Raw genomic sequence first — 55,500 nt, 5'->3', positions numbered from 1 at the left:
ACCGACTCCTCGTCAAATGCCCAATGCCTTCAATGCGTTCCCGACGTCACGCGGCGAGGTCACATGCACCGCCGTCAAGCCGCGCGCCCGCGCTCCCTCGATGTTTTCAGCAAGATCATCGAAGAACACGATGCGCCCGGCGGGCACGCCGATCGCCGCAACGACGTGGTCGAAGGCCTCCGCATCCGGTTTGCGCAAGCCGATGCTGGACGACAAATACAGCTCGCGGAAATGGCCGAGGAGGTCGGCATATTCCCTCGAGAAATGGTCCACGTGCGGCCGGTTGGTGTTGGAGAAAGCGTAGAGCGGCATCTGCTTCGCTGCCCGCGGTAGCAGCTCGGCGATGTCAGGCATTTCGCCGGCGAAGATCGCGTTCCAGCCTTCCAGGAACTGCGCGTCCGAAATGCCGATTCCGAGCGAGGCTCGCAATGAGGCGAAATAATCCTCATCGCTGATCTTCCCCATCTCGTGCAACCGATAGGCTTCGCTGTCCCGCACATAGCGCGCGACGATGGCTTCGGGCTTGCAGCCGGCATGTCCCGCCCAGCAGGCGATTGCCTTGGAGAAATCGATATCGAGCACCACGCGGCCGAGATCGAACAGGAGCGCATCCGCGCTGCCGGGAGAGAGCGATGTCACCTGCATCCTTTCACTCAGTATCGATATGGCTCGTGGTCGAACAGCGGAAACGCGCTGAACACACTCGGCGCGTTGGTTGCGGTCGCCTGGTGCAGGCAGGATTTGTCGAGCTCGGCGAACGACGTCGCACCCAAGAGGCCGAGGCAGCGCAGCACTTCGTCCTCGAGCAGCTCCAGCATGCGCGCCACGCCGGATTCGCCGGCCGCCGCCAGCGCCCAGCATTGTAGCCGGCCGATGCCGACGAGGTCGGCACCCGCCGCGATCGCCTTGACGATGTCGGTGCCGCGACAGACGCCGCCATCGACCATGATTTTGGCGCGGCCGTTCACGGCATCGACGATCTCGGGCAGCACATGCATGGCGCCGCGACCGTGATCGAGCTGACGGCCGCCATGGTTGGAGACGTAGATCCATTCGACGCCGTGATCGATCGCGATCAGCGCGTCCTCTGGCGTCGCGATGCCCTTGAGGATCAGCGGGATCTTGAACTTGTCCTTGATCATCTTCACCGTCCGCCACTCCAGACCCTTCTGGTAATCGCCGCCGGTGGCGCGCAGGCGGCTCTCGCGAACGTAGCGCTTGGCGATGTCACGTTCGCGACGGCTGTAGTGAGCGGTGTCGACGGTCAGGCAGAAGGCGGCGTAGGCGTTCTTCTCGGCCCGGCTGACGACGTCGGCAACGAAGGCGTCGTCGCCGCGCACATAGAGCTGGTAGAGGCGCAGCGCGTCGGGCGCAGCTTCGGCGGTCTTCTCGAGGCCGGGCTCGGACACGGAACTGAGCATGTGCGCCGCACCGAAAGTGCCGCAGGCGCGTGCCACGCTCGCCGCACCATCCGGATCGAAGATCTCAAGCGCGCCGACGGGGGCGAGTACCACCGGCAGGCGCATCTTGCGGCCGAACTGCTCGACCGAGCCGGTGACCTTGCGGACATCGCGCAGCACGCGCGGGCGAAAGGCGATCTCGTCCAGTGCCATGCGGTTGCGACGCATCGTGGTCTCGGTCTCGGCCGCGCCGACGATATAATCCCAAGCATTCTGGTTGAGGTTGGCGCGGGCTTTCCGGACGAATTCATGCAGATTCTGGAACGGCTCGGTGCTGGCGCCGAGCTCGACGTTCCTTTCCGGTTGGATGCGGGGTGCTTCGTTCATTGTTATCCTCCCGAGAATTTGAAGCCTTCCGTCATCGCCTAACCCGTCCGGGGCGCCAAAACCATCCTAAAATGGCATGGCAGCGAGGCGTGGGCCGGCCGGCCGACCCCCGCTGCGCACCAACCGGGTCCTGCAACGTTGCCGAAAGTTTAGGTCCGGACGAAGGGATTTTTACGGTGTACCCGCCGGCGTGGCATCCCGGCCTTGAAGAAACCAGAATGGTATTGTGAGAAGCAGGCTGGATCGCCATTTGCATGGCGGCTCCCCAGCCCCACCGAACCGCGAAGCAAAAAGGCCAGCCTATCCATGCGGAAAACCCTGCTGTTTCCACTGGGCGCGCTCACCGGAGCGTGTCTGACCCTTCTGGTAGCCAGTCCGCACGGCGGCGTATGGGCGGCACGGGCGGCAGCGAGCGCGGATGACGCCTATTCCAAGCTCAATTTGTTCGGCGAAGTGTTCGAGCGGGTGAAGGCGAGCTACGTCGAGAAGCCTGACAATGCCAAGCTGATCGAAGGCGCGATCACCGGCATGGTGACCTCGCTCGATCCGCACTCGCGCTACATGAACGACAAGGCCTGGACCGAGATGCAGGAGACCACCTCCGGCGAGTTCGGCGGGCTCGGCATCGAGGTCACGATGGAGGACGGTCTCGTCAAGGTCGTCTCGCCGATCGACGACACGCCGGCCTCCAAGGCCGGCATCATGTCGGGCGACCTCATCAGCAAGATCGACGGTGATGCCGTGCAGGGCATGACGCTCGAGCAGGCCGTCAACAAGATGAAGGGGCCGGTCGAGACCCAGACCAAGCTCACGATCGTGCGCAAGGGCGCCGACGCCCCGCTCGACGTCGCGATCAAGCGCGAGATCATCCATGTGCGCCCGGTGCGCTTCCACGTCGAGAACGGCGACATCGGTTATATCCGCGTCACCTCGTTCAACGAGCAGACCACCGATGGCCTGAAGAAGGCGATCGCATCGATCTCCAAGGACGTTCCGCCGGAGAAGCTGGTGGGTTACGTGATGGACCTGCGCAACAATCCGGGCGGACTGCTCGATCAGGCTGTGTCGGTGTCGAGCGCGTTCCTGCAGCGTGGCGAGGTCGTCTCGACCCGCGGCCGCAATCCGGAAGAGACCCAGCGCTTCACGGCGCATGGAGGCGACCTCACCAAGGGCAAGCCGCTGGTGGTTCTCGTCAATGGCGGCTCGGCCTCGGCCTCGGAGATCGTGGCCGGCGCGCTGCATGACCACAAGCGCGCCACGCTGATCGGCACGCGCTCGTTCGGCAAGGGCTCGGTGCAGACCATCATTCCGCTCGGCACCGGCAACGGCGCGCTGGCGCTGACCACGGCGCGCTACTACACGCCCTCGGGCCGCTCGATCCAGGCCCAGGGCATCGCGCCCGACATCGAGATCCTCCAGGACGTGCCGGCCGAGCTGAAGGGCCGGATGGACACCATGGCGGAGTCCCAGATGCGCGGTCATCTCCAGGCAGCCGACGGCACCGAGCAGACCGGGTCGCAGTCCTATGTCCCGCCGGAAGCGAAAGACGACAAGGCCCTGCATACGGCCTACGACTTCCTGCACGGCCAAACCGCGAATGCGGTGGCCGCCAAGCCGGCGCCGAAGGCTGCGGTGCCGAACTAGGCCCTCGCCAGTTCCAGAGATCGATCGCCCGGGCGTGGTTGACCGCTCCCGGGCGATTTCGTTTTGGACGCCGTCTCAGCTGGGATTCATGGCCGCAAGGGTGGCCTCGTAGCAGCCATCGCGCTCGGCCCAGCGCAGGGCGCGGTCGCGCTCGAGCAGCACTTCGTCGCGGGGATGGACCCGCAGCTCCAGCGGCTGCGTTAACAAGGTCGGCCGCGTGCTGAGAATCTGCCAACGACGCGACTTCCAAGTTCAAATTGGTCGAGCGCTCGGTCTTAGCTGAGTGACAGCGACGCCGGAGATCGCGAGCAGCCCGCCGATCATCAACATTGGGGTCATGCGTTCGCCAAGAAACAACACGCTCGACATCAAGGCGAACACCGGAAGCAGCAAACCGAAGGGCGCGACGCGACCCATGGAGCAACGCCCGATCAGCCAGAACCACAGGCCAAATCCGACAATTCCCCCGATGAAAATCGTATAGGCGAGTGCCAGCCAACCACGTCCATCTGCAGTGACGAGGCTCGCGAGTTGTCCATGTTCAAGGAGCAGCGACATCAACATGACCTGCGGCACCGTGAACAGCGAGGACCATCCCATCAACATCAGGGGATCAAAAGGGCCGTAGCGTTTCGTCAGGACATTGGACACCGCGAATGCGAAGGCTGCCCCGACCACGAGCAGCAGTGGAAGCGCGTTTGCGGACGGGCCGGGCCCCGCTGCCAGCACGACCACGCCGACAAATGCAAGCACCACTCCAGCGGACGTGGTGAGAGACGGCCGCTCCGCGAGCAGCGGCCAGGCCAGCAGGACGGTGAAGGGCGTGGCGAGTTGAATTGCGACGGCCGACATGCTTCCGGAGCCGAGGCCGAGGCCAACATAGAAGAGCCCGAAGTTCAGTCCGCCAAGGAAAAACGAAATCGCTGCGATCGGGCCAAACTGTTGACGTGCGGGCCTTTTGACAAAGGGAACAAGCAGCAGCGCGATGGCCAGGAAGCGCAGCGCGAGGAAGAAGAGGGGTGGAAACTCCATAACGCCCACTTTGATGGCCACGAATTGATAACCCCAGAGCAAGGGGACAACCACCGCGCAGACGATCTGAAAGCCGGACATGGTATCGTTCTTTTCAAGACCGTTCGGTCTAGATATAGGCGTGCGAGCAGCGGAAACGTCCATGGTTGTCTACCTGATGAAGCGGTCGAGAAAAGCGTCAACGGTGGCTTGCGAAATGACCCGTGTCGGTGCCGTTTTACCGACCACCCGCAGGCCCTCGACGAAACAGACGAGAATTCGGGCGGCACTCGAAGGCTCGACACCATCGGCCAACTTGCCCGCTGCCTTCGCACGGGAAAGTGCACCAGCCACCCGAGCCTCCATAGCTTTGAAAAAGCTCCCGATGCGACGATCAATTTCGGCATCACGGCCAGCCAGTTCCATGGCTGTGGCTACCAACAGGCATCCGCGCCGACCATTGGCACCGCTGTTGCGGTCAACATAGCCGGCAAGGTAGGCCCTTAGGCCGTCGATCGGCTCCCTGCGGGGGTCGAGTTCGATATCCATCCGTGTCAAGGCAATGGCAATGTAGCGATCAAGCGCAAGCAGGAACAGCGAGTGCTTGTCGCCGAAAGCGGCGTAGAGGCTGCCCCGCGAGAGCTTCGTCGCACGAAGAAGGTCCGGTAGCGCCGTGGCGTGATAGCCGCGGGACCAGAACACATCCATCGCGCGTTCGACGGCGGATTCCATGTCGAAACTTCGGGGACGGCCACGGGGCAACTGCACAGGGGTTTGGCGGGGCATTGCCGATATATAGACCGAATGGTCTTTAATTTCTAGGGGCGCCACCGCCGTTTGGCCGTCCGCCGATGTTTCTGCTTGGCCTCCCGAGCCGACAATTGCGCGTGTGTGAGTCCAGGCCCTAGCTTGCCTCCCGGCGGCGGCCTTCGTTGCCGCCGCGCTGGGCGAGACGGCTGCGATGAGCTGCGAACAGCTCCAGCACTTTGGCGGCGGGTTTTGCGGGGCTGAACAGATAGCCCTGCATCTCGGAGCAGCCGAGCGCGCGCAGCAACCGCTGCTGCTCCTCGGTCTCGACACCCTCGGCCGTGGTGGTCATGCGGCGGGCAGCCGCGAGATTGACGACCGCCTGCACGATGCTGGCGGAGCCGTCCGGGCCGGCGATGTCGTTGACGAAGCAGCGGTCGATCTTGATCTTGTCGAACGGGAAGCGGTGCAGATAGCTCAGCGAGGAGTAACCGGTGCCGAAATCGTCGAGCGCGATGCGGACGCCGATGGCGCGGAGTTGATGCAGGATCGCAAGCGCGGTGTCGTCGTCGCGGATCAGCACCGCCTCGGTGATCTCAAGCTCGAGCCGGCTTGCCGGCAAATTGGAGGCGGCAAGCGCTGCCATGATCTTCAGCGCCAGCGTGCCGCTCTTGAACTGCACCGGCGAGACGTTGACGGCGAGGCGGACGTCGTCGGGCCAGTTCGCCGCGTCTCGGCAGGCGGTCGCGAGCACCCATTCGCCGATCTCGTTGATCAGGCCGGTGTCCTCGGCGATCGGGATGAACTCGGCCGGCGAGACCATGCCGCGTTCGGGATGGCGCCAGCGCACCAGCGCCTCGCAGCCGGTGATGCGGTCGTCCTTCAGGCTGAGGCAAGGCTGGTAATACACCTCGAGGCCGCCTTCGAGCCCGCCTTGGGCGATGGCGTGGCGCAGGTCGATCTCGAGCTGCCGCCGCTCGTGGATCTTGGCGTCCATCTCAGGCTCGAAAAAGCGATAAGTGCGGCGCCCGGCGGCTTTAGCGGCGTACATCGCCATATCCGCGTTCTTCAGGATCTGGTCCAGCGCCGTTCCATGTTGCGGCGCCAGCGCGATGCCGATGCTGGCGTCGGTGGCAAGATGATGTCCCATGCAGTCGAACGGCGCGCGGATGGCCTCAAACACCCGCGCGACGAACTCGTTGACCTGATCCAGCGATGTCACCGCGCTCTGGATGATGGCAAATTCGTCGCCGCCGAGGCGCGCCACGAAGTCTGTCGGACCCGCACACCGGTGGAGGCTCTGCGCGACTGACTTCAGGAGCTCGTCGCCGATGAGATGCCCGAGCGCGTCGTTGACGCCCTTGAACTCGTCGATATCGATGTAGTGCACCGCGAGTTGTTCGCCCCCGGCGACGAGATCGAGTTCCTGACGTAGATGCTCGTGGAACATGGTGCGGTTGGGCAGGTCGGTCAGCGCGTCGTAGTGAGCGAGATGGGTGATGCGCTCCTCGATACGCCGGCGCTCCGTGATGTCCTCATGCGTCGCGACCCAGCCGCCGTCCGTGAGCGGTTCGTTGACGATCTGGATCGAGCGACCGTCGGAGGTCTCGACTACCATGGAATTGCGCACGTGGACGTCGCGCAGGACCCGTGCGACATACTGGTCCACATCGCCGGTGAACGAGCCGGTGGCTCTGCGGTGCGCAATGATATCGTGGAAGCTGCAGCCGGGTCTCACGATTTCGGACGACAGCCCGTACATCTCGATGTAGCGCTGATTGCAGATCACGAGCTGCTGCGATGCGTCGAACAGCAGCAGGCCCTGGGTCATGTTGTTGACGGCGCGGTCGAGACGCTGCTTTTCCAGCGTCAGCCGTTCCCGCGAAAGACGATGCTGCTCCAGGAGCTTGCGTATGATCGCGATCAGCACGCCCGCGATGGCGAGCGCGGAAGAGGCGGCGACCGAGATCAGGATGCCGATCTGCTCGCGCCAGTCCGTCAGGGCCGTCGCGCGCGTCGTGGTGGCCATCATCAGGATCGGGAAGTGAGGCAGGGCGTGTGAGGAAATCAGCCGGTCCTCGCCGTCGACGGGGCTCATGAAGCGGCCGGCAAAATGGTCGAGCCCGAAAACCCTTTGATGCGCGAACGGACCGTTCTTGAAATTCCGCCCCATCAATTCGCTGGAATGGGGATAACGGGCGAGCATCGTGCCGTCCCGGTGCAGCATCGAGATCGTCGTGCTTTCGCCGAGCACGGCGGACTCGAAGAACTTTTCGAAATTTGCCGGCTCGATGCCGCGTCCGACCGCACCCAAGAATTCGCCGTTCGGTCCGACGACCTTGCGCACGATCAGGATGGTCCAGGCGCCGGAGATGCGACTGTAGAGTGGCTCGATCAGGACGTCGGGAGCATCGGGATCGTACCGGAAGGTGCGAAAATAGGCGCGATCGGCAACGTTCACGTTCGGGGCCGGCCATGCCGTCGACGAATTGATCAAATTGCCTTCGGCATCGATGACATTGAGGCCGCCTATGCGGGGTAGTGCATCGATCTTCGAGCGCAGCATCCGGTGGAGGTCCTGGCCGGCGAGGCGCTTGCGATAGTCCGCCGCACTGGTGATGCCGCTCGCGCGGACGTAGTCGACAAAATCCTTCTGAATGACTGCGAAATCCTGCAATTGCTGGTCGAAATGATGGGCCAGCATCAGCACGGTGTTTTCCAGCTCGCGGCCGGAGCTGCGCAGCGCACGTTCGCGGAAGTTCTGCGCCATCAGGGTCGCGCCGACCGCGATCGCAGCGATCAGCAGCGTGCCGCCCACCACCAGCCAGCGGATCGGTCCGCTGCGCACGAAGGCCTGGTCAAAAAGGCGACTGCCGAATCCCGTCATCATGATCGATCGTTGTCGTGCACACGTCAGGGTCAGTTCTTGGCCCCGGGAACATCCGTCGGTTTACAGGAACGGAGTGGAGGCGAAGTTAGCAAGCTGGGTTAATGCGCCGTGAACGGACGCTCGCAAAAGCAATCAATATGCGGGACGCGAGACGTGCAGCATTGTCGGAAGCTTCCGCGCGGCCGGACAATTTCTGCCGACCATCGCCTGATCGCCGCCGGCATCGCGCTTGCGATCATCGCCGTGGTGAACGGCCTGGGCAGCAAGCTCGATTCAAGATTCGGGGCGATCAGCGCGTCGTTGCGCTGATCGGCCGGGTTTCGCTGCGCGCCAGTATCGCCAACACGATCAGTGCCGCGACGATGTTCGCGGCGGCGCTGATCAGGATCGGCAAAGTATAGCTGTGATTGAGGTCGTAGGCGAAGCCGGCCGCACTCGGACCAACCAATGTCCCGAACGCCACGCTGGTGTAGAGAATGCCGATGATTCCGCTGACGTTGCGTCCGCCAAAATAGTCCATGACCACGGCGGGCAGCACCGCGACCCAGCCGCCGTAGAACACGCCGTAAATGAAGGCAAAGGCGGCGAGGGTCCGGACATCAGCGGCAATGGCCCAGATCGCCATCGCGAACGCCATTCCGATCATGACCATGATCAGAGAGCGATCGCGGCCCATCCGGTCGGCGATCGCGCCGAGAAAGAAGCGACCAGCGGTGCTGCCGGCCCCGATCACGCCCAGCAGCAGCACGGCAGAGGACGCCGCGACACCGTGGTCGCGCGCGTAAGGCACGAGATGAACGAATGGAACGAAGGCGCCGAACGAGCAGACCAGACACGATGCGTAAAGGGCGACGAAACGCGTCGACCGGACGGCCTCGCGCACCGAGGCGCCGCCGGCGTTGGCCGTGTCCGCCGCGTCGCAAGGCGGATCGCCGTCGGGCCGGAGGCCGCGGTCCTTCGGATCGTTCTCGATGAGCATCGACATCCCACCGCCCAGCACCAGCGCAATCGCGCCCAGCACCAGATAGGCGCCGCGCCAGCCCATCGATGCGATCAGCAAGGAGGCGAGCGGCGGCATTGCCAGCGTGCCGAGCCCGATGCCACTCACCGCGAGCCCAGAGGCAAAGCCGCGGCGCTTGACGAACCAGCGTTGCACCGCGCCGATTGCCGGAACATAGGCGCAGCCGACGCCGAGGCCGACACCGAGCCCGTAGGCGAGATAGACCTCCACGAGGGAACGTGCCGCGCTCGCGGCCGCAAGTCCAACCGCCATCAGGACCATACCCGCTACGGCCAGCGGACGCGAACCGAGCCGGTCGGCGAGGGTACCGCTGACGAGTCCGAGAGCGAAGTACAGAAAGCCCGCAATCGAGAACACCAGCGAGATTGAACCACGGGAGGCGCCGAAATCGCGCTGGAGCGGCTCCAGAAATGCGCTGAATGTGTACACAGAACCAAAGCCGACGAACATCACGGCAAATGCCGCCGCGACGATGAACCAGCCGTGGAAAATGCTTCGACCTACGGGATTGAATGGAATGGTCAATGCTGCCTCCGCGAGGTGAGGGAAGGATGGCGACGATGCCAGGACGTGACACGCTGGAACGCAGCGCCGGCGCGAACCAGCGTGGCCTCGTCGAGATGGGCTGCGACAAGCTGGAACGCGATCGGCAGTCCGTCCGCCGATGCACCACCTGGTAGCGTGATCGTGGGATGACCGGTCATGTCGAACGGGCAGGTGTAGCGCTGCAACTTCGCGATCAGATCCGGCTGCTCGCCGAGCGTCTGGATCATGGCCAGCGTCAACGGCGCGAAAGGGTGGACCGGGATCAGCAGCAGGTCGATGGTCTCGAACAGTGCGGTCACCTGGCCGCGCAGTGCCAGCCGCCGCAGCAGGATCTTCTGATAGTCGAGACCGGAGAGCGCGCGACCAGCCTCGAGCAGCGAGCCGAGGATTGGGCCATACTCATTCTTGCGGACAGGATGGGTCGCCTCGTGCGCGACCGCAGCTTCCACCGCACAGTTAGGGGTCCAGTCGGCGATCGCCTGTTCTACGTCGGGAAATCTGACGTTGACGGTGTGGGCGCCAAGCGCACGGAAAGCATCGATGGCATCCGCCAACACGTGCTGTGTCGCAACGTCCACGTCCTCGCCGTTCCAGGCAGCGTCGACACCGATCCGCAGGCCCCGCACGTCCCGTGCGGCCGCGGCAAGATAGTCAGGCACCGGATTGAGCAGCGACGTCGGGTCGTTGGGGTCGTGTCCGGCGATGACCCCAAGCAGTACGCCGGCATCGACCGCGCTGCGGCCGATCGGTCCGATATGGTCGAGCGTCGCGGCCAGCTCGAACGTGCCGTGGCGGCTGACGCGGCCCCAGCTCGGCTTCAGCCCGGTCAGGCCGTTGGCGGCGCAGGGCCAGCGGATCGAGCCACCGGTGTCGGAGCCAAGCGAGCCGAAGCAAAGTCCGGCGGCCGTCGCGACCGCCGAGCCGCTGGACGAGATGCCCGGCCAGTAATCCGGATTCCATGGATTTCTCGGTGGCGTCACCAGCGGGTGGTGATCGGAATAGGCGCCCTCGGTGAGCTGCAACTTGCCGAGCACCACACCGCCTGCATCCCTGACCCTGCGCGTGACGGTCGCATCTTCACCAGGGCGGAAATCGCGATGAAGCGTGGTGCCGGCCGCCGTCGGAATGCCCTTGGTCCAAAACAGATCCTTCAGCGCAATCGGCACGCCATGCAGGGGGCCCCGATACTGGCCATTTGCGATCTCAGCGTCCGCGGCCTTCGCCTCGGCAATAGCCGTTTCCGACATCACGTGAACGTAGCTGCCGAGTTCATGGTCCAGGGCGTCGATACGGTCGAGTTGCGCGCGCGTCACCTCCAACGCGGAGATTTCGCGCGCCTCGAGGCGTGCAGCAAGCTCGATGAGTTCGAGATAGTGCGGGGCTTCGGCCATGGCGTTCTCCATTTTGTCATCGCAACCTCGCTCGATTTCGATGACATGCAGACACCCGTATAATAAATATACTGGTGTCTGTTGCTGTCAACCGGTAAATATGTTTTACTGGTGTTCCAATTCTCCGGGTATTCCGATGTCGAAAGAGTCACGCAAGTTCCAGGTTCCTGACGCGTTGGCGAACATCTACGATTTCGCCAACACGCTCGATGTTCGCCACTTCTCGCATTTCGGGGTGGAGCACCCGCAGAGCGACGAACTTGCCGGGATGAAGCAGCTCGCGGACTGGATGCAGGAGCGCGGCCTCGGCGGCGGGCGCATCACGCCCGCAATGTTCGCGACCGCGCTGCGGCTGCGCGAAGCGCTACGCGCCTATCTGCAATGCGAGCCGGCCGAGCGGCGCCGGAACAAGGAGGTTCTCGGCGCGCTCGGTGACGCGCTCGCGGCGTTTCCGTTGCGGGTGGAGACGCGGGTTGGCTGCGGCGCAGTATTATCGACGATGCGCGACGATGCGCTCGCCGGCCTGTCGGCTATCGCCATCGAGTTGCACAACGCAACGCTTGTGGGAACGTTGGACCGGCTGAAGATGTGCGCCTCTGAGGAATGCCGGCGGGTGTTCTTCGATCGGTCGAAACCATCGACGCGGCGGTGGTGCATGTCGACGCTGTGCGGCAATCGGATGAAGACGCGTGCCTATCGCGAGCGGCAGCGCGAGGCGAAATAGATTAGCAGCAATCAGACGCGGTAATGGCCGGACTTGCCGCCGAGCTTCTCGACCAGATGGATGCCTTCGATGCGCACGCCGCGTTCCACCGCCTTGATCATGTCGTAGATGGTGAGGCAGGCGACCGAGACGGCGGTGAGCGCTTCCATCTCGACGCCGGTCGGTCCCGTGACCTTCACGCTGGCGCGGACGAGGCAGCCCGGCAGCTTTGCGTCGGGCTCGATTTCGACCGTCACCTTCGACAGCGCGAGCGGATGGCAGAGCGGGATCAGCTCCGCGGTGCGCTTGGCGGCCATGATGCCGGCGATGCGGGCGGTGCCGAGCACGTCGCCCTTCTTGGCGTTGCCGGACACGATCAGGTCAAGCGTCGCCCTGGTCATGACGACGCGTCCTTCCGCGACCGCGAGCCGCTCGCTCGCGGGCTTGTCCGACACGTCAACCATCCGCGCCTCGCCGGAAGCGCCGATATGGGTGAGGGCAGGGCCGGTCTTGGTCGGTTTGGCCTTTGCGGGCTGACGCGCCATCAGTTCGTGCCTGTGGCGCGCGCGGTCTCGCGCGCCAGCAGTGTGCGCGTCGCAGCGGTAACGTCGGCTTGCCGCATCAGGCTCTCGCCGACCAGGAAGGTCGACATGCCGACGCGCTCGAGCCGGGCGAGATCGGCGGGCGTGAAGATGCCGCTCTCGCCGACCATCAGCCGATCCCCGGGTATGAGCGGAGCCAATGTTTCGCTGGTCGCAAGCGTGGTTTCGAAGGTGCGCAAATTGCGATTGTTGACGCCGATCATCGGCGAACGCAGCTTCAGCGCGCGGTCAAGCTCGGCGCGGTCGTGGATCTCGATCAGTATGTCCATGCCATAGGCGATGGCGGCGTCCTCGAGCTCTTTGGCCGTGGCATCATCGAGCGCCGCCATGATGATCAGGATGCAGTCGGCGCCGTGCGCGCGGGCCTCCGCCACCTGATAAGTGTCGAACATGAAATCCTTGCGCAGCACCGGCAGTGACGTTGCCGCGCGGGCCGCCACCATGAAGTCGAGATGGCCCTGGAACGAGGGCGTGTCCGTCAGCACCGACAGGCAGGCAGCGCCCCCGGCCTCATAGGCCCTGGCCAGCAGCGGCGGATCGAAATCGGCGCGGATCAGGCCCTTTGAGGGCGAGGCCTTCTTGACCTCCGCGATCAGCGCGTAGTCGCCATCGGCGTGCTTGGCCTTGATCGCGCGCAGGAAGCCGCGCGGTGCTGCTTGCGCCCTGGCCTTCGCCTCCACCGCCGACAGCGGCTGCGCTCGCTTGGCCGCAGCGATTTCCTCGCGCTTGTAGGCTTCGATCTTGATCAAGATGTCCGACATGTCAGGCTCAGCCGTTCGAGACCGCGATCAGATGTTTCAGCCGCGCGCGCGCCGCGCCGCTGTCGAGTGATTTTGCGCCGATCACGACACCTTCCTTGAGATCCCCGGCACGCCCGGCCACGACCAATGCGGCAGCGGCGTTGATCAGCGCGACGTCACGGTAGGGGCTCGGCTTGCCGTCGAGCACGCCCTGCAAGGCGATAGCGTTGGCGTCGGCGTCGCCGCCTTTGAGTGCACCGGCCTCGCAGCGCGGCAGGCCCGCGTCCTCCGGTGTCACCTCGAAATTCCGGATCTCGCCATTGTGGAGCGCGGAGACGAAGGTCGGGCCGGTGAGGGTGATCTCGTCGAGGCCATCGGAACCGTGCACGACCCAGGCGGAATCAGAGCCGAGGTTCTTGAGCACTTGCGCCAGCGGCTGCACCCATTGCCGGGAGAACACGCCGACCATCTGCCGCTTCACGCCGGCCGGATTGGACAACGGGCCGAGCAGATTGAAGATCGTGCGTGTCGCAAGCTCCACCCGGGTCGGGCCGACGTTCTTCATGGCGGGATGATGGGCGGGGGCGAACATGAAGCCGATGCCGCATTCGCGTATGCAGCGGCCGACCTGTTCGGGCCTCAGATCGATCTTCACCCCGAGCGAAGTCAGCACGTCGGCGGCGCCCGAGCGCGACGACAGCGCGCGGTTGCCGTGCTTGGCCACCGGCAGACCGGCGCCCGAAACGATGAAGGAGGCACAGGTCGAGACATTGACCGAGCCTGAGCCGTCGCCGCCGGTGCCGACAATGTCGACGGCGTCCGCGGGCGCATCGACCGTGAGCATCTTGGAGCGCATTGCCGCGACCGCGCCGGTGATCTCGTCCACGGTCTCGCCGCGCACCCGCAGCGCCATCAGCAGGCCGCCCATTTGCGAGGGCGTAGCTTCGCCGGACATCACGGCGTCGAAGGCGGAAGCCGCTTCGTCACGCGACAGGCTGGCGCCGGTCGCCACTTTTCCAATGATCGATTTCAGGTCGTCCATCGCGTGCTTTCAACTCACTGGTTCGCGCCGGTCACCTGCGCGAAGGCGGCCTGATTAATGGTGGTCCCGATGTCGGTTTCAAGCTTGTTGACGTAGGACGCGACCTGCTCCTCGGTCTGCGCGCGGTCGAGAGTGTCCTTCAGCTTCTTGACCGCCTCGGAAGCGGCATCGACCGTGGGATCGACGATCTCGGTGACGCGGAACACGATCACCTCGGTGTCGCCGGTCACTGCCGTCTGCCCGACGCCGTCCTTGCCGACGCGGAAGGCGGCCGACACGACGGTTGCGGGCACGCTGGCGGGCGAGTCGTCGCGCTTGAAGCCGCTGGCGGTCTCGACCTTGGCGCCGATCGCGGCTGCTTCGTCAGCGAGCTTGCCGCCAGATTCAAGCTTCTGCACGATCTCGGTCGCCTTGGCCTTCAGCTTGGTCGCGATCTGGTCCTGGCGCCAGCGCGCCTCGACCTGGTCGCGGACCTCGTCGAGATTGCGGTCGCGCGACGGCGTGATGGCAAGCACGTCGTACCAGACATAGCCGCCCTTGAACGAGATCGAGTCGTTGTCGACGCCGACATCGGTGTTGAAGGCCTGCGACACCACGTCGAGGCCCTGCGGAATGCCGGAGACCGGCTGGCCGCTCGGGGCGCGGCCGGAACGGTCGACGGCGTCGATGGTCACGGCGGTGAGGCCTAGCTTCTGCGCCGCGTCGATCACGCTGGCACCGCCGCCGCGCTCGTCTTCCATCTTGTCGCGGAGATCGGCGACCTTGACGCGCGCGCGCTCGGTGGCGATCTCGCGCTTGATGTCGGCGGCAACGCTCGCGTAGTTCGCCTCCACGCCCGGCTCGATCTTTTCGACCTTGACGATCGACGTGCCGAGACGGCCCTGGATGGGCTGGCTGATTTCACCGGCGGGAAGCGCGAAGACAGCGTCTCCAACTGCGGGATCGAGCGAGGATTTGGTCACGAGCCCGAGATCGACGTCGGACGCGCTCAGTCCGCGCTCCTTGCCGAGGTCCTCGAACGACGTCCCGCTGGTGAGCCGCTCGCGTGCGGCCTGCGCCTCGGCGGCGTTGGGAAATACGATCTGCTGGATCTGGCGTTTCTCCGGCGTGCCGAGCCGATCCTTGCGCTGCTCGAACGCTTTCTTGGCGTCCTCGTCCGACACCTCGCTCCACTTGCCGATCTCCTCCGGCGAGACCACGACGAACGCGATCTTGCGATATTCGGGCGCGCGGAACTGGACCTTGTGATCCTCGAAATAGGCGGCGAGCGCCTCGGGCGATGGCGCGTCGATGGTGCCTGCCTGGGCTGCGTCGAGCCTGACGAATTCAATGGCGCGCTGCTCGTTCTGGAAGCGCGTCAGCACGTCGAGCATCGCCTTCGGCGGCTCGATACCGGCACCGATTGTGCCGGTGATCTGCCGACGCAGCGAGACCTTGCGCTGCTCGGAGACGTAGCGCTGCTCGGTGTAGCCGAAATTGCGGATCACGGACTGGAAGCGGTTCGGATCGAAGTTGCCGCCGACGCCCTTGAAGTTCGGGTCGTTCATGATGAGCTGGCGGATCTGGTCGTCCGACTGGCCGAGCCCGAGCCGGCGCGCCTCTTCGTCGAGGGCGGCTTCCGCGATCGTCTGCTGGAGCACCTGACGGTCGAGGCCGAAGGCGCGCGCCTGTTCAGGCGACAGCGGCCGGCCGAATTGACGGCTGATCTGCTGGAGGCGATCGGTGTAAATCTGGCGGAACTCGTTCAACGAAATTTCGGTGCCGCCGACCTTGGCCACGGTGGATTGCCCAAAGCCCTTGAAGATGTCGGCAATGCCCCAAACGCCGAAACTGATGATCAGCACGCCCATCACAACGGCCATAATGGTCTTGCCGAGCCAGTTTGATGAGGCCTTGCGCATTCCTCGAAGCATTTGGTCCAACTTGTTTGGCAGGAGGGGAACGGGAGCGCGTCTTAATGCAGATTCCGCAAAAGCGCGTCACCAAATTGATCAATCATCATAAAGTGGTGGCTTTCCCCCCGCAACCTCGGGTCTAGCAGGCTTTCGATCCCTGCGGTTAAAAGCCCCTGGACTCTGGAACTGCCACGGGACCTCTGCTAGCGCATGAACAAACCGAATTTTGCTGGAATTTGACATGACCGATGCCATCCGCCCCCTGATCGCCGGCAACTGGAAAATGAACGGCCTGAAGGCCTCGACTGCCGAATTCGACGCCATGCTCAATGGTGCGGCAGAGGTAGCCGGCAAAGCCGATCTGCTGGTTTGCCCGCCGGCGACCCTGATCGCTGCCTTTGCCGAGAAGGCGCGCGGCAAGAAGGTCGCGGTGGGGGCCCAGGATTGCCACCCCAAGGCCTCCGGCGCCCATACCGGCGATATCGCCGCCGAAATGCTGGCGGATTCGGGTGCGACCGCGATCATCGTCGGCCATTCCGAGCGCCGCGCCGACCACGGCGAGGGCGATGCCTTGATCCGGCAGAAGGCTGAGGCCGCTTGGCGCGCCGGGGCGACGGCTATCGTCTGCATCGGCGAGACGCAGGGCCAGCGCGATGCGGGCCAGACCCTCGATATCCTGCGCGGCCAGCTCAACGGCTCGCTGCCCGATGGCTCAACCGCCGCCAATCTGGTCGTGGCCTATGAGCCGGTCTGGGCAATCGGCACCGGCCTGACCCCGACGTCCCGGGATGTCGAGCAGATTCATGGGTTTATCCGAGAATTCCTGACCTCCCGGTTCAAGGCCGACGGCGCCGGGATGCGCATCCTCTATGGCGGCTCGGTCAAGCCGTCGAATGCGGCGGAGCTGATGGCCGTGAAGAACGTCAATGGCGCGCTGGTCGGCGGAGCCAGCCTGAAGGCGGCCGATTTCCTTGCGATCGCTCAGGGCTGTCCCTAGCTAACTCCAAACCTTAGGACCCGGCGGATCGGGGGTGGCAATGCCCCCTCCGATCGTGTAACACCGCGCAACTTCAGGAAAACCCCGCGAAGCACGATTGGCCGCCGTCTCGGCGCTGTCGGCTTGTGAAGGACACTATGCAGACTGTTGTCATCGTCATTCACCTCATGATCGTCACCGTCATGATCGGCGCCGTCCTGCTCCAGAAGTCGGAAGGCGGCGGCCTCGGCATGGGAGGTGGCGCAGGCTTCATGTCGAGCCGCGGCACCGCGAACCTTCTGACGCGGACCACCGCGATCCTGGCGGTCGGCTTCTTCCTCACCAGCCTGTTCCTGTCCTGGTATGCCGGCTACGACCGCAAGCCGTCGTCGATCATCGGCACCCCGGCGTCGCAGACCCAGCCAGCCGGTGGCGGACCGATCGCGCCGCCGACCTCGGGCGGCATCCTGGATTCGCTGAAGAAGGCCGACGAGCAGCAGCAGGCTCCGGCCCCGAGCGGCCCGCAGGTACCGCGTTCGCAATAAAGCAGGGGGCCATGCAGGGCGGCTTCTACCGTCCTGCATCAACAATCCCCATCAAGGCTCTGTCACCACTCTTAGTTCTGGCTCACCCACAGCCCCGCAAAATGTTTGGGGCGGAATACGAATCGCTTTGGCGAATCGAATTCGAGGGATTAGAGGTTAAGCCCCATGGCGCGGTACATATTCATCACCGGCGGCGTGGTTTCTTCGCTCGGCAAGGGTCTGGCTTCAGCGGCACTCGGTGCCCTGTTGCAAGCCCGGGGCTACAAGGTCCGCCTCCGCAAACTCGATCCCTATCTCAACCTCGATCCCGGAACGATGTCGCCGTATCAGCACGGCGAAGTGTTCGTGACGGATGACGGCGCGGAGACCGACCTCGATCTCGGCCACTACGAGCGCTTCACCGGACGGCCTGCGACCAAGGCCGACAACATCACGACCGGGCGCATCTACCAGGACATCATCTCCAAGGAGCGGCGCGGCGATTATCTCGGCGCGACCATCCAGGTGGTTCCGCATGTCACCAACGCCATCAAGGATTTCGTCCTCGACGGCAACGACGATTACGACTTCGTGCTGGTCGAGATCGGTGGCACCGTCGGCGACATCGAGGGCCTGCCGTTCTTCGAGGCGATCCGCCAGCTCAAGAACGAGCTGCCGCGCGATCACGCCATCTACATTCATCTGACGCTGCTGCCTTACATCCCGAGCGCCGGTGAGCTGAAGACAAAGCCGACGCAGCACTCCGTCAAGGAGCTGCGCTCGATCGGCATCCAGCCGGACATCCTGCTCTGCCGTACCGATCGCGAGATCCCGAAGGAGGAACGGCGCAAGCTCGGGCTGTTCTGTAACGTGCGCGAGAGCGCCGTCATCGAGGCGCGCGACGCCGACAGCATCTACGCTGTCCCTCAGGCTTACCATGCGGCAGGCCTCGACGACGAAGTGCTTGCCGCCTTCGGCATCGGTTCGCGGATTCCGCCGGAGCTGCGGAGCTGGCAGCAGATCAACGAGCGCATCCGCAACCCCGAGGGCAACGTCACCATCGCCATCGTCGGTAAGTATACCGGCATGAAGGATGCGTATAAGTCGCTGATCGAGGCGCTCTCGCATGGCGGCATCGCCAACAAGGTGAAGGTGAATCTCGACTGGATCGAAAGCGAGATCTTCGAGAAGGAAGATCCCGCGCCGTTCCTCGAGCACGTCAACGGCATTCTGGTGCCCGGCGGCTTCGGCCAGCGCGGCGCCGAGGGCAAGATCCGTGCGGCGCAGTTCGCGCGCGAGCGCGACGTGCCGTATTTCGGCATCTGCTTCGGCATGCAGATGGCGGTGATCGAGGCCGCTCGGAATCTCGTCGGGATCGAGGAGGCCAACTCCACCGAGTTCGGCCCGACCAAGGAGCCCCTGGTCGGCCTGATGACGGAATGGCTGCGCGGCAACGAGCTCGAGAAGCGCACCAACGCCGGCGATCTCGGCGGCACGATGCGCTTGGGCGCCTATCCCGCAGCGCTCAATCGCGGCAGCCGCGTCTCGGAGGTCTATGGCGGCGCGACCGAGATTTCCGAGCGCCACCGCCATCGCTACGAGGTCAACACCGCCTACAAGGATCGCCTCGAGCAGCACGGGCTGAAATTCTCGGGCCTGTCGCCCGACGGCGTGCTGCCGGAGATCGTCGAGTACGAGGATCACCCCTGGTTCATCGGCGTCCAGTTCCATCCCGAACTGAAGTCGCGCCCCTTCGAGCCGCATCCGCTGTTCGCGTCGTTCATTCGGGCGGCGATGGTGCAGAGCCGCCTGGTGTAATCGACTCAGCGCGCGGTAGTGTAGTCGCGCGCAAGAAGCATCGGCTCCGGCGCAGCCGGCATTGACGTATCAGGCGCAAGCGATCCCGTGACGAGCTTCATCTGCGGCCGGCGCGTCAGCTTGTAGACGGCGGCCGGCGGCACGTTCAGCAGGGCACGATCCACCAGCTTTGCGCGCAAGCCCAGCCGATCGAGCACGGGCCGCGGGATCGGGCAACTCATGCCGTAGGTGAACTGGTAGAACGCGCCGCCGGGGCGGACGTGACTGAACGCGCCACCGACGATCGAGACGACCTTGCGCGTCGACATGTTGAGCAGCGGCAGGCCGCTCACGACCGCGCCGACGGGTGCGCCGTCATAGAGGCGTTCCGCTGCCAGCCGCCCCGCATCCATCCACAAGACGCGCGCGTTGGGGAAACGCATCTGGAGCAGCTTCATGAAGTCGGAGCCGTATTCGACCAGCGTGAGGTCCTGCTGACGCACGCCGCGTTTGAGCAGCTTGTAGGTGAACGCGCCGGTGCCGGGGCCGAGCTCGAGAACAGGGCCGGTCGATGCGGTGATCTCGCGGGTGATGAGATCGGCCAGCGCCGCGCCTGACGGCGCGATCGCGCCGACGCGACGCGGGGCTGACATCCATGACAGGAAGAACGAGAGGAAATCGTTGGGCATGCGCACTCCGGCATCTTGGTTGCGCCTCGCAGGTCAGAGGTGAGGCGGCCGAACAATCGCTTGCGTGCATTGCGACAGCATTGCGTGCCGCCTGCCGATTGCGTCAATTCTCCCGGACTGGCGGCAGTGACATCCTGAAGCACGCGCCGCCGATCGCTCCGTCCGCGACCGAGATGTGGCCGCCATGCAGGAGCACGATCTCGCGCACCATGTTGAGGCCGAGGCCGGCACCGCGATCGAGCGGTGTCAGCCGATAGAATGGCTCGAATATCTGTTCGCGCTGATCGGCCGGAATGCCGGCGCCTTCGTCCGTGACCTCGATGCTCGCGGGCCTCGTGACACGAATGCCGATGGTGCCGCTGCGAGGGCCGTGCTGGATCGCATTCTGCACGAGGTTGGTCAGCGCGCGCTCCAGCGCCGCCGCATCGCCGATCGTTTCGACCGGCGTGGAGGGGGCATCGAGCGCCAACTCGTAGCCGGCGGCAATGGCCAGCGGCGCGAGATCTGCGGCCGCACTTTGCGCGATTGCGACCAGGTCGACGCGCGTGAAGGGATGACCGCAGCGGTCGAGGCGCTGAATGTCGAGCAGTTGCTCGGCAAGCGTAGCCAGCCGCGCGGCATCCTCCAGCAGCCGGGTCTTGTCCGGCCCCGCCGGAAGCGACTCCAACCGCGTGTTCAGGATTGCGATTGGCGTGCGCAACTCGTGTGCGGCATCGGCGACGAAACGCTTGTGGCGGGCATAGCCCTGGTCTAGCCGCGCCAGCGCGTCGTTGACCGCGGTCACAAGCGGCACGACCTCCAGCGGAATCCGGTCCAGCGACAGCCGCGCGCCGCGTTGATGGATGTCGATGCGCCGCGCCTGGTCCGCCGTCGCATCGATCCCCCTAAAGGCGCGCCGCACGATCATCGGTGTGGCAATGAAGGTCGCCGTACCCATGAGGAGCAGGCCGGGCAGGGCGACGCCGAGCAATGCAAGCGACGTCATGAACAACGCCTTGGCGCCGGTGAGCCTGCCTTGCGTCGCCGTGATGATTTGCACATTGCCGGCGTCGGTGTCGACGCGCTTCAGCCGCGCCGGGGGCTTGCGCGGATCGTCCTCGAACAGCTGCCAGCCGAGCCGTGCCTGGCTGATCTGGTCGAGGCTGCTGCCTATGGCGGCGAATTCGGCCGGCACGGCGCCTTCGCTGAGCGAATGTCCCTGCCTGTCGCGGATCAGGAACCAGAGATCGGGGGTCTCGCTGCGCAATTGTTTCAGTTCAGTCGTCGATCGCAGGACCAGGTCGCCTTGCGCGTCGCGTCCGAGCGCGCGCTGGACGATTTCGATCACGTGATCTTCGTCGCGCCCGGCGATCGCGAACCCCGACACGCTCAACGCCCCGACGATGACGGCAACGAGCGCCGTGAGCAGCACCGCCTGGAGCGACAGCAGGCGCCAGCTCAGCCGCGAGCGCAGGCAATAGGGATCGTGGTGCCTGCTCATGGCAGCTTCTTCAGCAGATAGCCGACGCCGCGGATGCCGTGGATCTCCACGCGCGCATCGGCTTCCGAGAGTTTGCGGCGCAGGCGCGACACTTGCGTATCGAGCGCGTTCGACTGGATCTCGTCGTCGAAACTGTAGACGGCTTCTTCCAGCGCGGAGCGCAGCACGGTTCGGCCCATGCGGCGGACCAGGGCTTCCAGCACGAGGAGCTCGCGCCGTGGCAGCTCGAGCGGAGCTCCGTCGATGCTTGCCTCGCGATGGCCGAAATCGAAAGCGAGGCGGCCGGCGTGCATGATGTCGGGCTGCATCCCGGCGGGCCGGCGCAGCACGGCGCGCAGCCGCGCCAGTAATTCCTCCACCGCGAACGGCTTTGACAGATAATCATCCGCCCCGCAGTCCAGTCCGGCGACCCGATCGGCGAGTTCGCCGCGCGCCGTCAACACGATGATCGGCACGCCGTCGGCGCGCGCCCGCAGTTTCGGGATCAGGGTGAGACCGTCGCCATCGGGAAGCTGGCGATCGAGCAGGACGGCGGCGTGGACGTCGGCAGAAATGGCCTCTTCCGCCTCCGCGAGCGTGGGGGCGTGGTCCACCACCATGTCGTAGCGCTTCAGCGCCGACGCCAGCGCGTCCGCCATTTCGGCCTCGTCCTCGACGAGCAAAATCCGCATGATCCGCACCTCAACCTCAATCGCGCCAATCTAGCGGCCGTATCATTGCGGCAGCATTGCGGGAACCGGCTGCGGGATGGGGACTTTGAGCGGACCCTAGCCATGCGCGGAACGCCACCGGGGGCGGCCGAGCGGGCCTCAAGACACCGTCAGGGCCAACCGTTATAACCGCCGGACCTGATCAGGGAGGAACAAGAATGATCTACGAAATGCGCATCTATCGCTGCGTGCCCGGCCGCCTGCCGGCACTTCTCAAGCGGTTCGAGACCGTCACGCTGAAGGTGTGGGAAAAGCACGGCATCAGGCAGGCCGGGTTTTTCACGACGCTGATCGGTGAATCCAACCAGGAGCTGACCTATTTCCTGGCCTGGGAGTCGCTCGCCGAGCGCGAGAAGAAGTGGGCCGCCTTCATGACCGATCCGGACTGGATGAAAGGGCGCGCCGAGAGCGAGGCGGACGGCCAGATTGTCGGCAACATCGTCAGCCAGATCCTGGCGCCGACCGCCTTCTCGGCGGTGAAGTAGAGGCCGCCGGCGCGAGGCCATAGCTGAGGGCCTGGGTGCAACCCTGATATTCTGGGAGGCGAGGCCGAATGGGGTTGATCCGCCCTTCATCGCGGCTATGGTCGCGCCGAAACGAGGGATTTGCCTTGAGCTCTTCGACGTCAGCGGCGCCGGTCGTTACCATTGGCAAGGTCAAATTCGGCAATGATCTGCCGATCTCGATCATTGCGGGGCCGTGTCAGCTCGAAAGCCGCCAGCATGCGCTGGAAGTGGCCTCCGCGCTGAAGGAGATCGCCGCGCGGCTGCAGATCGGCCTCGTCTACAAGACCTCGTTCGACAAGGCCAATCGCACCAGCGCGTCGGCTGCGCGTGGTCTCGGGCTTGCGCAGTCGCTGCCGATTTTCGCCGAGATCCGATCGTCGCTCGGCCTGCCGGTCCTGACCGATGTTCATGACGCCGCGCAGTGCGCCGAGGTGGCGCAGGCGGTGGACATCCTGCAGATCCCCGCCTTCCTGTGTCGCCAGACCGATCTGCTGCTGGCGGCCGCCGCAACCGGCAAGGTCGTCAACGTCAAGAAGGGTCAGTTTCTTGCGCCCTGGGACATGGCCAATGTCGTGTCCAAGATCACGAGCGCGAACAATCCCAACGTGCTCGTCACCGAACGCGGCGCGTCCTTCGGCTACAACACGCTGGTCTCGGACATGCGCGCGTTGCCGATCCTGGCGCGTACCACCGGCGCACCCGTGATCTTCGACGCCACCCATTCGGTGCAACAGCCGGGCGGGAAGGGGACGTCTTCCGGAGGCGAGCGCGAATTCGTGCCGGTGCTCGCACGCGCAGCCGTCGCTGTCGGTGTTGCCGGTGTCTTCATCGAGACCCATCCCGACCCTGACAGCGCGCCGTCGGACGGACCCAACATGGTGCCGCTGCGCGAGTTCGAGGCGCTGATTCGAAGGCTGCTGGCGTTCGACGCGCTCGCCAAAGATTTTACCAAAGCCGACCCGCGCTGATGCAGCAAGGCGAGGCGCGGGCGCACGATCACGGCCTGCCGGCCGCGCTCTACGTCATCTCCGGTGCAAGCTTCGCCGCGGCGCTCTCCGCGCGCGCGCTCGATCCGGTGCTGCCGCACGTCGCCGAGGATTTTGGCGTCAGCATCGCGACCGCTGCCGGCTTTGCCGCGGTGTTCGCCTTCACCTTCTCGATCATCCAGCCGATCGTCGGCGCGGCCGCCGATCTGTTCGGCAAGACGCGGCTGATGATCGGCTGCCTCGCGCTGCTCGGCCTTGCCAACATCCTGGGCTCGCTCTCGACCTCGTTCTCGGTTCTGTTCGCGACCCGTATCCTCGCCGGCATCGGCTCCGGCGGCGTGTTTCCGGTGGCGCTCAGCCTGACCAGCGATCTCGTCGGTCCGGAGAAACGCCAGGTCGCGATCAGCCGCACGCTCGCCGGCGCGATGACGGGCAATCTGCTCGGCGCCTCCGCTTCCGGCTTGATCGGCGATTTCCTCGGCTGGCGCGGCGTGCTGGCGGTGCTCGGGGTGCTCGTGATTGTTGCGTCGGTCGCGGTCGCCGCCGGTTTTCGTGGCGCCAAGGTCAAGCATCCGCCGAAGACGAGCCTGTCGGCGCTGAAGGCGGGCTATCGCACCATCTTCACCAACCCGAACGCCTATGTCTGTTATTCGGCGGTGTTCATCGAAGGCTGCTGCGTGCTCGGCCTGTTTCCCTACATCGCCTCGTTCCTGTTCGAGCTCGGTCAGACCTCGCTCTCGATCGCGGGCATCGTCATCGCGGGATTTGCGGTCGGCGGCTTGTTCTACACACTGACTGTGTCGCGCCTGCTGCCATGGCTGGGCATGAAGGGCATGATGATCGCGGGCATGACGCTGGTCGCTTCGCAGCTCGTTGTCGTCGCCTTCGGCCCGCGCTGGGAAGTGCAGGCGCTCAATCTTGTCGTGATGGGCTGGGGCTTCTACATCGCCCATGGTTGCCTTCAGATGTTTGCCAGCGAGCTCTCGGTCGAAGCACGCGCCACCGCGCTGTCGCTGCATTCGTTCTTCTTCTTCATGGGGCAGACGGTCGGGCCGCTCGCCTATGGCCTTGGCCTGCAGCATGGCGGCAAGATGCCGACCCTGTTCGCGAGCGCCGCGATCATGGTGGTGTTGGGCCTTGTCTGCGCGCGCCTGTTGAAGCAGCGCGCGCCATCCGACGCGCGGACCTGACGGAAGTATCAAGCTAACGCTCTTCGAGCTTTAGCAGCATCAATGCCGCCGGCCGGCGTAGGCGCTAGTTCCCGATCGGCTCCATGCCGCTCTCTATGATCGCGTCGCGGGCGGCCGGGGAAGCCAGGAACTTGATCAAGGCCCGGCCAGCCTCGGGCTCTTTGGAAACGCTGGCGATGCCGGCTGAGAAGATCGTGATCTGCTGCAATTCGTTCGGCAGCGGTCCGACGATATCGATCCCCTTCACGGGCTTCAGCTCGCTGATCTGCTGAAAGCCGAGCTCGGCATCGCCGTGGGCGACGATCTCGCCGACCGGCGTGGCCGGAATCTTGCGCGCCTTGTCCTTCATGACATCGGCAATGCCGAGCTTTCCAAACATTTCGGTCGAGACGTAGACGCCGCTGGCGCTGTCGGAATAGGCGATCGTCTTCGCCGCGAGCAACGCGCGCTTGACCGCTTCCACCGAGCTGATGTCCGGCTTCGGCGCGCCCGATTTCACGGCGACGCCGATCGGCGATCTCGTCAGGTCGACCTGGCTGCCGGCGACGACCTTGCCCTTACTGGCGAGATCGGTGAGGGCGTAGCCCACCATGATCAGGACATCGGCCGGCTCGCCGCGCTCCAGCCGGACCGGGATGGCGTTGGTCGTGGTCCCCATCGAGGGCCCATATTCCGTCAGCACCTTGTTGCCGGTAGCCTTCTCGAACTCGGGCACAAGCGCCTTGTAGGCAGCCGTCAATCCGCCCGAGATCATCACGCGGACCTCGGCAGCGTCCGACGCGCCGGTGAACCACAGGACGCCCAGAAGGCCCAACGCAACGTTGCGAAATGTTGCTGATGTCGATGTCATCGTCATGCGTCTCCAACTAGCCCCGGCCGCGATAGGGCGCGACGCCCTGCTCGGGCACCCACAATCCCTTCGGCGCGCGGCCGGTCTGCCAGAACACGTCGATCGGGATGCCGCCGCGCGGATACCAATAGCCGCCGATGCGCAAGAACTTCGGCTTGATCTCGCTTGCGATGCGCTTGCCGATCATCACCGTGCAATCCTCGTGGAAGGCGCCGTGATTGCGGAAGCTCGCGATGTAGAGCTTGAGCGATTTCGACTCCAGCAACCATTGGCCGGGGGCGTAGTCGATCATCAGATGTGCGAAATCCGGCTGTCCGGTGACCGGGCAGAGCGAGGTGAACTCGGGCACGGTGAAACGGACCAGATAATCGGTGCCTCCTTGCGGATTGGGCACGCGGTCGAGTTTTGCCTTCTCGGGCGCATCCGGCCATTCCACGGCGCGGCCAAGCTGCAAAGCAGGGGAGTTGTTCGATTTGCTGGGTTTTTTCGACATCAGGCCGCCTCCGTGGCGCCCTCTTAGCCAATCATCGTGCGGCCGTCACCCGGCCTTTTCCGTTTCGATGCATTGCGGTAGAAGCACCCCAACTGACTGCTTAGTCCCCGAAAAGAGGCCCTCATGACCGCCATCATCGACATCATCGGACGCGAAATCCTGGATAGCCGTGGCAATCCCACCGTCGAGGTCGACGTCGTGCTGGAAGATGGTGCGCTCGGCCGTGCCGCCGTGCCGTCAGGCGCCTCGACCGGTGCCCATGAGGCGGTGGAACTGCGCGACGGCGACAAGGCCCGCTATCTCGGCAAGGGCGTCACCAAGGCGGTCGGCGCCGTCAACGGCGAGATCTTCGAGGCGCTGAGCGGCCTCGATGTCGAGCAGCAGGCCCAGCTCGACCAGATCATGATCGACCTCGACGGCACGCCGAACAAGAGCCGGCTGGGCGCCAACGCCATCCTCGGCGTGTCGCTCGCCTGCGCCAAGGCGGCCGCGAACTCGCTCGACATGCCGCTGTACCGTTACGTCGGCGGCACCTCCGCGCGTCTCTTGCCGGTGCCGATGATGAACATCATCAATGGCGGCATGCACGCCGACAACCCGATCGACTTCCAGGAGTTCATGATCCTCCCCGTGGGCGCGTCCTCCTTCGCCGAGGGCCTGCGCTACGGCGCGGAGGTCTTCCACACTCTGAAGTCCGAATTGAAGAAGGCCGGCCACAACACCAATGTCGGCGACGAGGGCGGCTTCGCCCCGAACCTGCCGTCGGCGGACGCCGCGCTCGAATTCGTCATGAACGCGATCGGCAAGGCCGGTTACAAGGCGGGCTCCGACATCGTCATCGGCCTCGACTGCGCCTCGACCGAGTTCTTCAAGGACGGCAAGTACGTCTACGAAGGCGAGGGCAAGACCCGCTCGATCTCCGAGCAGGCCAAGTACCTTGCCGACCTCGTCTCGCGCTATCCGATCGTGACCATCGAGGACGGCATGTCGGAAGACGACATGGACGGCTGGAAGGAGTTGACCGACCTCGTCGGCAAGAAGTGCCAGCTCGTCGGCGACGATCTCTTCGTCACCAACGTCAAGCGGCTCGCTGAAGGCATCAAGGCCGGACGGGCCAACTCGATCCTGATCAAGGTCAACCAGATCGGCACGCTGACCGAGACTCTCGCCGCCGTCGAGATGGCGCACAAGGCCGGCTACACCTCGGTGATGTCGCACCGCTCCGGCGAGACCGAGGATTCCACCATCGCCGACCTCGCGGTCGCCACCAATTGCGGACAGATCAAGACCGGCTCCCTTGCACGTTCCGATCGCACCGCCAAATACAACCAGCTCCTGCGCATCGAGCAGCAGCTCGGCAAGCAGGCGCTCTACGGCGGCAAGGCGGCACTGAAGGCGATGGCATAAGCCAGCGGTCGGACAAAAACAGGGAGGATCGACATGAGCGACGGGAAGAACGGCCTGCAATTGCGTTCGCTGATCAAGAAGAGCGGCGAGCTCGAGATCTCGCTCCTCGACGTGCCGACTCCCGAGCCCGCCGCGGACGAGGTCGTTGTCCGCGTCGAGGCGGCGCCGATCAACCCGTCCGATCTCGGGCTCCTGATCGGCGCGGCCGACATGAGCACGGCAAAGGCTTCCGGCGACAAGGGCGCTCCCGTCATCACCGCGAAGGTGCCGGAAGGCGCGATGCGAGCGATGGCAGGCCGGCTCGACGAATCCATGCCGGTCGGTAACGAAGGCGCGGGAGTCGTGATCAGGACCGGCTCGTCGGATGCCGCCAAGGCACTGATGGGCAAGACCGTCGCGATGATCGGCGGCGCGATGTATACGCAGTATCGCACGCTGAAAGTGCGCGAGTGCCTGCCGCTGCCGGAAGGCACCACGCCGGCCGAAGGCGCCTCCTGCTTCGTCAATCCGCTGACCGCGCTCGGCATGACCGAGACCATGCGGCGCGAGGGTCACAAGGCGCTGGTACACACTGCGGCCGCATCCAATCTCGGCCAGATGCTGAACAAGATCTGCATCAAGGACGGCATCCCGCTGGTCAACATCGTGCGCAGCAAGGAGCAGGCCGACATCCTGCACAAGATCGGCGCCAAATATGTCGTCGATTCCACCGCGCCGAGCTTCCTCGGCGATCTCACCAACGCGCTGGTCGAGACCGGCGCCACCATCGCCTTCGACGCCATCGGCGGCGGTAAGCTCGCCGGCGATATCCTCAACTGCATGGAAGTCGCGATCAACAAGACCGCGAAGGAATACAGCCGCTACGGCTCCAACGTGCACAAGCAGGTCTACGTCTATGGCGCACTCGATGTCCGCCCGATCGAACTGCCACGCGGCTTCGGCATGGCCTGGGGCGTCGGCGGCTGGCTGCTGTTTCCGTTCCTGATGAAGATCGGGCAGGCGGACGGGGCCAGGCTGCGCCAGCGCGTGGTCGATGAACTGAAGACCACGTTTGCCAGCCACTACACCAAGGTGGTGTCGCTTTCCGAGGCGCTCGATCCGGCCAACATCGCGGTCTACGCCAAACGCGCCACCGGCGAAAAATTCCTCATCAACCCAAATAAATAATCGTGATGTGCGACGGCACGTGACCCAAAGAAGGTCTTGCCTTCTGAGCGAAGCCGGAGATTATTCCGCCGCCATTGAAAGCGGAAAAAACCGCAGGGCGCGCTCAGAAGGGGACTTCTCCATGACCGATCTCAATCGCCGCCATTTGCTCGCAGGCGCCGCCGTCCTCGGTGCGGCGGCCGTGACCAAGCTTGGATCGACCACCGCCAATGCCTCGGTGCCGCAAACCGGCACGCAGGCGCCGGGCTTCTACCGCTACAAGATCGGCAGCTACGAGTGCACCTCGATCAATGACGGTGCGCGTACTTTCCCGATGCCGGACAAGTTCGTCGTCAACGCGCCGAAGGAGGAAGCGCTGGCCGCGGGCGAGGCGGCCTACATGCCGAAGGGCATGGTCACGGTACCGTTCAACCCGCAGCTCATCAACACCGGCTCCAAGCTCGTGCTGATCGATACCGGCAACGGTGTCGCCAATCTCGAGCCCAGCAAGGGCGCGGTCGGCCGCACGCTGCAGAACCTCGAGGCCGCCGGCGTCGACCCCAAGAGCATCGATGTCGTGCTGCTGTCGCATCTGCATCCCGACCACACCAACGGCATTCGCCTCGCCGACGGCGCGCTCGCCTTTCCGAATGCGGAGATCATGGTGCCGGGCAAGGACTGGGAGTTCTGGACCAGCGAGGACAATGCCGCCAAGGCCGAGTCCAACGCGATGATGAAGAACTACTTCGCCAACGTGAAGAAGACCTTTGCCGGCCTCGAATCCAAGGTGACGAAGTACGCGTGGGGCAAGGAGGTCGCGCCGGGCATCACGTCGATCGCGACGCCCGGCCACACGCCGGGCCACACCTCGTTTGCGGTCGCCTCGGGCGATGCCAAGGTGCTGATCCAGTCCGACGTCACCAACATCCCGGAGTTCTTCCTGCGCAATCCGGACTGGCATGTGGTGTTCGATACCGATGCTGCGCTGGCGCAGGAGACGCGTCACAAGTTCTACGACATGGCGGCGGCCGAGAAGGCGACCGTGATCGGCTTCCACTTCACGTTTCCCTCGGTCGGCCATGTCGAGAAGGACGGCGCCAAATATCGCCTGATCCCGTCGGCGTGGAATCCGACGATCTGAACCGATTTGCGGATTGTACCAACGACTCAGGCCGCCACTTGGCGGCCTGATGGTTTGGGCAACCGTTCAGAAACGCAGCGTTTCCAAATCCGATCGGTCCATGCACTTGCATCCATCACTCGGGATCGCTTAAGTGCCGCCCCGGCACTCCCGCTGAAGATTTCAAGGACACTCCATGGCCTACAATATTGTCACGATCGCCGGCAGCCTGCGCAAGGACAGCTTTTCGCTGAAGATCGCCCATGCGCTCGCCAAGCTCGCGCCGGCCTCGCTCAAGCTCGAGGTCATCACGCCGGCCGGCATCTCGTTCTTCAATCAGGACCTCGAGGGCGCGCCGCCGGCCGACTGGCTGTCTTTTCGCGAAAAGATCCAGAAGTCGGACGGCGTCATCTTCGTCACGCCGGAATACAATCGGGCGATCCCGGGCGTGCTGAAGAACGCCATCGACGTCGCCTCGCGGCCCTATGGCAAGAGCTCGTTCAACGGCAAGCCGGTCGGCATCATCGCGAACTCGCCGGGCCCGCTCGGCGGCGTCAGCGCCGCCAAGACGCTGCAGAACATCCTGCCGGGCATTTCCGGCCCGATCATGCAGCAGCCGGAGGCCTATCTGAACGGGGTGGGCGACGCGTTCGACGCTGAGGGCAACCTGACCAAGGAGTCCCTGAAGCCCGTGCTCCAGGCCTATATCGACGCGTTTGCGGTGCACGTCGCGAAGCATCACGGCTGAGGCCAAATCGCCCGCAGCCACAGCATAGGCCCTCATCCTGAGGAGAACGCGAAGCGTTCGTCTCGAAGGATGGCTCCGGGAAACTGCCGTGCCTTCATGGTTCTCGCGGCGATGCGAAGCATCGTCCGCGAGACGGCGCTTTGCGCCTCCTCGCCATGAGGGTCCGCTAGCGTCGCGCGCGGGGCCAGCGGACGGAAATTAGCACGCCCTTAACCAACCTGTCCCATCTTCCCAAGATGGTCTCCCGCGCGCGCCTGAAATCGATCCTGACCGGTCTTGCCCTCTATGCGATGGCGGCCGCCATCGTCGGTTATTTCGGGGTCAACGCCTATACCGGCAAATACGGCCTCAACGCCCGTCAGGAGCTCGACCAGGAGATCGTGGCGCTGACCAGCGAGCTGGCTCAGCTCAAGCGCGAGCGCGCCAGGAGCGAGCAGCGCGTTTCGCTGCTGCGCTCCGCGAAGATCGACCCCGACATGCTGGACGAGCGGGCGCGCTTCCAGCTCGACTACGTCAATCCGCGCGATCTCGTCCGGACGATCCCGGCGAACTAACCACTCTTCCTAAAGTTGAAGGCTTCCAAGTTGAAGCCTGGAACCGGACTGCCGCCTTGACGGCAGCGCCGCAAAGGGCTCATGGCTCCCAGCGCCATGGCCAGGGTTGACGCAGATCAACCGGGCCGTGCCGGCACGCTCTAGATTGCCACTCGGAGGAAACAGTGATGAATGGGCAATCCCCCCGGCATCACGCGGCCCGCGTCGAGGCCGCCATTACGTCAGGCCAGGCGGCACGCTCGTCGCTCGTGGCCTCGTGGCGCCGTTCGTCCAGATTGCATCGTCTCGATCCCGCCGGCCGCAGCTCACCGAACCGGCTGAGTGAAGCCGAGCTGCACCGCGCGCGCGAACGCGTCGCGCCGCTGCTCGCCGCTGCGCGAGGTGCAATGGACCGGCTCTACCAGGCGGTCGGCGCCAGCGGCTGCTGCGTGCTTCTCGCCGACGGCGAGGGCGTGCCGGTCGATCGCCGCGGCACCCCGGCGGACGATGCGACATTTCAGTCCTGGGGCCTCTGGACCGGCGCGCTTTGGAGCGAGGAGCATGAGGGCACCAACGGCATCGGTACCTGCCTCGTCGAGCAACGACCGCTGACGATCGACCGCGACCAGCATTTCTTTACCCGAAACACGCTTCTGAGCTGCACTGCCGTTCCGATCTACGACCATGAGGCTGCGTTCGCGGGCGTGCTCGACGTCTCCTCCTGCCGCGCCGACCGCACTGACGTGTTTTCCAGTCTGATCGCGCTCGCGGCCGGTGAGGCGGCCAAGCGTATCGAGGCCGATTTGTTTCGCAGGGCCTTCGCCCATGCCCGCATCGTACTGACGCAAGCTGCGGACGGCCAGTGCGGCGGCCTCGTTGCGGTCGATGCGGACGATCTCGTGATCGGCGCGACCAGGACTGCCCGGGCAGGACTGGGGCTCGCGCCGTGCCGGGCGTTGCGACCAGTGCCTGCGGCCGATCTCCTCGGCGGCGACACCGCGCGCGACCATCTTGCTGGCGGTCAACGCGCGGTGTTGCAGCGGGCTCTGCTCCGCGCCGGCGGCAATGTCTCGGCGGCCGCCAAGGCCCTCGGCGTCAGCCGCGCCACGCTGCACAGAAAACTCAAGCGGTTCGAGCTGAACGCGCATTGAGCTGCTGGTAGATATTCATGGTGAGGAGACCGCGAAGCGGTCGTCGCGAACCACAAGAGGCCCTGCTGTCACCTCCAGCCATCCTTCGAGACGCGCGCACGAGCGCGCTCCTCAGGATGAGGTCAGCATGTGCAGCGGCATGACGTGCAGCCTCGTCACCTGTCGCAGAACTGCGACAGGTCGGCTCCTCCATCGCTCCTATCAGGGCTGACAGAAGACGCCTCCCGCGACATCGTCGGTGCAAGTCGCGACCACGCGACGAATTGCGCAAACAGCAAACATCGGGAGTGATCAATGAACAAGGTAGAATTCCTCAGCGTCACCAAAATTCCCTTCGCCGAACGCTACGACAATTTCATCGGCGGCAAATTCGTCGCGCCGATCTCCGGCAAGTATTTCGACAACGCCTCGCCGGTGACGGGCCAGATCGTCTGCAAGATCGCGCGCTCCGACGCGCAGGACGTCGAAGCAGCCCTCGACGCTGCGCATGCCGCGAAGGCCGCCTGGGGCCGCACCAGCGTCGCCGAGCGCGCCGCGATGCTGAACCGGATTGCCGACCGCATGGAAGACAATCTCGAGCGTCTCGCCATCGCCGAGACCTGGGACAACGGCAAGCCGATCCGCGAGACCCGCGCCGCCGACCTGCCGCTGGCGATCGACCACTTCCGTTATTTCGCCGGCGCCATCCGCGCCCAGGAAGGCAGTCTCTCCGAGATCGATCACGACACCGTCGCCTATCATTTCCACGAACCGCTCGGCGTGGTCGGCCAGATCATTCCCTGGAACTTCCCACTGCTGATGGCCTGCTGGAAGCTCGCGCCCGCGCTCGCCGCCGGCAATTGCGTTGTGCTCAAGCCGGCCGAGCAGACCCCGGCCTCGATCATGGTCTGGGCCGAGATCATCGGCGACATTCTGCCGCCCGGTGTTCTCAACATCGTCAACGGCTTTGGTCTGGAAGCCGGCAAGCCGCTCGCGTCCAGCCCGCGCATCGCCAAGATCGCCTTCACCGGCGAGACCACGACGGGCCGGCTGATCATGCAATATGCCAGCCAGAACCTCATTCCCGTCACGCTCGAGCTCGGCGGCAAGTCACCCAACATCTTCTTCAGCGACGTCACGGCCGAAGACGACGACTTCTTCGACAAGGCGATCGAAGGGTTCGTCATGTTCGCGTTGAACCAGGGCGAGGTCTGCACCTGTCCGAGCCGGGCGCTGGTCCATGCCGATATCTATGACCGCTTCATGGAGCGGGGGCTGAAGCGCGTCGCCGCGATCAAGCAGGGCGACCCGCGCGCGGCCGACACCATGATCGGCGCGCAGGCGTCGGGCGAGCAGCTCGCAAAAATCCTCTCCTACATCGACATCGGCAAGCAGGAGGGAGCAAAGGTGCTGGCCGGCGGCGGACGCGCCGAGCTCGGCGGCGATCTCGCCGGCGGCTTCTACGTCCAGCCGACCGTGTTCGAGGGCCACAACAAGATGCGCGTCTTCCAGGAGGAGATCTTCGGCCCCGTCGTTTCGGTCACGACCTTCAAGAGCGACGAAGAGGCGCTCGAGATCGCCAACGACACGCCCTATGGCCTGGGGGCCGGCGTCTGGAGCCGCGACGCCAACCGCTGCTATCGCTTCGGCCGGGCGATCCAGGCCGGCCGGGTCTGGACCAACTGCTACCATGCCTACCCCGCGCATGCGGCCTTCGGCGGCTACAAGCAGTCGGGCGTCGGGCGCGAGACCCACAAGATGATGCTCGATCACTACCAGCAGACCAAGAACCTGCTGGTCAGCTACAGCCCCAAGAAGCTCGGCTTCTTCTGATCGGGCGGGCGGAGAGGGCGGCGCTGTTCTGCGCCGCCCGTTCCAAATGTCGGGACCGCGTTGGCTCAAGGTTGCATGACGCGGCCACGAATCTGCGCGTGCGGCGACCGTGTCGATTTGTTGCCCGATCCGCGTCAAAGATTTTGCAATATTACGATCACGTTGCAGTGCGGCATAATGAAAGTCGTGCCATGCCGCCGCGGTGCTTTCCAAGGGCGTTTGACTTGGGTTAGAGAGGGCTGAAGTTTTCTCTGACCCGGAATTCCCATGGCCGCACCCAAGAAAGCCGCCGCAAGCACTGCACAGGACAAGACCGACGGCGGTTCGCCCCCGGAATTCACCAGAGAGCAGGAGCTCAAGGCGCTCCGCGACATGCTCCTGATCCGGCGGTTCGAGGAAAAGGCCGGCCAGCTCTACGGCATGGGCGCGATCGGCGGCTTCTGCCACCTTTATATCGGCCAGGAGGCCGTGGTGGTCGGGATGCAGATGGCCCTGAAGCCGGGCGATCAGGTCATCACCGGCTATCGCGATCACGGCCATATGCTCGCCACCGGCATGGAGGCCAACGGCGTCATGGCCGAGCTCACGGGCCGTCGCGGCGGCTATTCCAAGGGCAAGGGCGGCTCCATGCACATGTTCAGCAAGGAGAAGCACTTTTACGGCGGCCACGGCATCGTCGGCGCCCAGGTCTCGCTCGGCACCGGGCTCGCTTTCGCCAATCACTATCGCGACAACGACAATGTCAGCGTCACCTATTTCGGCGACGGTGCGGCCAACCAGGGCCAGGTCTATGAGAGCTTCAACATGGCGGAGCTCTGGAAGCTGCCGGTGATCTACGTCATCGAGAACAACCGCTACGCCATGGGCACTTCGGTCTCGCGCGCCTCGGCGCAGCAGGATTTCTCCAAGCGCGGCGCCTCCTTCAACATTCCCGGCCAGCAGGTCGACGGCATGGACGTCCGTGCCGTCAAGGCCGCCGGCGACGAAGCTGCGGCCTGGTGCCGCGCCGGCAAGGGACCCTTCATCCTGGAGATGCAGACCTACCGTTATCGCGGCCACTCGATGTCCGATCCCGCAAAGTACAGAACGCGCGAGGAGGTCGAGAAAGTCCGCCACGACCAGGATCCGATCGAGCAGGTGCGCAACCGCCTATTGGCCGCCAAGGTCAGCGAGCAGGATCTGAAGGCGATCGACGCCGAGGTGCGCGACATCGTCAACGCGTCCGCCGATTTCGCCCAGCATGATCCCGAGCCGGATGCCGCCGAGCTCTGGACCGATATTTACCGCTAAACGCGCGCAAGCTTTCTCTTGGAGTCGATATGCCAATTCAAGTGCTGATGCCCGCGTTGTCGCCCACGATGGAGAAGGGCAACCTCTCCAAATGGCTGAAAAAAGAGGGTGAGACGATCAAGTCCGGCGACGTCATCGCCGAGATCGAGACAGACAAGGCGACCATGGAGGTCGAGGCGACCGATGAAGGTACGCTCGGCAAGATCCTGATCCCCGAGGGCACAGCCGACGTTGCCGTGAACACGCCGATTGCGACGATTCTCGCCGATGGCGAGAGTGCCGCCGATCTCGCCAAGGCGCCCGCTCCGCAGCAGAAGGCTGCCGAATCCGCAGCGCCCGCCGCTGCAAAAGCCGAAGCGCCAGCTCCCAAGGCTGCGCCGGCACCGCAGGCCGTCGCAGAGCCCGACCCGGAAGTGCCTGCCGGCACCGAGATGGTGACGCAGACCATCCGTGAAGCCCTGCGCGATGCCATGGCCGAAGAGATGCGCCGCGACGCCGACGTCTTCGTGATGGGCGAAGAGGTCGCCGAATACCAAGGCGCCTACAAGGTGACGCAAGGGCTGCTTCAGGAATTCGGCGCCAAGCGCGTGATCGACACGCCGATCACCGAGCACGGCTTTGCCGGCATTGGGGTCGGCGCCGCGATGAGCGGGTTGAAGCCGATCGTCGAGTTCATGACCTTCAACTTTGCCATGCAGGCAATCGACCAGATCATCAACTCCGCGGCAAAGACGCTTTATATGTCCGGCGGCCAGATGGGCTGCTCGATCGTGTTCCGCGGGCCTAACGGCGCCGCTTCCCGCGTGGCCGCCCAGCACAGCCAGGATTATTCGTCCTGGTATTCCAATGTCCCGGGCCTCAAGGTCGTCGCGCCGTTCTCGGCCGCTGATTACAAGGGCCTGCTCAAGGCTGCGATCCGCGATCCCAACCCGGTGATCTTCCTCGAGAACGAGATGCTCTACGGTCACACTGGCGAGGTGCCGAAGCTCGACGATTTCGTGATTCCGATCGGCAAGGCGCGCATCGTGCGCTCCGGCAGCCATGTCACGATCATCTCGTGGTCGAACGGCATGAGCTACGCGCTGAAGGCCGCCGACGAACTCGCCAAGGACGGCATCGAGGCCGAAGTGATCGATCTGCGCACGCTGCGCCCGATGGACACCGAGACGATCGTCAACTCGGTCAAGAAGACGGGACGTGCCGTCACGGTGGAAGAGGGCTGGGCCCAGAGCGGTGTCGGCGCCGAGATCGCCGCGCGGATCATGGAGCATGCCTTCGACTATCTGGATGCGCCTGTAGCCCGCGTCTCCGGCAAGGACGTGCCGATGCCCTATGCCGCGAACCTGGAAAAGCTCGCGCTGCCTTCGGCTGCCGAAGTGGTCGAGGCCGCCAAAGCCGTCTGCTACAGGTAGACCATGGCGGGTCCGAAGGAGCAGCCACTACCACCCGACGTCCTTGTCCGCGATGATGCGGTCGAGATCCTGCGCGTGTTCGTGCTGGACGGCGGGCTGTCGATGGCATTCCAGCGGGCTTTCGACGAACCCGACATGTGGGGCCTGCTGCTCGTCGATCTCGCCCGTCACGCCGCGCGCGCCTATGCGCGCGAGAGCGAATACACCGAGGAGGACGCGCTGAACCGGATCATCGAGATGTTCCAGGCCGAGATCGAGCGTCCCACCGACACCGGCACCACGACGCCGCGCGGGAAGGGGCACTGACCGTGGCGATCGAATCCTATCATTTCGATTTCATGCTGGAGGCGATCCGCGAGGCGGAAGCCTCGATCGCGCAAGGCGGCCTGCCGATCGGCGCCGTGCTGACCCGCGACAGCAAGGTCATTGCCCGCGGCCACAACAACCGCGTGCAGGAGAACAATCCGATCCTGCACGGCGAGATGAGTTGCCTGCGCGAGGCGGGTGCGATTTCGTTCCACGATACCGTCATGTACACCACGCTGTCGCCATGCGCGATGTGTGCCGGTGCGCTCGCGCTGTTCAAGGTCAAGCTCGTGGTGATCGGAGAGTCCGTCACCTTCGAGGGCTCCAAGGACATTCTCGACAAGTTCGGCATCCCGTGGATCGACCTTGCGGACGACCGCTCCATCACCATGATGAAGAACTGGCGTTCCATCCCTGCCAATGAGCGCCTCTGGCAGGGCGACATCGGCAACTAAACCTGGTCTGTTCGTCTCCGGTCCGGAGGCGGATTTTTGCAAAGTTCTTCTTGAGGTCAGCATGCCCATCAACATCCTGATGCCCGCTCTTTCGCCGACGATGGAGAAGGGCAACCTCGCCAAGTGGCTGAAGAAGGAAGGCGACAAGGTCAAATCCGGCGACGTCATCGCCGAGATCGAGACCGACAAGGCGACCATGGAGGTCGAAGCCATCGACGAGGGCACGATCGCCAAGATCCTCGTGCCCGAGGGCACGCAGGACGTCCCGGTCAACGACGTGATCGCGGTGCTGGCCGGCGAGGGTGAGGACGTGAAGGCGGCAGGTGCCGCCAAGCCCAGTGCTTCGGCCGCACCTCCGAAAGCGGCTGAAGCTCCTGCTGCTGCGCCGGCGCCTGCCGCGCCCAAGGCCGCGCCAGCGCCCGCCGCCGCACCTGCACCGCAGGCCGCAGCACCGGCTGCGCAGAGCAACGGCCATGCCGGCCGCGTGTTCTCCTCGCCGCTGGCGCGCCGGCTCGCCAAGGAAGCTGGCGTCGATGTTGCGATGGTGACCGGCACCGGCCCGCACGGCCGCGTGGTGGCACGCGACGTCGAGCAGGCCAAGTCCGGCAAGGGCCTGAAGGCACCGGTGGCGGCGCCGTCAGGCGCGCCCTCGACCGCGCCGACCATGTCGGACAAGCAGATCCTGTCGCTGTTCGAACCCGGCTCCTACGACGTCGTGCCGCATGACGGCATGCGCCGCACGATCGCGCAGCGTCTGACCGCGTCGATCCAGAACGTCCCGCACTTCTATCTCACCATCGACTGCGACATCGGCAAGCTGCTCGCCGCGCGCGAGGAGATCAATGCGGCTGCTCCCAAGGACAAGGAGAAGAAGCCGCTCTACAAGATCTCGGTCAACGACTTCGTCATCAAGGCGATGGCGGTGGCGCTGCAGAAGATCCCGAATTGCAATGTGAGCTGGACCGAAAGCGGCATGGTCAAGCACCATCATTCCGATGTCGGCGTCGCGGTGGCGATGCCCGGCGGCCTGATCACGCCGATCATCCGCAAGGCCGAGACCAAGACGCTGTCGACCATCTCCAACGAGATGAAAGATTTTGCGACCCGCGCCCGCTCGCGCAAGCTGAAGCCCGAAGAATACCAGGGCGGCACGACGGCCGTCTCGAACCTCGGCATGTTCGGCATCAGCCACTTCACCGCCGTGATCAACCCGCCGCATGCGACCATCCTCGCGGTCGGCACCAGCGAGGAGCGGCCTGTGGTCCGCGGCGGCAAGATCGAGATCGCGAACATGATGAGCGTGACATTGTCGTGCGATCACCGCGCCATCGACGGCGCGCTCGGCGCTGAGCTGATCGGCGCGTTCAAGCAGCTGATCGAAAATCCTGTGATGATGATGGTGTGATCCGGGGAGGCGCGGGGTGAGTGCGGACGCGTTGGCCCTGGATCTCCTTGTTGCTCTCGGCTGTGGTTGCACTCAATCCGGTCGGGCTCGATATTCTGCATTCCGCGTTCTTTGCCGGCGAGCAGCTGGCACGGAGCATCGGCCAGGCGGTCATTATGATCGCGTTGGCTATCATGGCCGGCGCGATCCTGCTCGAATGGCTGGTCAGGGTTTTGATTTCCAGGCGCCGCGCCCGCGGCACCTCTTGAGTTGAACGGGAGCCGCCATGGCCGATACATCCTTCGACATCATCATCATCGGCTCCGGTCCCGGCGGCTATGTCACCGCGATCCGGGCCGCCCAGCTCGGCTTCAAGGTCGCGATTGTCGAGAAATCCTATCTCGGCGGCATCTGCCTGAACTGGGGCTGCATCCCGACCAAAGCGCTGCTGCGCTCCGCCGAGATCTACCACTACATGCAGCACGCCAAGGATTACGGCCTGTCGGCCGATAACGTCTCGTTCGATCCGAAGGCCGTGGTGCAGCGCTCGCGCGGCGTCTCGAAGCGGCTGAACGACGGCGTCGGCTTCCTCATGAAGAAGAACAAGGTGAGCGTGATCTGGGGCGCGGCTTCGATCGACGCGCCCGGCAAGGTGACGGTAAAGAAGTCCGACGTCGAGGGGCCCAAGGGCGCGCTCGGCGAGGGGGCTTATCAGGCCAAGCACATCATCGTCGCGACCGGAGCGCGGCCGCGGGTGCTGCCGGGACTCGAGCCCGACAAGAAGCTGATCTGGACCTACTTTGAAGCGATGGTGCCGGAGCGGATGCCGAAATCGCTGCTGGTGATGGGCTCGGGTGCGATCGGGATCGAGTTCGCATCGTTCTTCAAGACGATGGGGTCGGATGTCACGGTGGTCGAGGTGCTGCCGCAGATCCTGCCGGTCGAGGACGCGGAGATTGCCGGACTTGCCCGCAAGCGCCTCGAGAAGCAGGGCATCAAGATCCTCACCAACACGGGTGTGACGAAGCTCGAAAAGAAGAGCGACAGCGTGGTCGCGACGCTCGACGACGGCAAGGCGAAGCAGACCGCCGAGTTCGAGCGCGTGATCTCTGCCGTCGGCGTGGTCGGCAATATCGAGTATCTCGGCCTCGAAAAGCTCGGCGTCAAAACCGAGCGCGGCTGCATCGTGATCGACGGCTACGGCAAGACCAACGTTCCCGGCATCTATGCCATCGGTGACGTCGCGGGTCCCCCGATGCTGGCCCACAAGGCCGAGCATGAGGGCGTGATCTGCGTCGAAGCCATCAAGGGCCTGCATCCGCATCCGATGGACAAGCTGATGATCCCCGGCTGCACCTATTGCAACCCGCAGGTCGCCTCGGTCGGCCTCACCGAAGCCAAGGCCAAGGAGAACGGCCGCGAGATCCGCGTCGGCCGCTTTCCCTTTGTCGGCAACGGCAAGGCGATCGCGCTCGGCGAGGACCAGGGCATGGTCAAGGTCATCTTCGACAAGAAGACCGGTCAGCTGCTCGGCGCCCATATGGTCGGCGCGGAGGTCACCGAGCTGATCCAGGGCTACGTCGTCGCCATGAACCTGGAGACCACGGAAGAAGAGCTGATGCACACCGTGTTCCCGCATCCGACGCTGTCGGAGATGATGAAGGAAGCCGTGCTGGATGCGTATGGACGGGTGCTGAATCTTTGACGACCACTGCCGCCGTCATTGCGAGCGCAGCGAAGCAATCCAGAATCTTTCCGCAGCGGCAGTCTGGATTGCTTCGCTACGCTCGCAATGACGAGCAGTAGGGCCTGCAAAACAAGAAGGAAATCACCCCATGCAAGACAACGACAATCTCACCATCGAACGCCCGACCTTCGTCACCCATCTCGAATGCGCGATGGAAGGCGATCATTATGCTGCCGATCAGGTCCACAACCTCTCCAAGGCCGGCAAGCCCCTTTTGGTGCGCTACGACCTCGCCGGTGTGAAGAATGCGCTGACCAAGGAGGCGCTTAGCCACCGCCCCGCCGACATGTGGCGCTACCGCGAGCTGCTGCCCGTGCGTAAATGCAAGGACATCGTCTCGCTCGGCGAAGTCACCACGCCGCTGATCCGGTTGCCCAAACTCGGCAAGAAGCTCGGCGGCGGCGAGATCATCGTCAAGGACGAGGGGCGGCTGCCGACCGGCTCGTTCAAGGCGCGCGGCCTCGTGATGGCGGTGTCGATGGGCAAGGCGCTCGGCATCAAGCACATGGCGATGCCGACCAACGGCAATGCCGGCGCGGCGCTCGCGGCTTATGCGACCTCCTGTGGCATCAAGACCACGATCTTCTGCCCGGCCGATACGCCTGAGGTGAACGTCAGCGAGATCGAGCTTCAGGGCGCGACCGTCTACCGCGTCAACGGCTATATCGACGATTGCGGCAAGATCGTCGGCGAGGGCAAGGCGAAAGTTGGCTGGTTCGACACCTCGACCTTGAAGGAGCCGTACCGGATCGAAGGCAAGAAGACGATGGGACTTGAACTCGCCGAGCAGCTCGGCTGGGACGTGCCCGACGTGATCTTCTATCCCACCGGCGGCGGCACCGGCCTGATCGGCATGTGGAAGGCCTTCGACGAGCTCGAGAAGATCGGCTTCATCGGCAGCAAGCGCCCGCGCATGGTCGCGGTGCAGGCCTCCGGCTGCGCGCCGATGGTGCGCGCCTATGAGGCCGGCACCGAGCATGCGACGCGCTGGGAGGACGCTCACACCATCGCGTCAGGCATTCGCGTGCCGCAGGCGATCGGCGACTTTCTCATTTTGCGCGCGGTGCGCGAGAGCAAGGGCTTTGCCATTGCAGTCGACGACGACAAGATCTCTGCCGCGCTGAACGAGGTCGCGCGCGAGGAGGGGCTGTTGCTCTGCCCCGAAGGTGCTGCGACCTACGCCGCCTACAAGGACAGCCTCGCCGACGGCCGCGTCTCGAAGGGTGACCGCGTGATGCTGTTCAACTGCGCCACCGGCCTGAAATACCCGCTGCCGCCGGTCAACCGCACGCTCGATCGCCACAAGCCGATCGACTATTCGCAGTTCTAGCGCGGCATTTCGGCTCTTCACGAACGATCCCTCTTCCCGTACGCGGGAAGAGACAAAAACAACAATGGCATTGCTGGGGAGACAACAATGAAGGCCGCCTGGGCTGCGCTGGTTGCTATTCTCGCTGTTGCAGGCGCCGCGCGCGCCGATGACTATCCCTCGCGTCCGATCACGATCATCGTGCCCTTCGCCGCCGGCGGTCCGTCGGATGCGATGGCACGAGTGCTTGCCGAGCGGATGCGAACGGCGCTCGGCCAGCCGCTGGTGATCGAGAACGTCACTGGCGCGGGCGGCTCGATCGGCGTCGGCCGTGCCGTGCATTCGGCCCCCGACGGCTACACGATCTCGTTCGGCCATCTCGGCACCCACGTTGCCAACGGCGCCGTCTACAAGCTCAATTACGACCTGGTCGCGGACCTCGAGCCGGTGGTGCTGCTGCCGAGCAATCCGATGATCGTCGTCAGCAAGAACGCGGTGCCCGCGACCTCGCTGAAGGAGCTGCTGGACTGGCTGAAGTCGCGGCCTTCGCCGCCGACCGCCGGCACCGCCGGCGCCGGCTCGGGCAGCCACATCGCCGGGGTCTATTTCGAGAGCGTCAGCGGCATCAAGCTGCAATACGTGCCGTATCGCGGCACCGCGCCCGCCCTGAACGATCTCATCGCTGGCCAGATCGACGTCATCGTCGACCAGACCTCGAACTCCATCAACCAGGTCCGCGCCGGCACCATCCGCGCCTATGCCGTCACCGATGACAAACGCCTCGCGTCGGCGCCCGACGTCCCGACGGCGGAGGAGGCGGGCCTGAAGGGTTTCAACATGACGCTCTGGTCCGGCATGTGGGTGCCCAAGGGCACGCCGAAGGCGATCGTCACCAAACTCAATGCCGCAGCCGTGGAAGCGCTGAACGATCCCGGCGTGAAGAAGCAGCTCGAAAGCCAGGGGTTGGAGATGACACCGCAGGATCAGCTCACGCCCGAAGCCCTCGGCGCGCGCCAGAAGGCGGAGATCGCGAAGTGGTGGCCAATCATCAAGGCGGCGAACATCAAGGTGGAGTGAGCGCCGTGTCGCCAGGGCTCGGCGCCGGCGTATCACGTCTCGGTTTGATCGGGGCTGGGCAGGGCCATCCGCAGACATTCAAGCAGAGCGGGCGTGGAGAACGGCTTCGCGAGAAAGCAGATAGCGCCCGCTTTCAGCGCGCGGTCGCGCACGGCATCGTCGGGAAAAGCCGTCATGAAGATGAAGGGCGTGTGGTGGCCGAGGCTGCGCATGTGCGTCAAGAGCTCAAGGCCGCCCATCAACGACATCTGCACATCCGCGATCACGCAGGACGTCGTCTTCAGTTCGGCCGATTGAAGAAATTCGTCAGCGGAGCGAAAGATGTTGACCGTGTATCCCCGCGACGTCAGCAGATTATTGGTCGCAAGGCGGACTGATCGATCATCGTCAATGACGGAAATGGCCAAGGGGATTGACAAGATGATCGCTCCTGATCGGGGAGCCGCCGATCACGGTGCCGCACTTGGCGAAAGTGAGCCCTTGGAGCGAGCTTGAAAAGCATACTTAGGTTTGCACCTTTCCGCCCGGGCGTGAGATTCCGAGCGCCTCCACCATTCTGACGAGATCGGCCAACGACTTGGCGCCCATTTTCCGCATGATCTGCCCACGATAGATCTTGACGGTAATCTCGGCCAATCCAAGCTCGGCCGCGACCTGCTTGTTCATCAGGCCGGATGCCACCAGAGTGAGGATGTCGCGCTGGCGCGCGCTCAAACCCTCGAAGCGGGACCGCACTCCCGCGACCGACTCCTCGGCATTGCGTCGCTTGCGATCCCGTTCGATCGCGGCCCGAACCGCATCCAGCATGTCCTGGTCGCGCACCGGCTTGGTCAAAAAATCGATGGCGCCGCTTTTCATGGCCCTGACGGTCATCGGAATATCACCATGACCGGTGATGAAGATAATGGGCGTGTGAATGTTCGCCTTCGCGAGGTCCGACTGCAGGTCAAAGCCGCTTGAGCCCGGCAGGCGGATGTCGAGCACAAGGCAGCTGGGGACCGCCGGTGGCTTGGCTTCCATGATCTCCGCCGCGGAGCCGAAAGCCTGGACCTTGAGGCCGACGGATTGAAAGAGGTTGGTGAGCGCACGGCGCATCGATGGATCGTCGTCGACGATCAAGACGATCGGATCGTCGGAGCTCGTCTGCACCGTCGCCGCCTTGGGAATGTCGGTCACGACGTGTCCTCGATCGGCAAGGGCAGGGCAATCTGGAATGTTGCTCCGCTTCCGTCATTGGGAAAGGCCGAGAGCCGGCCCGCATGAGCCTCGATGATCGATCGGCAGATCGACAGTCCCATCCCCAGGCCGCTCGGCTTTGTCGTGAAGAAAGGTGTGAAGATGCGCTCGGTCGCGCCGTTGCCGAGGCCGACACCGCGATCGGTCACGGTCAGGAGCATGCGGCCTTCGCCGTGCTCGCTCACCTGGCTGGAGCGGATCGCAAGTTCGCGCGGGCGTTCCACATTGGCGTGCATGGCTTCAATCCCGTTCATGACCAGGTTGATCAGCACCTGCTGGAGCTGGATCCGGTCGCCGCAAACCCTGGGTAGAGCGGACGCCAGCTCCATTCGCATCGACACGGCATGGGTGGCAAGCTCGCGGCGGACGAGCGCCACCGTCTCCCTGACGAGCTGGTTCATGTCGACCGGAGCCATCTCGATCTCGGTCTTCTTCGCAAGCGCTCTGATCCGGCGGATCACCTCGCTGGCGCGATTAGCGTCCTCGACGATCCATTCCACGGAACGGCGCGCGGCATTCAGGTCGGCCGGTTCGCGGTCGAGCCATCCGATGCAGGCATCCGCATTGGAGATCACGGCGGCCAAAGGCTGATTGATCTCATGGGCGATCGAGGCCGTGAGTTCGCCGAGCATCGTGACACGCGTAACGTGAGCAAGCTCGGCTTGCGCCTTGCGCAGTGCTTCTTCGGCCTGCTCGGCGCGGATCGCCGCCGTCACGTCGCTGCTGACGCCACGATAGCCGAGAAAGTTGCCGTTCGCGTCGTGCAAGGGCTTGCCGCTGGTGCGCACGTAGATCGGAGATCCGTTGCGATCCTTGCTTCGGTAGACCAGGTCGCGAAACGGAAGGTGGGCATCGAGTGTCGCGCGATGCCGCTCCCACTTCTCGGGCTCGAGCTCGGCATCGGGCGGAATGTCCCAACGGGCGAGGCCGATCACGCCCGTGGGCACGGGACCGGCCGTGTCGGCATGTTCCGAAATCCGTGTGATACGGTGGTCCGGCCCGCTCTCCCAAAACCAGTCCGAGGCGGTTTCGGCATAGTCGCGAAATCGCTGCTCGGACAGCTTGAGCTCGTCAAAGGCGTTTTGCAGCGCTTGTCTTGCGGCAAACTGCTCGGTGACATCGACGTGGGTGCCGATGATCTCCGTCACATCGCCGTCCCCGCCGACGACGGGATGCCCCTCCGTATGGACGTGTCGTACCGAACCGTCCGGACGCACAATCCGAAAATCAACTTCGAAAGGCTGCTTTTGCCGGATTGCCTGACGTTCCACATCGACGATCCGCTTAAAGTCTTCGGCGAGGATCCGTTGTTGGAAGGCCTGCGCCGACAGATCAATCTGGTCCGGGTTAAATCCGAACAGGCGATAGAGTTCGGCCGATCGGTAAGCGAATTCCTGACGGCGCACGTCCCAGGCCCAGCTGCTCGTATGGCTGAGGCGCTGGGCTTCGGTTAGATAGGCTTCGCTGCGACGCAGTCGCTGTTCGGTTTCCTTTGCCGTAGTGACGTCAGTGACCGCTCCGACAAACTCGATGTGGCCGGATCCATGTCTCACCGCGCGTGCCACGGAATGGAGATATTTGATGGATCCATCGGGCATCAGCAGACGATATTCATGGTCGAAATCGCCGACGTCACGGAAGGCCCGATCAAGGGTCTTGCTGACCGCATTGCGATCTTCCGGATGGATGCGCTGGAAAACAAAATCGAGCGTCGGTTTGACCTGCGGGTCACGTTGGAAGATGCGAAAGGTCTCCCTGGACCAGACGGCCTCGCGGGTTGCCAGGCTCAGGCCGAAGCTGCCGGTGCGGCTCAACTCCTGCGCTTGGGCAAGGTAGGCCTCGCTCTGGCGCAGCGCATCCTCCGCCTCCTTGCGCTGGGTGATGTTTTCGCAGGCGACCAGCACGATCGGCGTGCCGTCGCCGCGCCGCATGGCCTTGGCGTTCTCACGGACCCAGAGAACCGAGCCGTCCTTCCGGATCTTGCGAATCTCCCAGGTGTGCGACTGATCCACGGTTTCCAGGCACAGCCCGACACAGCGACGAACGAAATCGCGGTCCTCTTCGAAAAAGACGTTCAGCACAGATTGGCCGGTCAGTTCGGCCACGCTGTAGCCCAGTTGCGCGGCGCCAAACGTATTCACGTTGAGCACCGTTCCGGCCGGATCGACCATGAAATACATGACCGGATTGTGCTCGAACACTTGTCGCCATTGCTTCACGGCGTCGCGCAGGTCGGCATTGTCCTGCCGCCGGCCCTCTCCAGCCGCAGGTCCGTGTTTCGCTGCATTGCCGAGAGATCGAAGCGCCGCAAGGCCGCCGAGCAGGAATTGCGCGGCCGAATTCCCTAATTTTGCGATCTGGCCAGGCATCATCGCAGGCGTCCCGGCCCGCTTGGGGGCAGGGCGAGTAGAGCACTTTGCGACAGGAGGGGCAATTCCCTCCGACCAAAGCAGGATTCCGAGTCGAGAATTCGCGGGCTCCGTGCAGCTTGCCGCCGTTGCGCCGTCTCGTTGCGGGTAGACGAAACTCCGGAAAATTACCGGACAAACCTATGTATAGGTCGCGCAACCCTAGTCATACGCTGCATTTACCTCCGTACAATTGAGCGGCCCGTCGCATGCGGACTAGTCTCACCGGCAATCCAGTGAAGTCGATCGCGAAGCACGAACCGTCGAGTAGCGCGGCGTCGTGCGCTCAAGAGGCGAGCTTCGCCTCCGCCGGCGTCCGACTTGCCGATGATCTGGCTGGTCACGATTGAGAAGCCGCATTTCGTTGACGAACGTGATGATTGTGCATCAGCGCCCGTGGGGATCCTCGACCGTCAGAGGCGCCCATCAGAGGCCAGGAGGAGAGATCATGTGCGATAAGCCCGAACACTCCGAGCGCCCTTCCGCGGCAAAAAGCTGCGCCGTCTGCAGCGGGAAGTTCGGCCTGATCCGGTATTATTCCTGGCGAGCGCCGCTTTGCTCCCGGAAATGTCTCGATCGCTTCAGGGCGCGCCGCGAACGCGATCGCCGATGGCTGTTTCGGTCTCAGGCGGCGTAAGCACCAGTCACCGGATCCGTCGACACGGTCTACTGCTTTGCGCTCGGAGGTGCCACATGAGGTTCATATTGGTGAACGGCAGGACCCCTTTCCGCAAAACGTTCTGCCTGTGGTGCTGCGAGGAGATCAGCGGCGGCTATCTGCGCGATGCGAAGACGCTGCTGCCCTACTGCGGCTACGAGTGTTACGCGCTTCATGGCGAAGCTGCGCCGCTGATCGAAGGACGCACACGAGCGGCGTCTTGAGCGGATAGGAGAGCGAAACGGGCGGTGGATTTGCCGTCCGGGTGAGAGGGCATCGCTATGAGATTCATGCTCGTCAATCAGGAAGGGCCTCGCCACGGCGGTACCTGCAGCGCGTGCGCGCAACCGTTGGGCGCGAGTTACGTCCGCCATGTGCCCGCTGAGCGGCGGTACTGCGACTATGATTGCTACCGTCGATATCAGCAGACGACGGTGGAAATGCTCTGGCCTTACCGCAGTTCGCTCGAAGCGATCACGGTGTCGAGCTGGAACTGGATACTGCAGACGGGTGCGCTCTCGCGCTCGCTGACGGAAGCATTTCTGCGCGCGTACGAACCCTCTGACCACGGAAGGAGGTGACGGCTCGCCGAACGATGCGGACCCGCGCAGAGAGGTCGGTCGCAGTCACCGCATCCAGCTTCACGCCGCGTCCAGCCCCGGCGTCGCGAAGCTAGGGCGCGGCGGCTGCGGCCGATGCCGTCGGCATCGCGCCCACGTTCGGCGTCGTAACGCGCTGCTCGGACTTCGCCGCGACGACGCTGCTGGCCTCAAACCTCGCACGATAGACCAGCACGTTCTCGATCACGCGCTGGACGTAGTTGCGCGTCTCCGACAGCGGGATGCGCTCGACCCAGTCGACCGGATCGACCTTGGGATCCCTGGGGTCGCCGCGCGCCTGCACCCATTCGCGCACGCGGCCCCGGCCGGCATTATAGCCAGCGAAGGTCATGATCTGATTGCCGCGGTATTCCGACATCAGCGCGCTGAGCTCGGCCGCGCCCATCTGCGTGTTGTAGACGGGATCGGAGACCATCTTGTCCCAGTCATAGGTCAGGCCGAAGCGCTTTGCGGTGTCGCGGCCCGCTTCCGGCGTCACCTGCATCAACCCGACTGCGTTGGCGGCCGATTTGTCGCGCTGGTCGAACGAGCTTTCGGTGCGCGCCACCGAATAGATCACGCTGGGGTCGATCGCGGGCGCGACCTGCTTATGTTCAGGGATGCCGATGGTCGGGAAGGCGTAGTGATCGAGTGCGAGCCCGCGCGCCAGCGCCGACTTGCCGACCTCCAGCATCACGCGCGCATCGTTGCGCCGGCCGGCGAGCTCGCCGAGGGCTTCGAGCGCCGCCACGTCGGTGCTCTCCTTGGCGAAATCCTCGGCGTAGTAAAACACCATGTCGCGCTCACCGACGCCGTAGAGCATGTCGGCGGCGCGCACGCGCTCGTCCGCGGGCGGCGTGTCGACTGCTGCCAGCACGGGCGAGGGCGCGCGCAGTTCGATGCGGTCGAGGCCGAGCCTGGCGCGGGCGAGCTGGCCGTAATAGGCGGTCGGATAGCGCGCCGCGGCCTGATAGCTCAGGCGCGCATCGGCGGTTGCGTTCATCGCCTCCGCCGCGCGACCGCGCCAATAATGCGCGCGCGACAGCGCGATCGGGTTGGCCGAGCCTTCGTCGATCGCGGCGAAATGCGTCATCGCCGCCTTGGGATCATCGAGATAGCGCAGCGCGATCCACCCGCACATGAAGTGATAGTCGACGCGATAGACTTCCATCGCGGGCACGGCCGCCGAGCGCACCACGTCGTAGGCGGTTTTGAACTTGCCCTGGTCGAGCAGCTTTCGCGCGAGCAGGCGGCGCTCGCGCCACCAGGCGTCGGTGTCTTGCGCCGCCATCGTATCGGGCGCGGCGGCCAGGATCACCTCGGCCGCGTCGTCGATGCGGTCATTCTGGAGATGCCATTGCGCGCGGCACAGCACATAGCCGAGGTCGCGGCGCGCCTCGGCCGAGACGTCCTCGAGGTAATCCTTGGCCTTGCTGGCCTTGCCGGTGACGGCGGCGCAGGCCTTGACGATCGCGAGCGCATCCTCGCCGAGCCGCTTGGCTGCGCGCCGCGCACCTGCGTAGTCCTTGGCGCCGAGGCGCTTGTCCATGCGGGCACGATGATCCTCGGTGGTCAGGAGATCGCGAAACGCTTCGTAGGAATCTTCCTCGCTGCGTTCGGACAATTCGTCCGTGCGCCAGGCATCGCGCACCAGACGCTCGGCCCGGTCGCTGTCGCCCTCGGTCATCAGCACGCGGGCGAGTGCGAACTTGCCCTTGGCGCTGGTCGGCCGGTCCATCGTGAATTTGTGCACGGTCGCCGCGTCGGCCTTCTCCTGCCACAGCCGCGCCTCGGCGCGGCGGCGGAGCAGCGCGCTGCTCGGCCAGTCCGGATTGGCGGCGAGGAAGGCGGCGTAGCGCTTGAAATTGGCCGTGCTTTCGGAATGGCGCAGCATGAACCAGTCGGCGAGCTTCTGCCCCGCCGGGTCAGCAATGCGGTCGCGCGCCGCGCTCGCGTCCTCGGTCTTGCCCTTCCGCGCGAGATCGATGGCATCCTTCAGCGCGGCGAGATCGCCAGTCAGTGGCGGGGCTGCCGGATTGTCCGAGGGCGCGTCGTCCTGCTTCTTCGAGTTGCGTTTGGCCTCGGCACGTTTGCCGTGCCGCGCCTTGCTGGCGGAGGCGTGGCGCTGCTTGCCGGCTTTCGCCTCATGCGTCTTCTTCGGCGCGGACGATTTCTGACTGCTCTTCGCTGCCAGCTCGGTAGGGATGAAGGCCAAAGCGGCCACGGCAACGACACACGCGAGCGAGCGTAGGCACTGGTTCATTCCGTGGTCCCCCTGCGAAACCAGTACAAACCAAAGTCCGCGACGAGATGCGGCTCGAGAATCAAAACGGCGTCAAAAATGGTGACACGACGTCGTTTCGCATCTTGAAGCTGTTCCAACAATGCGGCGAAATACGGATGGAGCGAGGGAACTTGTGCAACGGAGGGTCGAGCGGGTTTTCTTTAACCTTCATTAACGAACAAGGCTCGCGCGACGGTTGCGGCGGTTCAGGACGCCACAAGCGGCCAAATTGCGAGTATTCCCGGCGGCAAATCCGTTGTATTGGTTCCAAGGCCTTTCCCCTTCAGCCCATTGTCCCGCGCCCATGCCGATTTTCAACCAGTCGATCCGGCGCAAGATCGTCGGGATTGCGCTCGGCCTCATCATCCTGATGGTCGTCACCGCGATCCTGTCGATGGTGATGTCGAGCCGCGTCGGCCATCTTCTGGATGAGCTGACCGCCCGGTATATTCCGGCTTACGGCCACCTGGCGCGGTCCAATGTGCGTTCGTTGGAGCGGGCGCTGGCGATGCGGCGCATGGTGATCGCCAAAATGCAAACGCCGCCGGACGAGGAGGGCTTTGCGGCGCGGCTGAAGATCTTCAGGGAAACGGACGCCCAGGTCGAGCAGGAGGCCGAAGCCGCGCGAAAGCTGATCAACGCGATCATCAACGATGAGAGCACACCGTCGGACAACGCGGCACTCGCCCGCATCGAGACGCGCATCGAGAATGCAGTCAAGGAGCTTCGCCGCGAACTCGACGAGGAGGACGCCAAGCTGCTCCGGCTGCTCGATGACAAGGACTTTGCGGGCGCGCGCGACGTGCTCGTCCATGTGGAGGCGCTACGCGACCTCTTCACCCAGCGGATCGACGCGATCCGAGCCGACATGCTCTCGCAGGTGTTCGTGAGCACCGCCCAGGTCATCCGCCATCAGCGCCAGGCGATCATCGTCTCGGGCATCGTGACCATCCTCGCGGCGATCGTCGGACTTGCCTTTGCGATCATGGTCTCCACCGGGATCACGCGACCGGTCCGGCTGCTGCTGGCCGGCACCCGCGAGGTCGAGGCAGGCCATTTCGACAAGACTATCAGCGTCTCGACCCAGGACGAGATCGGAGAGCTCGCTGCCGCCTTCAACCGCATGGTCGAGCAGTTGCGCCAGAACGAGCGCATCCGCGAGACTTTCGGCCGCTATATCGATCCCAAGGTGGTTCAGGGCCTGATAGACCGGCCGGAGGTCGCCATCGACGGCCAGCGCCGGGTCATGACCATCATGTTCTGCGATATGAGCGGCTTCACCTCGATGAGCGAGGGCATGACCCCGCGCGGTCTCGTCAGGGTGATGAACCACTATTTCACCGTCATGTCCGGTCCGATCAGGAGCAACCGAGGCATCATCGACAAATACATCGGCGATGCCATCATGTCCTATTGGGGGCCGCCCTTCATCGAGGAGGAGGAGCAGGCTCAGCTTGCCTGCTTCGCCGCGCTCGACATGGCCGACCAGGTGCCCGCGCTCCAGAAGCAGCTCCCGGATCTCCTCGGCATCCGCGCCATGCCGGTGCCGTGCGATCTGCGCATCGGCATCGCCACCGGCGAGGTTTTGACCGGCAGCATCGGCTCCGAGTTGATGATGAGCTTCACCGTGATGGGCGATGCCGTGAACCTCGCCTCGCGCTTGGAAGCCGTCAACAAGACCTATGGCACCCGCATCCTGATCTCGCAGGCGACGGCGGATGCGATCGGCTCACAGCTCGAATTGCGCGAGGTCGATCGTCTTGCGGTCGCCGGCCAAAGCGTGCCGCAAACGATTTTCGAGGTGATGGGCCGGGCAGGCGCGCTGACTGCCGCGCATGAGAGTCTGCGTTCGCACTACGCCGAAGGCCTCGCGGCCTATCGCGCCCGCCGCTTCGACGAGGCCCGTGCCGCCTTCAACGCGGCACTTGAAGCCGTCCCCGGCGACGGCCCCTCGCGCGCACTGCTTGCCCGCATTGCGCAATTCGAGGCCAATCCGCCGGGCGAGGGTTGGGACGGCGCATGGCGGTTGGAGCAGAAATAGCCGGCCGCGCGGAAAAATTGATTCTACTCGATAACGATGTTCGCTGTGACCTATTTCCCGGGCTTAGGTTTGATGTCCTTGAGGCGTTTGACGGGGACACGCCGATGACAGAACTTGAGAACAGGCTCGAACGGTTCGAGACGCTCACCGCCGAATGCGAGCTGATCGCCAGGCTGGCCACCGACAGCACCAAGCGCGAGTTTTATCTGAAGCTATCGGAGCAGTACCGCCAATTGGCCGTGGACATGCGGCAGGCCATCGCGAGCAAGGCTGCGGCCTGACGCCGGCAATCCGTTCTTAACACTTGGCGCGCATCCTCAATGCAGAAGCGGGGACGCCTGCGGCGATTTCCGCTGTGGAAATGCCGAGGCTCGCTGCGGTGCAGCGCGCCTCGCGAGATTGTTTTGTCGTGCCTCACAGGGCGATCCCATGCGCCTCCTCGCGGTCATCATGTTTGGACTCATGACGGCAGCCTGCAACCAGGAGCAGGACATCACCGGCTCGACCCCAGTCTGCGCGATGCGGAACTACAGCTCCTTCAATCCCCGCGACATGACCCAATGCGTTGCCGCCTGCAAGGCGTGCGACCACGGCAACACGGTCACCTGCACCACGTCGTGCACGCTCAAGGGCGCCCATTGAGCCGCTCCGCCTCCTGGTTCGGGGCCGACGGTGTCTTGACGGTTCCTTGACGGTGTCCTTGGCGGTGTCTCGGCACCGGAACGATTCACATGGATTAATCATTGAAGGGATGGCAGGACGCGGAGTCCTTTGGAATGGGTATGCTCGATCCCGGTCGGTTCCTGGTGTCATGCTCTCACTGCGCAGCCTGGCCGATGGCCGCCAATGTAAAACGTTCGAGCTTGTCGGCTTCGCCGAACGAGGTCCGCTTCGTGTGCCCGCGTTGCCGCCGCGAGGAGACCGCGATCATCTCCGCCTCCGGCGAGTTGACGCCGATCCGGCGCGTCGACGTCCCGCCGCGCGACGTCACCGCGGCCTGGGCTCAAGCCCAGCGCGCAAGAGGGCGAGCGTAGCCGGCCCGTTCTAGGACAAGAGGGCGCGTTACCATCTCTCACGACCTCCGATGGGGCAGTTGGAACTGTCGCGGGAGGCGATCCAACCAATGCAATGTGCTAGGATCGCCGGCAGGAGTTCATCCATGCCCCGTCAGATCCTGCCCTCTCACGGCGACCGTTTCCGTCTGTACCCGGTTGCGCCGCGGCTTGCGCCGCTGTTCGGCTTCGCGCTGCTGACGGTGTCATGCGCGCTGGCAAGCTTTGCATTCGCCTGCGCCACGCCATTTGCCGCTTTCGCGGTTGTCGCCGCCGCGATGCTGCCGCTGCGTCCGGCGCTGCTCGTCGTCACCGGCGCCTGGCTGGTCAACCAGACCATCGGTTTCGGCGTGCTGCACTATCCGATCGACACCAGCACCATCGCCTGGGGCTTCGTCATCGGCGCGGCTGCGCTGCTATCGACCGCAGCCGCATCGACGGTCCTCCGTAGGCTGCCACGAGGCCGCACGCCGCTGATGCTGGCGATTGCGTTCGCTGCCGCCTACGCGGTCTACGAGTTCGCGCTGCTTGCCGCGACGCCGGTCCTCGGCGGCGAGGGCGCCTTCACCGCCGCCATCGTTGCGCGCATCGGGCTGACCAGCGCCGTCTGGCTCGCCGGCCTCGTTGCCGCCTGTGAGATCGTCCGCCTGGTCGATCCGTTCGGCCGTGCGACGCGGAACGCGTAGGCGCCTCCAAGGCTTTAAGGTCCGGTCATGGCGATGACCGGACCCAGCGCCGTAAGGCGACCGCTGTCCAGACCGTCTCGACAAACCCAAACGGCCAGGTCCCCTGGAAAAAGCCATAGACCGCGCTGAGCGCGCAGGCTGCCGCGAAGGCCAGCACAAAATGCGGTCCGCGCGGCTCGAGCGCGTAGAACAACAGCATCGCACTGACCGACAGCAGTCCGAAGATCGTGATTGCGTCCATCAGCCGGCCGGAGGCTTCGGCTTCTTGGCGACACCGAGGGCCTGGAAGACAGCGGGCCCCATCACTGGCCACAGCGCGGCCGTCGCGGTCAGAACGGTCGCGGCGCACATTGCAGCCAGCACGGACGATCGGATTTTCAAGCCGCGCGTCCGCGATCGCCAGACGATCCAGCCCCAGGCGCAGATCACGACGGCGATGGACAGTATCGTCATCAGCCCGTGCGCATGGTCGAACACGGCGATCAGGCTGCCTGCACTGGCGAGCACGACAGCGGGCAGGGTAAAGGGAAGCACACAGCACGCCGTGCAGGCTACAGCGACAACCGCGGCCGCGACCGCCGTGCCGGCGGCCTTGCCGCCTCCTGGTTCGGTCCCTGGTTCGATCTTGGCCGCGCAGCCGCATCCTGGCGACGTCTCGGACGGAAGGTTGCAGGACGGTCCTATAACGCTCATGTGATTCTCCTCATACTTGTGCGCCACGGACCGGATCGCTACGCCCTCAAGCCACTTGAGGTTCAAGCGAAAAGTGAGAGCTCCATGAGAATTGGCGTCCTCGCCAAGGCGGCCGGCGTTTCGGTTCCCACCATCCGCTATTGCGAGAGCATCGGTCTTCTGACGCCGTCAGCGCGCCAGGGCGGCCAGCGCGTCTACGGCGGAGAGGCTTTCAAGGCACTCAGTCTCATCCGGCACTGCCGCGAACTGGACTTCTCCATCGACGAGACGCGCGACATCCTCGCATCGGTTCAGCGGCGCTTGCCCTGTAGCGATACGAAGACATTTGCGGAGAAGCATCTCGGATCGATCAGGAAGAAAATTGCGGAGCTGCGGGCACTGGAAGCGACCGTGGCCGCGCTGGTCAGCGGTTGCGAGACGACGTGCTGCGGCAGCGCCGCGCCGGATTGCGTGATCCTGCAGCCCGGATGCGGGGCCGCGTGATCCCGGGTCGCCTTGATCTGACTTTCACGATGCAGTCGCCGTGACCCGTCGGGCAAAACACCCGACCATTTCTTGACATGCTCGTGTCAAGACGGTGTGTCTAAAATATTCCACTTTACCGAAATTCGGAAACGGCGTATGTGTCGGTCATCCCGGCTCATCCTTGAGGGGCGATCTCGTTGTCGTCTTGATTGCGAGCCGGGCTTGCGGTGGACGCGGCAGCGTCGGCATGAGAGGTGCGGG

The 55,500-nt window shown here is 64.4% G+C and carries 55 protein-coding genes; 31 read left to right on the top strand and 24 right to left on the bottom strand.

The features are described from left to right. Positions 1 to 12: 12 nt before the first annotated feature. Both ABIB91_RS33145 and ABIB91_RS33140 read right to left on the bottom strand, forming a co-directional pair. Positions 13 to 645: an HAD family hydrolase gene (locus ABIB91_RS33145; protein WP_027567128.1), complete on the bottom strand. Its 633-nt coding sequence runs from the start codon at positions 643 to 645 to the stop codon at positions 13 to 15. 8 nt (positions 646 to 653) lie between these two features. Further along, positions 654 to 1,787 carry an alpha-hydroxy acid oxidase gene (locus ABIB91_RS33140; RefSeq protein WP_354128689.1) on the bottom strand — a complete coding sequence of 378 codons (1,134 nt, stop codon included), beginning with the start codon at positions 1,785 to 1,787 and terminating at the stop codon, positions 654 to 656. 306 nt (positions 1,788 to 2,093) lie between these two features. Between ABIB91_RS33140 and ABIB91_RS33135 the strand changes: the two genes are divergently transcribed. Then, entirely contained in the window at positions 2,094 to 3,431 is a 1,338-nt protein-coding gene (locus tag ABIB91_RS33135; protein WP_354170738.1) for a S41 family peptidase, read from the top strand. A gap of 75 nt (positions 3,432 to 3,506) precedes the next feature. On the opposite strand, the gene ABIB91_RS33130 is transcribed toward ABIB91_RS33135, so the two are convergent. The 4 genes from ABIB91_RS33130 to ABIB91_RS33115 all read right to left on the bottom strand — a co-directional run bounded on the left by ABIB91_RS33130 (position 3,507) and on the right by ABIB91_RS33115 (position 8,079). Further along, positions 3,507 to 3,638: a hypothetical protein gene (locus ABIB91_RS33130; protein WP_354170740.1), complete on the bottom strand. Its 132-nt coding sequence runs from the start codon at positions 3,636 to 3,638 to the stop codon at positions 3,507 to 3,509. A gap of 45 nt (positions 3,639 to 3,683) precedes the next feature. Next, positions 3,684 to 4,544, bottom strand: coding sequence for a DMT family transporter (locus tag ABIB91_RS33125; protein WP_035992605.1), 861 nt, complete (start codon positions 4,542 to 4,544; stop codon positions 3,684 to 3,686). 69 nt (positions 4,545 to 4,613) lie between these two features. Next, complete coding sequence (locus ABIB91_RS33120) at positions 4,614 to 5,174, bottom strand: TetR/AcrR family transcriptional regulator (RefSeq protein ID WP_354170742.1); 561 nt, start codon at positions 5,172 to 5,174, stop codon at positions 4,614 to 4,616. Positions 5,175 to 5,346: 172 nt separating this feature from the next. Continuing rightward, a complete protein-coding gene (locus ABIB91_RS33115; RefSeq protein WP_354170744.1) occupies positions 5,347 to 8,079 on the bottom strand; it encodes a bifunctional diguanylate cyclase/phosphodiesterase in 2,733 nt (910 codons plus the stop codon). Between the two features lie 189 nt (positions 8,080 to 8,268). On the opposite strand from ABIB91_RS33115, the gene ABIB91_RS33110 reads away from it, so the two are divergent. Then, on the top strand, positions 8,269 to 8,388 hold the full coding sequence (locus tag ABIB91_RS33110; RefSeq protein WP_502917044.1) for a Flp family type IVb pilin: 120 nt from the start codon (positions 8,269 to 8,271) through the stop codon (positions 8,386 to 8,388). Here the strand turns inward: ABIB91_RS33110 and ABIB91_RS33105 are convergent. Next, a complete protein-coding gene (locus ABIB91_RS33105) occupies positions 8,369 to 9,625 on the bottom strand; it encodes an MFS transporter (protein WP_354170748.1) in 1,257 nt (418 codons plus the stop codon). The two genes, ABIB91_RS33110 and ABIB91_RS33105, sit on opposite strands and share 20 nt — an antisense overlap. Beyond that, the gene (locus ABIB91_RS33100; RefSeq protein WP_354170750.1) at positions 9,622 to 11,037 is read right to left on the bottom strand and encodes an amidase; all 1,416 of its coding nucleotides are present in this window, start codon (positions 11,035 to 11,037) and stop codon (positions 9,622 to 9,624) included. Before ABIB91_RS33100 ends, ABIB91_RS33105 begins: the two co-directional genes overlap by 4 nt. 136 nt (positions 11,038 to 11,173) lie before the next feature. Here ABIB91_RS33100 and ABIB91_RS33095 point away from each other — a divergent pair, with 136 nt between their 5' ends. Then, positions 11,174 to 11,761, top strand: coding sequence for a CGNR zinc finger domain-containing protein (locus ABIB91_RS33095; RefSeq protein WP_354170752.1), 588 nt, complete (start codon positions 11,174 to 11,176; stop codon positions 11,759 to 11,761). Positions 11,762 to 11,772: 11 nt separating this feature from the next. On the opposite strand, the gene moaC is transcribed toward ABIB91_RS33095, so the two are convergent. The 4 genes from moaC to ABIB91_RS33075 are packed head-to-tail and all read right to left on the bottom strand — an operon-like array spanning position 11,773 to position 16,037. Then, entirely contained in the window at positions 11,773 to 12,285 is a 513-nt protein-coding gene (gene moaC, locus ABIB91_RS33090; RefSeq protein ID WP_007590598.1) for a cyclic pyranopterin monophosphate synthase MoaC, read from the bottom strand. Continuing rightward, positions 12,285 to 13,103 (bottom strand): indole-3-glycerol phosphate synthase TrpC, encoded by an 819-nt coding sequence (trpC, locus tag ABIB91_RS33085; protein ID WP_354170755.1) that lies wholly within the window; start codon positions 13,101 to 13,103, stop codon positions 12,285 to 12,287. The genes moaC and trpC overlap by 1 nt, the downstream gene beginning before the upstream one ends. A 7-nt stretch (positions 13,104 to 13,110) precedes the next feature. Continuing rightward, entirely contained in the window at positions 13,111 to 14,124 is a 1,014-nt protein-coding gene (gene trpD / locus ABIB91_RS33080) for an anthranilate phosphoribosyltransferase (RefSeq protein ID WP_354170757.1), read from the bottom strand. 14 nt (positions 14,125 to 14,138) lie between these two features. Then, on the bottom strand, positions 14,139 to 16,037 hold the full coding sequence (locus ABIB91_RS33075; protein WP_354170759.1) for a peptidylprolyl isomerase: 1,899 nt from the start codon (positions 16,035 to 16,037) through the stop codon (positions 14,139 to 14,141). Positions 16,038 to 16,260: 223 nt separating this feature from the next. Here ABIB91_RS33075 and tpiA point away from each other — a divergent pair, with 223 nt between their 5' ends. From tpiA to pyrG, 3 genes are all read left to right on the top strand, one after another. Next, complete coding sequence (gene tpiA / locus ABIB91_RS33070) at positions 16,261 to 17,016, top strand: triose-phosphate isomerase (RefSeq protein ID WP_354170761.1); 756 nt, start codon at positions 16,261 to 16,263, stop codon at positions 17,014 to 17,016. Positions 17,017 to 17,153: 137 nt separating this feature from the next. Further along, positions 17,154 to 17,540 (top strand): preprotein translocase subunit SecG, encoded by a 387-nt coding sequence (gene secG / locus ABIB91_RS33065; protein WP_354170762.1) that lies wholly within the window; start codon positions 17,154 to 17,156, stop codon positions 17,538 to 17,540. 165 nt (positions 17,541 to 17,705) lie between these two features. Next, positions 17,706 to 19,337 carry a CTP synthase gene (gene pyrG / locus ABIB91_RS33060; protein ID WP_007590604.1) on the top strand — a complete coding sequence of 544 codons (1,632 nt, stop codon included), beginning with the start codon at positions 17,706 to 17,708 and terminating at the stop codon, positions 19,335 to 19,337. A 5-nt stretch (positions 19,338 to 19,342) separates the two neighbouring features. Here the strand turns inward: pyrG and ABIB91_RS33055 are convergent, their stop codons facing one another. The 3 genes from ABIB91_RS33055 to ABIB91_RS33045 form a co-directional block, all read right to left on the bottom strand. After that, a complete protein-coding gene (locus tag ABIB91_RS33055) occupies positions 19,343 to 20,005 on the bottom strand; it encodes a class I SAM-dependent methyltransferase (RefSeq protein ID WP_354170764.1) in 663 nt (220 codons plus the stop codon). A gap of 103 nt (positions 20,006 to 20,108) precedes the next feature. Beyond that, positions 20,109 to 21,485 carry a sensor histidine kinase gene (locus tag ABIB91_RS33050; protein ID WP_354170766.1) on the bottom strand — a complete coding sequence of 459 codons (1,377 nt, stop codon included), beginning with the start codon at positions 21,483 to 21,485 and terminating at the stop codon, positions 20,109 to 20,111. Further along, a complete protein-coding gene (locus ABIB91_RS33045; protein WP_354170768.1) occupies positions 21,482 to 22,156 on the bottom strand; it encodes a response regulator transcription factor in 675 nt (224 codons plus the stop codon). The genes ABIB91_RS33050 and ABIB91_RS33045 overlap by 4 nt, the downstream gene beginning before the upstream one ends. Positions 22,157 to 22,353: 197 nt before the next feature. On the opposite strand from ABIB91_RS33045, the gene ABIB91_RS33040 reads away from it, so the two are divergent. The 3 genes from ABIB91_RS33040 to ABIB91_RS33030 all read left to right on the top strand — a co-directional run bounded on the left by ABIB91_RS33040 (position 22,354) and on the right by ABIB91_RS33030 (position 24,877). Further along, positions 22,354 to 22,680, top strand: a complete 327-nt coding sequence (locus ABIB91_RS33040) for an NIPSNAP family protein (protein ID WP_007590607.1) — start codon at positions 22,354 to 22,356, stop codon at positions 22,678 to 22,680. Positions 22,681 to 22,805: 125 nt separating this feature from the next. Continuing rightward, positions 22,806 to 23,669, top strand: coding sequence for a 3-deoxy-8-phosphooctulonate synthase (gene kdsA / locus ABIB91_RS33035; protein ID WP_354170770.1), 864 nt, complete (start codon positions 22,806 to 22,808; stop codon positions 23,667 to 23,669). After that, positions 23,669 to 24,877 (top strand): MFS transporter, encoded by a 1,209-nt coding sequence (locus ABIB91_RS33030; protein WP_354170772.1) that lies wholly within the window; start codon positions 23,669 to 23,671, stop codon positions 24,875 to 24,877. The genes kdsA and ABIB91_RS33030 overlap by 1 nt, the downstream gene beginning before the upstream one ends. Positions 24,878 to 24,941: 64 nt before the next feature. Here the strand turns inward: ABIB91_RS33030 and ABIB91_RS33025 are convergent, their stop codons facing one another. Both ABIB91_RS33025 and queF read right to left on the bottom strand, forming a co-directional pair. Beyond that, positions 24,942 to 25,727, bottom strand: coding sequence for a substrate-binding domain-containing protein (locus ABIB91_RS33025; RefSeq protein ID WP_354170774.1), 786 nt, complete (start codon positions 25,725 to 25,727; stop codon positions 24,942 to 24,944). A 16-nt stretch (positions 25,728 to 25,743) separates the two neighbouring features. Further along, on the bottom strand, positions 25,744 to 26,220 hold the full coding sequence (queF, locus tag ABIB91_RS33020; protein ID WP_007590611.1) for a preQ(1) synthase: 477 nt from the start codon (positions 26,218 to 26,220) through the stop codon (positions 25,744 to 25,746). Between the two features lie 123 nt (positions 26,221 to 26,343). On the opposite strand from queF, the gene eno reads away from it, so the two are divergent. From eno to ABIB91_RS32940, 16 genes are all read left to right on the top strand, one after another. Beyond that, on the top strand, positions 26,344 to 27,627 hold the full coding sequence (gene eno, locus ABIB91_RS33015; RefSeq protein ID WP_354170777.1) for a phosphopyruvate hydratase: 1,284 nt from the start codon (positions 26,344 to 26,346) through the stop codon (positions 27,625 to 27,627). A gap of 33 nt (positions 27,628 to 27,660) precedes the next feature. Continuing rightward, entirely contained in the window at positions 27,661 to 28,794 is a 1,134-nt protein-coding gene (locus tag ABIB91_RS33010; RefSeq protein ID WP_027518151.1) for a zinc-binding dehydrogenase, read from the top strand. A gap of 121 nt (positions 28,795 to 28,915) precedes the next feature. Continuing rightward, on the top strand, positions 28,916 to 29,914 hold the full coding sequence (locus tag ABIB91_RS33005) for an MBL fold metallo-hydrolase (RefSeq protein ID WP_354170779.1): 999 nt from the start codon (positions 28,916 to 28,918) through the stop codon (positions 29,912 to 29,914). 175 nt (positions 29,915 to 30,089) lie between these two features. Further along, positions 30,090 to 30,641: an NADPH-dependent FMN reductase gene (locus ABIB91_RS33000; protein ID WP_007590616.1), complete on the top strand. Its 552-nt coding sequence runs from the start codon at positions 30,090 to 30,092 to the stop codon at positions 30,639 to 30,641. Between the two features lie 236 nt (positions 30,642 to 30,877). Continuing rightward, positions 30,878 to 31,195 (top strand): FtsB family cell division protein, encoded by a 318-nt coding sequence (locus tag ABIB91_RS32995; RefSeq protein WP_007590617.1) that lies wholly within the window; start codon positions 30,878 to 30,880, stop codon positions 31,193 to 31,195. A gap of 167 nt (positions 31,196 to 31,362) precedes the next feature. After that, positions 31,363 to 32,325, top strand: a complete 963-nt coding sequence (locus ABIB91_RS32990) for a helix-turn-helix domain-containing protein (protein ID WP_354170782.1) — start codon at positions 31,363 to 31,365, stop codon at positions 32,323 to 32,325. A gap of 294 nt (positions 32,326 to 32,619) precedes the next feature. After that, positions 32,620 to 34,137, top strand: a complete 1,518-nt coding sequence (gene adh, locus ABIB91_RS32985) for an aldehyde dehydrogenase (RefSeq protein WP_354170784.1) — start codon at positions 32,620 to 32,622, stop codon at positions 34,135 to 34,137. 267 nt (positions 34,138 to 34,404) lie between these two features. Beyond that, positions 34,405 to 35,427, top strand: a complete 1,023-nt coding sequence (pdhA, locus tag ABIB91_RS32980; RefSeq protein WP_007590620.1) for a pyruvate dehydrogenase (acetyl-transferring) E1 component subunit alpha — start codon at positions 34,405 to 34,407, stop codon at positions 35,425 to 35,427. 29 nt (positions 35,428 to 35,456) lie between these two features. Continuing rightward, complete coding sequence (locus ABIB91_RS32975; RefSeq protein WP_354170787.1) at positions 35,457 to 36,839, top strand: pyruvate dehydrogenase complex E1 component subunit beta; 1,383 nt, start codon at positions 35,457 to 35,459, stop codon at positions 36,837 to 36,839. 3 nt (positions 36,840 to 36,842) lie between these two features. Then, positions 36,843 to 37,145, top strand: coding sequence for a DUF5076 domain-containing protein (locus tag ABIB91_RS32970; RefSeq protein WP_007590623.1), 303 nt, complete (start codon positions 36,843 to 36,845; stop codon positions 37,143 to 37,145). A 2-nt stretch (positions 37,146 to 37,147) separates the two neighbouring features. Then, on the top strand, positions 37,148 to 37,600 hold the full coding sequence (locus ABIB91_RS32965; protein ID WP_354170789.1) for a nucleoside deaminase: 453 nt from the start codon (positions 37,148 to 37,150) through the stop codon (positions 37,598 to 37,600). Between the two features lie 61 nt (positions 37,601 to 37,661). Then, on the top strand, positions 37,662 to 39,005 hold the full coding sequence (locus tag ABIB91_RS32960) for a pyruvate dehydrogenase complex dihydrolipoamide acetyltransferase (protein ID WP_354170791.1): 1,344 nt from the start codon (positions 37,662 to 37,664) through the stop codon (positions 39,003 to 39,005). A 20-nt stretch (positions 39,006 to 39,025) separates the two neighbouring features. After that, positions 39,026 to 39,253, top strand: coding sequence for a hypothetical protein (locus tag ABIB91_RS32955; protein WP_007590626.1), 228 nt, complete (start codon positions 39,026 to 39,028; stop codon positions 39,251 to 39,253). Between the two features lie 17 nt (positions 39,254 to 39,270). Beyond that, positions 39,271 to 40,689, top strand: coding sequence for a dihydrolipoyl dehydrogenase (lpdA, locus tag ABIB91_RS32950; RefSeq protein ID WP_007590627.1), 1,419 nt, complete (start codon positions 39,271 to 39,273; stop codon positions 40,687 to 40,689). A 130-nt stretch (positions 40,690 to 40,819) separates the two neighbouring features. Next, a complete protein-coding gene (locus ABIB91_RS32945; protein WP_354170794.1) occupies positions 40,820 to 42,061 on the top strand; it encodes a threonine synthase in 1,242 nt (413 codons plus the stop codon). 87 nt (positions 42,062 to 42,148) lie between these two features. Continuing rightward, positions 42,149 to 43,117, top strand: a complete 969-nt coding sequence (locus tag ABIB91_RS32940; RefSeq protein WP_354170796.1) for a tripartite tricarboxylate transporter substrate binding protein BugD — start codon at positions 42,149 to 42,151, stop codon at positions 43,115 to 43,117. 32 nt (positions 43,118 to 43,149) lie between these two features. Here ABIB91_RS32940 and ABIB91_RS32935 read toward each other — a convergent pair whose 3' ends face one another. The 3 genes from ABIB91_RS32935 to ABIB91_RS32925 form a co-directional block, all read right to left on the bottom strand. Beyond that, the gene (locus ABIB91_RS32935; RefSeq protein WP_354170798.1) at positions 43,150 to 43,536 is read right to left on the bottom strand and encodes a response regulator transcription factor; all 387 of its coding nucleotides are present in this window, start codon (positions 43,534 to 43,536) and stop codon (positions 43,150 to 43,152) included. Between the two features lie 85 nt (positions 43,537 to 43,621). Next, entirely contained in the window at positions 43,622 to 44,293 is a 672-nt protein-coding gene (locus ABIB91_RS32930) for a response regulator transcription factor (RefSeq protein WP_007590631.1), read from the bottom strand. Then, positions 44,290 to 46,725 (bottom strand): PAS domain S-box protein, encoded by a 2,436-nt coding sequence (locus tag ABIB91_RS32925; RefSeq protein WP_354170801.1) that lies wholly within the window; start codon positions 46,723 to 46,725, stop codon positions 44,290 to 44,292. Before ABIB91_RS32925 ends, ABIB91_RS32930 begins: the two co-directional genes overlap by 4 nt. A gap of 729 nt (positions 46,726 to 47,454) precedes the next feature. On the opposite strand from ABIB91_RS32925, the gene ABIB91_RS32920 reads away from it, so the two are divergent. After that, a complete protein-coding gene (locus ABIB91_RS32920; RefSeq protein WP_007590634.1) occupies positions 47,455 to 47,643 on the top strand; it encodes a hypothetical protein in 189 nt (62 codons plus the stop codon). A gap of 448 nt (positions 47,644 to 48,091) precedes the next feature. On the opposite strand, the gene ABIB91_RS32915 is transcribed toward ABIB91_RS32920, so the two are convergent. After that, positions 48,092 to 50,281 carry a lytic transglycosylase domain-containing protein gene (locus tag ABIB91_RS32915; protein WP_354170803.1) on the bottom strand — a complete coding sequence of 730 codons (2,190 nt, stop codon included), beginning with the start codon at positions 50,279 to 50,281 and terminating at the stop codon, positions 48,092 to 48,094. Positions 50,282 to 50,606: 325 nt separating this feature from the next. On the opposite strand from ABIB91_RS32915, the gene ABIB91_RS32910 reads away from it, so the two are divergent. From ABIB91_RS32910 to ABIB91_RS32900, 3 genes are all read left to right on the top strand, one after another. Further along, positions 50,607 to 52,343 carry an adenylate/guanylate cyclase domain-containing protein gene (locus ABIB91_RS32910; protein WP_354170805.1) on the top strand — a complete coding sequence of 579 codons (1,737 nt, stop codon included), beginning with the start codon at positions 50,607 to 50,609 and terminating at the stop codon, positions 52,341 to 52,343. Between the two features lie 104 nt (positions 52,344 to 52,447). Next, positions 52,448 to 52,624, top strand: a complete 177-nt coding sequence (locus ABIB91_RS32905; protein WP_007590638.1) for a hypothetical protein — start codon at positions 52,448 to 52,450, stop codon at positions 52,622 to 52,624. Positions 52,625 to 52,772: 148 nt separating this feature from the next. After that, positions 52,773 to 52,985 (top strand): hypothetical protein, encoded by a 213-nt coding sequence (locus ABIB91_RS32900; RefSeq protein ID WP_007590639.1) that lies wholly within the window; start codon positions 52,773 to 52,775, stop codon positions 52,983 to 52,985. 175 nt (positions 52,986 to 53,160) lie between these two features. Here the strand turns inward: ABIB91_RS32900 and ABIB91_RS32895 are convergent, their stop codons facing one another. Beyond that, on the bottom strand, positions 53,161 to 53,334 hold the full coding sequence (locus ABIB91_RS32895) for a hypothetical protein (RefSeq protein ID WP_354170808.1): 174 nt from the start codon (positions 53,332 to 53,334) through the stop codon (positions 53,161 to 53,163). A 168-nt stretch (positions 53,335 to 53,502) separates the two neighbouring features. Between ABIB91_RS32895 and ABIB91_RS32890 the strand changes: the two genes are divergently transcribed. Beyond that, on the top strand, positions 53,503 to 54,081 hold the full coding sequence (locus tag ABIB91_RS32890) for a hypothetical protein (protein WP_354170810.1): 579 nt from the start codon (positions 53,503 to 53,505) through the stop codon (positions 54,079 to 54,081). Positions 54,082 to 54,106: 25 nt separating this feature from the next. Here ABIB91_RS32890 and ABIB91_RS32885 read toward each other — a convergent pair whose 3' ends face one another. Together ABIB91_RS32885 and ABIB91_RS32880 are read right to left on the bottom strand one after the other, a co-directional pair. Further along, on the bottom strand, positions 54,107 to 54,322 hold the full coding sequence (locus ABIB91_RS32885; protein WP_354170812.1) for a hypothetical protein: 216 nt from the start codon (positions 54,320 to 54,322) through the stop codon (positions 54,107 to 54,109). Continuing rightward, positions 54,322 to 54,774 carry a hypothetical protein gene (locus tag ABIB91_RS32880; RefSeq protein WP_354170814.1) on the bottom strand — a complete coding sequence of 151 codons (453 nt, stop codon included), beginning with the start codon at positions 54,772 to 54,774 and terminating at the stop codon, positions 54,322 to 54,324. Before ABIB91_RS32880 ends, ABIB91_RS32885 begins: the two co-directional genes overlap by 1 nt. Before the next feature lie 84 nt (positions 54,775 to 54,858). Here ABIB91_RS32880 and ABIB91_RS32875 point away from each other — a divergent pair, with 84 nt between their 5' ends. Continuing rightward, a complete protein-coding gene (locus ABIB91_RS32875) occupies positions 54,859 to 55,257 on the top strand; it encodes a MerR family DNA-binding protein (protein ID WP_354170816.1) in 399 nt (132 codons plus the stop codon). Positions 55,258 to 55,500 lie beyond the last annotated feature (243 nt).

This window comes from Bradyrhizobium sp. JR4.3, assembly GCF_040547695.1.
In the GTDB taxonomy this organism is placed as follows: Bacteria; Pseudomonadota; Alphaproteobacteria; order Rhizobiales; family Xanthobacteraceae; genus Bradyrhizobium; species Bradyrhizobium canariense.
Note: the sequence above shows the minus strand (reverse complement) of the source record. Positions and strands in the feature narration are given on the sequence as shown.

Excerpts from the sequence above, each read along its gene's own strand:
- ABIB91_RS32945 (WP_354170794.1), top strand. The coding sequence starts at position 40,820 with ATGCAAGACAACGACAATCTCACCATCGAACGCCCGACCTTCGTCACC.
- ABIB91_RS33100 (WP_354170750.1), bottom strand. The coding sequence starts at position 11,037 with ATGGCCGAAGCCCCGCACTATCTCGAACTCATCGAGCTTGCTGCACGC.
- eno (WP_354170777.1), top strand. The coding sequence starts at position 26,344 with ATGACCGCCATCATCGACATCATCGGACGCGAAATCCTGGATAGCCGT.
- ABIB91_RS32990 (WP_354170782.1), top strand. The coding sequence starts at position 31,363 with ATGAATGGGCAATCCCCCCGGCATCACGCGGCCCGCGTCGAGGCCGCC.
- ABIB91_RS33000 (WP_007590616.1), top strand. The coding sequence starts at position 30,090 with ATGGCCTACAATATTGTCACGATCGCCGGCAGCCTGCGCAAGGACAGC.
- ABIB91_RS32995 (WP_007590617.1), top strand. The coding sequence starts at position 30,878 with ATGGTCTCCCGCGCGCGCCTGAAATCGATCCTGACCGGTCTTGCCCTC.
- ABIB91_RS32900 (WP_007590639.1), top strand. The coding sequence starts at position 52,773 with ATGCGCCTCCTCGCGGTCATCATGTTTGGACTCATGACGGCAGCCTGC.
- ABIB91_RS32910 (WP_354170805.1), top strand. The coding sequence starts at position 50,607 with ATGCCGATTTTCAACCAGTCGATCCGGCGCAAGATCGTCGGGATTGCG.
- ABIB91_RS33025 (WP_354170774.1), bottom strand. The coding sequence starts at position 25,727 with ATGACATCGACATCAGCAACATTTCGCAACGTTGCGTTGGGCCTTCTG.
- moaC (WP_007590598.1), bottom strand. The coding sequence starts at position 12,285 with ATGGCGCGTCAGCCCGCAAAGGCCAAACCGACCAAGACCGGCCCTGCC.
- ABIB91_RS32940 (WP_354170796.1), top strand. The coding sequence starts at position 42,149 with ATGAAGGCCGCCTGGGCTGCGCTGGTTGCTATTCTCGCTGTTGCAGGC.
- ABIB91_RS32875 (WP_354170816.1), top strand. The coding sequence starts at position 54,859 with ATGAGAATTGGCGTCCTCGCCAAGGCGGCCGGCGTTTCGGTTCCCACC.
- ABIB91_RS32960 (WP_354170791.1), top strand. The coding sequence starts at position 37,662 with ATGCCCATCAACATCCTGATGCCCGCTCTTTCGCCGACGATGGAGAAG.
- ABIB91_RS32890 (WP_354170810.1), top strand. The coding sequence starts at position 53,503 with ATGCCCCGTCAGATCCTGCCCTCTCACGGCGACCGTTTCCGTCTGTAC.
- ABIB91_RS32880 (WP_354170814.1), bottom strand. The coding sequence starts at position 54,774 with ATGAGCGTTATAGGACCGTCCTGCAACCTTCCGTCCGAGACGTCGCCA.
- ABIB91_RS33095 (WP_354170752.1), top strand. The coding sequence starts at position 11,174 with ATGTCGAAAGAGTCACGCAAGTTCCAGGTTCCTGACGCGTTGGCGAAC.
- trpC (WP_354170755.1), bottom strand. The coding sequence starts at position 13,103 with ATGTCGGACATCTTGATCAAGATCGAAGCCTACAAGCGCGAGGAAATC.
- ABIB91_RS33045 (WP_354170768.1), bottom strand. The coding sequence starts at position 22,156 with ATGCGGATTTTGCTCGTCGAGGACGAGGCCGAAATGGCGGACGCGCTG.
- ABIB91_RS32925 (WP_354170801.1), bottom strand. The coding sequence starts at position 46,725 with ATGATGCCTGGCCAGATCGCAAAATTAGGGAATTCGGCCGCGCAATTC.
- ABIB91_RS33055 (WP_354170764.1), bottom strand. The coding sequence starts at position 20,005 with ATGCCCAACGATTTCCTCTCGTTCTTCCTGTCATGGATGTCAGCCCCG.
- secG (WP_354170762.1), top strand. The coding sequence starts at position 17,154 with ATGCAGACTGTTGTCATCGTCATTCACCTCATGATCGTCACCGTCATG.
- ABIB91_RS33010 (WP_027518151.1), top strand. The coding sequence starts at position 27,661 with ATGAGCGACGGGAAGAACGGCCTGCAATTGCGTTCGCTGATCAAGAAG.
- ABIB91_RS33050 (WP_354170766.1), bottom strand. The coding sequence starts at position 21,485 with ATGAGCAGGCACCACGATCCCTATTGCCTGCGCTCGCGGCTGAGCTGG.
- ABIB91_RS33005 (WP_354170779.1), top strand. The coding sequence starts at position 28,916 with ATGACCGATCTCAATCGCCGCCATTTGCTCGCAGGCGCCGCCGTCCTC.
- ABIB91_RS32915 (WP_354170803.1), bottom strand. The coding sequence starts at position 50,281 with ATGAACCAGTGCCTACGCTCGCTCGCGTGTGTCGTTGCCGTGGCCGCT.
- tpiA (WP_354170761.1), top strand. The coding sequence starts at position 16,261 with ATGACCGATGCCATCCGCCCCCTGATCGCCGGCAACTGGAAAATGAAC.
- ABIB91_RS33140 (WP_354128689.1), bottom strand. The coding sequence starts at position 1,787 with ATGAACGAAGCACCCCGCATCCAACCGGAAAGGAACGTCGAGCTCGGC.
- ABIB91_RS32885 (WP_354170812.1), bottom strand. The coding sequence starts at position 54,322 with ATGGACGCAATCACGATCTTCGGACTGCTGTCGGTCAGTGCGATGCTG.
- ABIB91_RS33125 (WP_035992605.1), bottom strand. The coding sequence starts at position 4,544 with ATGTCCGGCTTTCAGATCGTCTGCGCGGTGGTTGTCCCCTTGCTCTGG.
- ABIB91_RS33120 (WP_354170742.1), bottom strand. The coding sequence starts at position 5,174 with ATGGAATCCGCCGTCGAACGCGCGATGGATGTGTTCTGGTCCCGCGGC.
- pdhA (WP_007590620.1), top strand. The coding sequence starts at position 34,405 with ATGGCCGCACCCAAGAAAGCCGCCGCAAGCACTGCACAGGACAAGACC.
- ABIB91_RS33135 (WP_354170738.1), top strand. The coding sequence starts at position 2,094 with ATGCGGAAAACCCTGCTGTTTCCACTGGGCGCGCTCACCGGAGCGTGT.
- ABIB91_RS32905 (WP_007590638.1), top strand. The coding sequence starts at position 52,448 with ATGACAGAACTTGAGAACAGGCTCGAACGGTTCGAGACGCTCACCGCC.
- queF (WP_007590611.1), bottom strand. The coding sequence starts at position 26,220 with ATGTCGAAAAAACCCAGCAAATCGAACAACTCCCCTGCTTTGCAGCTT.
- ABIB91_RS33030 (WP_354170772.1), top strand. The coding sequence starts at position 23,669 with ATGCAGCAAGGCGAGGCGCGGGCGCACGATCACGGCCTGCCGGCCGCG.
- pyrG (WP_007590604.1), top strand. The coding sequence starts at position 17,706 with ATGGCGCGGTACATATTCATCACCGGCGGCGTGGTTTCTTCGCTCGGC.
- ABIB91_RS32970 (WP_007590623.1), top strand. The coding sequence starts at position 36,843 with ATGGCGGGTCCGAAGGAGCAGCCACTACCACCCGACGTCCTTGTCCGC.
- ABIB91_RS33040 (WP_007590607.1), top strand. The coding sequence starts at position 22,354 with ATGATCTACGAAATGCGCATCTATCGCTGCGTGCCCGGCCGCCTGCCG.
- ABIB91_RS33145 (WP_027567128.1), bottom strand. The coding sequence starts at position 645 with ATGCAGGTGACATCGCTCTCTCCCGGCAGCGCGGATGCGCTCCTGTTC.
- ABIB91_RS32920 (WP_007590634.1), top strand. The coding sequence starts at position 47,455 with ATGAGGTTCATATTGGTGAACGGCAGGACCCCTTTCCGCAAAACGTTC.
- ABIB91_RS33115 (WP_354170744.1), bottom strand. The coding sequence starts at position 8,079 with ATGATGACGGGATTCGGCAGTCGCCTTTTTGACCAGGCCTTCGTGCGC.
- trpD (WP_354170757.1), bottom strand. The coding sequence starts at position 14,124 with ATGGACGACCTGAAATCGATCATTGGAAAAGTGGCGACCGGCGCCAGC.
- ABIB91_RS33075 (WP_354170759.1), bottom strand. The coding sequence starts at position 16,037 with ATGCTTCGAGGAATGCGCAAGGCCTCATCAAACTGGCTCGGCAAGACC.
- lpdA (WP_007590627.1), top strand. The coding sequence starts at position 39,271 with ATGGCCGATACATCCTTCGACATCATCATCATCGGCTCCGGTCCCGGC.
- adh (WP_354170784.1), top strand. The coding sequence starts at position 32,620 with ATGAACAAGGTAGAATTCCTCAGCGTCACCAAAATTCCCTTCGCCGAA.
- ABIB91_RS32975 (WP_354170787.1), top strand. The coding sequence starts at position 35,457 with ATGCCAATTCAAGTGCTGATGCCCGCGTTGTCGCCCACGATGGAGAAG.